Here is a 53,573-nt window from a genome sequence, read left to right on the forward strand (position 1 = left end):
GCCGCCAATTCGAGGCCGATGAAGCCGCCGCCGATGATGGCGACGCGGTTTCCGGCGCCGAGATGTGTGCGGATGGCAAGCGCGTCGCTGAAGGTCCTCAGATACACGCAGCGCGACCCGAGCCCCGGCGTCGGCAACTGGCGCGGCACGGAGCCGGTCGCCAGCAGCAGCTTGTCGTAGGAAAGGGAAGAGCCGTCGGACAGGTGCACGACATGCGCGGCGCGGTCGATCGCCACGGCCCGGACGGAATGGATGTGCCGGATCGCGCGTTCGGCGAAGAGCGCGTCGGTGGCGATCGCCTTGATGGCCGGAGCGACGGCGGTCATCGCGTCCTTCGACAGCGGCGGCCGCTCATAGGGCAGATGCGGCTCGTCGCCGACCAGCGTCACCGGCCCGTCATAGCCGAGATCGCGGAGCGCAAGCGCCGCCCGCCCGCCGCACTCGCCGGCGCCGATGATCACCATTCCTCCCGCCATCGTCGTCACCCGACCTGAATGAGGACTTTGCCGGCGTCGACCTTGACCGGATAGGTCTTGAGGTTGACGCAGACCGGGGCGCCGCGCGCGTCGCCGGTCTTGTAGTTGAAGCGGCCGTTGTGCTTGGGGCATTCGATGATGTCGTCCATCACCAACCCATCGGCCAGATGCACCTTTTCATGCGTGCACAGGCCGTCGGTGGCGAAGTACTCGTCGTCCGGGCTGCGGTAGATGGCGAAGGTGCGCCCGGCATGGTCAAACCGGATCACGTCCTCCTCGTCGATGTCTCCGGCCGCGCAGGCCTCGACCCAGTCGCTCATCTCGTCCTCCTGGAATTCATGGTCTTCGGTCGGGCAGCTCACTCGGCCGCGGCCGCCACCGGATTGTCGTTGTGCAGTTCTTCCCGGTAGGGCTTCGCCGTCGGCGGCAGCGCGCGCTTGAGGAAATAATCCTCGTTGCGCAGCTGGCGCAGGAAAGCCGGGATCATCTCGCGGTAGCCGGCCAGGATCGACCGCGTCGGCGCCGGCAGATCGTGCTTGATCATTTCATGCAGCTTCGGCAGCGCGTGATAAGCCACCATCGGGAACATGTGGTGCTCCACATGGTAGTTCATGTTCCAGTAGATGAAGCGGCTGATCGGATTCATGTACACCGTGCGACTGTTCAGGCGGTGGTCGATGACATTCTCCGCAAGTCCGCCATGCTGCAGCAGGCCGGTCATGACGTGATGCCAGGCGCCGTAGAGGCGGGGCAGGCCGACGAGCATCAGCGGCAGCCATGAATGCAGGTAGAGCGCCAGCGCGATGGTCGCGATGTAGATGGCGAGCCAGATGCGTGCCACGCGGATCGCCTTCGGTTGCTCCTGCTCGGGAATGAAGGTCTTTTCCGCCGCGCTGATGACGCCGGCGGCGTTGCGGACCATGTCGGTCATCGCATGCCAGGCGTCGACGATGCCGAAGAAGTTCAGCACGACCCGCAGCAAATCCGGCGGCCGCATGACGGCGATCTCCGGGTCGCGGCCGACGATGATGGTGTCGGTGTGGTGGCGCGTATGGCTCCAGCGCCATGTCACCGGGTTGCGCATGATCATGAAGCAGGCGAGCTGGTAGATGGCGTCGTTCATCCACTGCGTGCGGAAGGCCGTGCCGTGGCCGCATTCGTGCCAGCGGGAATCGGTCGAGGAGCCATAGAGCGTGCCATAGACGAAGAGGAACGGCACACACCACCAACTGCCCCAGAACCAGATGCCGCCCGCGGCGCCGACGACGAAAGCGGCCAGCCAGATGATGGTGTCGCGGATCGCCGGCTGGTCGGAGCGCTGCATCAGCTCCTTCATCTGCTTGCGCGGGATGTCGGTGTGGTACCACTCGGCCGCAGCGAGCCCGTTCTCGACCGCGAGCCTGGCGTCTCGTCCGGTCAGGCTGTAGTCGCGCGGCGACGCCGCCGAAGACGTGATTGCCGTCATTGGGGTTCCTTCCACCAGCGCCCTGGCGAACCGCCCGACCGTGCGGAGCTCGCGCATCGCTGACTTTCCGCTTAAGCATAGCCGCAAGGTCTGATGGTCTCAACATCACAAAGATAGTTTCTATCATTTCCTATCAGGATGGGTTATCCTGAGTCGGATATCCGAAGTGGGACTCAAGCGAGGAAGCATCCATGGCAAAGCGGCCGACCATTACCGATCTGGCGCGCGTCTCGGGCGTCAGCGTCGCCACCGTCGACAGGGTGCTGAACAGCCGCCTGCCGGTGCGCGAGGAGACGGCGCGCCGGGTCTACGACGCAGCCACCGAGATCGGCTATCACGCCGCCGGGCTGATCAAGCAGCGCATGCGCCAGGAATTGCCGGAATACCGGCTCGGCTTCCTGCTGCTGAGGGGCAACGATGTCTTCTATGGCGATTTCGCGAAGGAGCTCGAGGTAGCGGTCGCACAGTCGCAGCGTTTCCGCGGCGTCGCGACAATCGAGTTCGCCGCTTCCTTGGCGCCGGACGAAATCGCCGGCCAGATGCGCAGGCTGGCGGCCAAGTCGAGAGCCATTGCCGTCGTCGGCCCGGACCACCCGAACCTGACCGCGGTCGTCGAGACACTGAAGGCGAGGGGGCAGCCGGTCTTCTCGCTGCTGTCCGACTTCGCCGCCGGCATCCGCGAGGGCTATGTCGGTCTGGACAACCGCAAGGTCGGGCGGAGCGCCGCCTGGATGATCGCCAAGGCCGCCAGGAAGCCGGGCAAGGTGGCGCTCTTCGTCGGCAGCCACCGCTTCCACGGCCATGAGCTGCGCGAGATCGGCTTCCGCTCTTTCTTCCGCGAGCGCGCGCCCGACTTCACCGTGATGGAGACGCTGGTCAACCTCGAGGCCAATGACGTGACGCATGACGCCATGCTCGACCTCCTGGCCCGCCATCCCGATCTCGCCGGCTGCTATGTCGCTGGCGGCGGCATGGAGGGCGCGGTCTCGGCGCTGCGGACGGCGAACCCGGCCGAGATGCCGGTCGTCATCTGCAACGAGATCAACGCCGTCTCGCGCGCGGCGCTTGCCGACAACATCCTCACCATGGTGATCTCGACGCCGCTTGCCGCGCTCTGCCGGGAACTCGTCGGGCTGATGGCCCATGCCATCGAAAGCGGCGCGGCCAATGCGCCGGGACAGACCTTTCTGCCCTTCGACATCTATCTGCCGGAAAATATCTAGCGTCCGCCATGATAGAAGCCATCAGGCTGATGGATTCTTTCATGGCAGGTTGCTCCTATTCGGGCCCAGGTTTCGGCGATTTTTGTCGTCGTCGTGCCCCTGATGAACGAAAAACCGGCTGGCCCGGTCGGAATCGCCCTTGACGTTTCCCAAACGAAATGGAATAAATATTTCACTAACTAGGCCTTTTGGTTCTTTCGTTCCGAAGCGCCTGTTCGAACGGAGGAAGAGGCGTTCCAATAGAATTGGCGACGCCTCATTGGCCGCAGGGAGAGTTCCCCGGGGCAAACCGGGGATTCCGGTTCAATGGGTGCAGCCGGACACCAAGTGGAGGAGAATAAAATGAAGAGACTTCTTTTGGGCGTCGCGCTCTCGGCGCTGATGTGTTCATCCGCCTTCGCCGCCAAGATCGGCGTTTCGATGGCCCTTTTCGACGACAACTTCCTCACTGTCTTGCGCAACGGCATGATCGCGCAGGCCAAGGGCATGAGCGGCGTCGAGCTGCAGGTCGAGGACGCGCAGAACGACGTGGCCAAGCAGCTCGACCAGATCAAGAACTTCGCCGCCTCGGGCGTCGACGCCATTATCGTCAATCCGGTCGATACCTCGGCCACGCAGGCGATGTCGGATGCGGCCGCCGCGGCCAAGATCCCGCTGGTCTATGTCAATCGCGAGCCGGTCAACGTCGACAAGCTGCCCGACAACCAGGCCTTCGTAGCCTCGAACGAAGCCGATTCCGGCACGCTCGAGACCAAGGAAGTTTGCCGCCTGTTCAAGGAAGCCGGCAAGAAGGAAGCCAATGTCTATGTGATCATGGGCGAGCTTTCCAACCAGGCCGCGGTGCAGCGCACCAAGGACATCGACGAGGTCATCGCCACGCCGGACTGCAACTTCATCAAGATCATCGACAAGCAGACCTCGAACTGGAAGCGTGACGAGGCGCAGAACCTGATGACCAACTGGCTGTCGTCCGGCAAGGCGTTCGACGGCGTCATCGCCAATAACGACGAAAGCGCGATCGGCGCCATCCAGGCCATGAAGGCCGCCAACATCGACATGAAGTCGGTCGTCGTCGGCGGCGTCGACGCCACCCAGGATGCGCTGGTTGCCATGCAGGCCGGCGATCTCGACGCAACGGTCTTCCAGGACGCCGCCGGCCAGGGCGCCGGGGCGCTCGACGCCGCGCTCAAGCTCGCCAAGGGCGAAAAGGTGGACAAGAAGGTCTACATCCCCTTCCAGCTCGTCACCCCGGCGAACATCGACAAGTTCCTGAAGAAGAACTGAGGCGCCTCGATACGGGGCGGCGCGTCCAATCGGACAAGCGCGCCGCTCCGCCTTTCCTCCCGTCCGCGCGGGAGGCCGGATAGCTGCGCCCCGACGGAGGAAGAAGACGTGTCACAGACATCGCATGGCATTGGCGGGCTGAGCTATGACGCCAAGAAGCGTCCATGGCCCGCCGAATTCAACGTGTTCCTGGCGCTTGTCATCCTGGTCGCCGCTTTCGAGCTGGTCGGCCGTGTCTTCCTCGGCGACAGCTTCCTGTTCAACACCCGCGAGAACGTCTCCGGGCTCTTCAACGAGCAGCGCCTGCAGATCATCATCCTGCAGGTGTCGATCGTCGGCATCATCGCAATCGGCGTCACTCAGGTCATCATCTGCGGCGGAATCGACCTGTCCTCGGGCTCGATCGTCGGCGCCACCGCCATGATCGCCATGAGCTTCGCCCAGGTAGCGACAGTCAACGGCAATCCTAATCCCAAGGCGATGTTCATCGACTATGGCTGGACCGACCTGCCGGTCATCGTGCCGCTGCTGGTCGCGATCGGCTGCGGTCTGATTGCCGGACTGATCAACGGCCTCTTGATCGCCTACACCCGCATCCCGCCCTTCATCGCCACGCTGGGCATGATGGTCACCGCCCGCGGCATCGCTAAATGGTGGTCGAAGGGCCAGCCGATCTCATTTCCGACCGACAGCTTCGCGGCCATCGGCAAGGGCCTGATGCCGGTCGTCATCTTCATCTCGCTGGCACTCCTGTTCCAGCTTATCCTGACCTACACGAAATACGGCAAGCATTGCTACGCCATCGGCTCCAACGAGGACGCCGCGCGCATGTCGGGCATCAAGATCGCCAACCACAAGGTGCTGGTCTATGTCATCGCCGGCATCCTCGCTTCGACTGCCGCGGTGGTGCTGTCCTCCAAGAACCTCACGGCGCAGGCTGGCATGGGCGTTATGTACGAGCTGGACGCCATTGCCATGGCGGTCATCGGCGGCGTTTCGCTGTCGGGCGGCCGCGGCTCGATCATCGGCACCGTGATCGGCTCGCTGATCTTCGGCGTCATCATTTCCGGCTTCACCTTCCTGCGCCTCGACGCCTACTATCAGGAGATGGTGAAGGGCGTGATCATCGTCGGCGCCGTCGTTCTCGATCAGTGGCGCCAGCGCCGCCGCGCGATAGGAGCTTGACCATGTCCGACATCGTTCTGAAGACCGAAAACCTCACCAAGCATTATGGCGGCGTGCACGCGCTGCAGGAGGCGAATTTCGAGCTGCGCAAGGGCGAGCATGTCGCCATCATGGGCGATAATGGCGCCGGCAAGTCGACCTTCGTGCGCCAGATCACCGGCGTCGAGCAGCGCACCGACGGCAAGATCTGGTTCGACGGCAAGGAGGTCAATTTCGCCGGCCCGATCGAGGCCCGCGAGGCGGGCATCGAGACCGTGTTCCAGAACCTTGCCCTCGCCGACGATCTCGACGTCCCGTCGAACCTGTTCCTCGGCCGCGAGAAGGTGCTGTTCAATCTCGGACCTTTCTCGATCCTCGATCGCAAGGCGATGCGCAAGGCGACCGAAGCAGCGCTTGTCCGCACGGCGGTGAAGATACCCAACCTCTCCAGCACCATCCGCCACATGTCGGGCGGCCAGCGCCAGTGCGTGGCGATCGCCAGGACGGCAACCTTCGCCTCCAAGCTGATCATCATGGACGAGCCGACGGCGGCGCTCGGCGTGCAGGAAACGGCGCAGGTCGAAAACATCATCCGCACGCTGAAGGAAAACGGCGAGCCGCTGATCCTGGTCAGCCACAACATGCGCCAGGTGTTCGACCTGGTCGACCGCATCGTCGTCTTCCGCCGTGGCCGCATCGTCGCCAATCTGCGCAAGCAGGACACCGACGGCAACGATATCGTCGCCTACATCACCGGCGCCAAGACCGGACAGGCCGAGCTCCAGTCCGCCTGACCGGCGCCACGACGGGAACAAGCAATCGTCCGCGCCGAGAGGCGCGGACTGTCTATAAAACCCACCTCGAAGGACATTCCATGACACTCCGCTTCGCTCTTCTCGGCGCCGGCCGCATCGGCAAGGTGCATGCCCGCGCCGTCGCCTCCAACCCGCAGGCCAAACTTGTGGCCGTGGCCGATGCCTTCGAGAAAGCGGCGACGGAGCTGGCCTCCGCCTATGGCGCCGAAGTGCGCAGCATCGATGCCATCGAGAAGGCCAAGGACATCGACGCCGTCATCATCTGCACCCCGACCGACACGCATGCCGACCTGATCGAGCGCTTCGCCAAGGCCGGCAAGGCGATCTTCTGCGAGAAGCCGATCGACCTCTCCGTCGAGCGCGTCGAAAAATGCCTGGCCGTGGTCGGCAAGACCGGCGCCACGCTGATGGTCGGCTTCAACCGCCGCTTCGACCCGCATTTCGCCGCCGTGCGCAAGGCGATCGACGACGGCGCCATCGGCACGGTCGAGATGGTCACCATCACGTCCCGCGATCCCGGCGCCCCGCCGCTCGACTACATCGCCAGGTCCGGGGGCATTTTTCGCGATATGACCATCCATGATTTCGACATGGCACGCTTCCTGCTCGGCGAGGAGCCGGTTGCCGTCAGTGCCCATGCTTCGGTGCTTGTCGACAAGAAGATCGGCGAAGCCGGCGATTTCGATTCGGTCAGCGTCATCCTCGAAACCGCGTCCGGCAAGCAGGCCGTCATCTCCAATTCCCGCCGCGCCACCTATGGCTACGACCAGCGCATCGAGGTGCATGGCTCCAAGGGCATGGTCGCGGCCGAGAACCAGCGGCCGGTCTCGATCGAGCTCGCCAACGACAAGGGCTACACCCGCCCGCCGCTGCACGACTTCTTCATGACCCGCTACATCGACGCCTACGCCAACGAGATCGCCTCCTTCATCGCCGCCGCGACCGCCGGCAAGAAGGCGGCGCCGAGCGGAAAGGACGGGCTGGTCGCGCTGAGGCTCGCCGACGCGGCGCTGAAATCGGCAAAGACCGGCAAGACCGTCCGCGTCGATTGAACGTTTGACCTAGATTACAGGAGCAAAGCGATGAGCGGTTTGGCCGGTCGCAATTCAGAAACGCGCGCCATCGTCACCGGCGGCGCGCAGGGCATCGGCTTCGCGGTTGCCGAGGCCCTTGCCGACGAGGGCTGCCGCGCGCTGGCGCTGATCGGCCGGTCGCAGGAGAAGGGCGACAAGGCGGTGGCAGTGCTGAAGAAGAGCGGCGTCGACGCCATCTTCATCAGCGCCGATGTCGCCAAGGTCGCCGACTGCAAGCGCGCCGTGGCAACGGCGCTGGAGCATTTCGGCACGCTGAACGCTTTGGTCAACGCCGCCGCCACCTCGGCGCGGGGATCGTTGGTCGAGACCACCGAGGAGCTGTTCGACCAGATCTTCGACACCAATGTGCGCGGCCCCTTCTTCCTGATGCAGGGGCTTGTCACGCATCTGCTGGAGCGCAAGGCGCCGGGCTCGATCGTCAATGTGCTGTCGATGTCGGCGCATGCCGGCCAGTCGTTCCTCACGCCCTATTCGACCAGCAAGGGCGCGCTGATGACGCTGACCAAGAATGTCGCCAGCGCCTACCGGAAGAACCGCATCCGCTGCAACGCCGTGCTGCCGGGCTGGATGGACACCGAGGGCGAGGCGATCGTGCAAAAGAAGTGGCACGGAGCGTCGGATGACTGGTTGGAGAAGGCCGAGGCGGCGCAGCCGATGGGCCAGCTGGTCAAGCCGGCGCAGCTCGCGCGGCTGATCACCTACATGCTGAGCCCCCAGGCCGGTGTCATGACCGGTTCCCTCGTCGATTATGATCAGAACATAGCCGGCGTGATTGGGGAGTAGTGACAAACGCCCTCGCATCGACTATATGAGCCGCATGATCCACCTGACCGCCTCGTTTTGGTACTTTAGCTACGGTAGCTCGCTGGCGGCGGGAGGATTGCGCTCGATCTGAAAATTCCAGATCAAAATCCGACAAGCCGCCAGACCTGGCGGCTTTTTTGTTTCAGCCGGCAGGTCTCCTAACCAGGAGCAGAAAGCCGTGTTGACCACCACAGACGACCTTCGGGTCACCGAAATCAGAGCCTTGAGCACGCCGGACGAGGTGATGCGCGAGATACCGCGCTCGCTCACCGCGACGCGCACCGTTGCCGCCTCGCGCAACGCTATCCATTCGATCCTTACGGGGGCCGACGACCGACTGCTTGTCATCGTCGGCCCTTGTTCCATCCACGATCCGGTCGCGGCCGTTGACTATGCCAGCCGTCTGGCGGCGCTGCGCGAGACCCTGTCCGACCGGCTCGAGATCGTCATGCGCGTCTATTTCGAGAAGCCGCGCACCACGGTCGGCTGGAAGGGGCTGATCAACGATCCCGACCTCGACGGCAGCTTCAACATCGAGAAGGGCTTGCGCATGGCGCGCAATGTGCTGTCGGCCGTCAACAATCTCGGCCTGCCGGCGGCGACCGAGTTCCTCGACATGACGATCCCGCAATATATAGCCGACCTCGTCGCCTGGGGCGCTATCGGAGCGCGCACCACCGAAAGCCAGATCCATCGCGAGCTGGCGTCCGGCCTGTCCTGCCCGGTCGGCTTCAAGAACGGCACCGACGGCAATCTCCGGATCGCCGGCGAGGCGGTGAAGTCGGCAGCCCAGCCGCATCATTTCATGGCGGTGACCAAGGGCGGCCGCAGCGCCATCGCGGCGACCACCGGCAATGAGGATTGCCACGTCATCCTGCGCGGCGGCATTCAGCCGAACTACGATGCCGCAAGCGTCGATGCCGCCGCCGCCGAACTCGGCCGCATCGGTGTGGCGCCGCGGCTGATGATCGATGTCAGCCACGCCAACAGCGCCAAGAAGCCGGAGAACCAGCCGAAGGTGGCGCATGACGTTGCCGGTCAGGTCGCAGCCGGCGACGAGCGCATCATCGGCGTCATGATCGAGAGCAATCTCGTCGCCGGCCGCCAGGACGTCGTGCCCGGCAAGCCGCTTACCTACGGCCAGAGCATCACCGATGGCTGCATCGACTGGGCGACCACCGAGACCGTGCTGCACGGCCTTGCCGGCGCCGTCGAATGGCGCCGGTCGGTGAAACGCGAGATGCTCGCGACCCGTCAGGGCGCGGCGTGAGGCCTCTTCCTTCTCCCCTTGCGGGAGAAGGTGACCCGGCGCGCAGCGCCGAGACGGATGAGGGGCGTGAAGGAACGCGGCGTGTGTCCTTGAGGCTCACGCCGCCCTCAGCCCTTCCCACGCGGTGAATATTGAAACGGCAAACAGCAGCAGCCCGGCGCTTCGCCCGGCAAGTATGGTCGCTTGTGGATTGTCGACCAGCAGCCCCCGGCTGCGCCCGGCGGTGACGGCAAGCCCGCCATAGATCGCCGCCTGCGTGGCGACCGTCAGCAATCCCATGATGGTCGCCTGCATCCAGATCGGGCCGTAAGCCGGCTTGAGGAATTGAGGATAGACGGCAAGGATGAAGAGATAGGCCTTCGGATTGATCAGGCAGGTGACCAGGCCCTGGCGGAACGCTCTCCAGGCCGAGCGGCTGCCAGCCGGACCGTCGTCGCCGACGGTGATCGAGCTGCGCATCAGCGAAACGCCGATATAGGCCATATAGGCGGCGCCGGCGACCAGCAGCGGCGTGAACAACACCGGCACGAAATGCATCAGCAGCCCGACGCCGACCGCGCCGTTCAGCGTGTGCACCGCGCCGCCGAGCATGATGCCGGCGGTGGCCGCCAGGCCTCGATTGCTGCCGCCGGTGAGCGCATTGGCCAGCACGAACAGCATGTCCATGCCCGGAACGGCGATGATGCCGAACAGAAGCACGAAGAACAGCCAGAGGTTTTCACCATAACTCATGTCAGTTGCCTGTCGCCTCGTTCGCTTGGGTGCAAAGGAATCTATTGATTTTCAAGCGGGTAGGCGGCCCTATAGGTCACACCAACTGACGGGGATGTGTCAGTTGCGTTTCGGTTGGCTGGAAAAATGCGCAAGGCATCGCGCCTGTTCGAGATCATCCAGATCCTGCGTCTGGCCAAAAAGCCGGTGACGGCGGCGACGATCGCCGAGCGGTTGGAAGTGACGGTGCGTTCGGTCTATCGCGATATTGCCGCCCTGCAGGCGATGCGCGTGCCGATCGAGGGCGGGCGCGGCATTGGCTATATCCTGCGCCCCGGCTTCGACCTGCCGCCGCTGATGTTTTCCATCGAGGAGATGGAAGCGATCGTGCTGTCCCTGGCGCTGCTTGAACGCACCGGCGACGACGAGTTGAAGCAGGCGGCGAAACGCGTCGGCGCCAAGATCGCCGGCGCCGTGCCGCCGCCCTTGCGGCAGACCCTCGACGCCAATGCGCTTCACGCCTGGGGTTTTGCCGCCGCTTCCGCTTCCGCCGTCGACCTCGCGCTGGTTCGCCGCGCCATCCGCGACGAGGAGAAGCTCAGCCTCTCCTATCGTGACGAGGCTGGACGGGCGACCGACCGCATCATCCGCCCGGTCGCGCTGATCTATTATGCCGAGACCGCCAACATCGTCGCCTGGTGCGAACTGCGCCAGGCCATCCGCAATTTCCGCAGCGACCGCATCGAGGACTGCCGGCCGGCTGGCCTGTGGTTCAAGGGCGAGGGCGACCGGCTGCGGCAGGTGTGGGTCGACGGCTGGGAGATCAATGCCTCGACCGCCGGCTGAGGCGCTGGCCGGCTTTCAGGGCACGATGCCGCGACAGGCCCAGGCGACATTGGCGAAGGATCGCGGGCCGTCGGGCCGGCCGGCCTGATAGGCATCGCGGACGGCGGCCTCGACGCGCTCCCGCTCGGCCGCGTCCAACGTGGTCATATATTTGCCGAGCGGCCCTTCGCCGGCGCCGATCGGCGCCCAGAAGTCGTCGAAATTCGCGTAGTCCATGCGGATCATCAGCTCGGCTTCGCTGACATCGGCCAGGCCTTGCTCGACAAAGGTCCGCTTCATCTCGCCGGGCTGCATCATCGGCTGGAAACAATAGCGGCTGCGCATCTGGCGTCCGCTTTCGCTGAGCGCCGCGACCGTATCGATCATCATGCGCATGCCGGTCATGCCGCCATAATGGTCCCAGACCACGGCCGCGACCACGCCGCCCGGCCGCACCACGCGGCGCATCTCGGCCACCGCCTTGCCCGCCTCCGGCACGAAATGCAGCACCAGCAGCGCCAGCGCGCGGTCGAAGGCGTTGTCGGCGAATGGCAACGCCGTGGCGTCGGCCTGGTTGATGGTGACGCGCGGATCGGTGTTTTTCTCCTTCGCCGCCGCGACGAAGACCGAGGAAAAATCGATGGCCTGGATCTCGGCAAGATCGGCCGATTTCGCGAGCTCGAATGTCAGGCTCCCGGTGCCGCAGCCGACATCGAGGATTGTCTCGCCGGCGGCCAGACCGGCGAAGTCGATGAACTTGGGCGCGAGCCTGCGGCTCCAGCGCCCCATGAGTTGTTCATAACCGGACGCTGCATGGACGGTGAACGTGGATGTCATCGGAGCCTCCCATTCATGAGCTTAAGCTAAACGACGGCGCAACTGCTGCATAGGCGCCGGGCAATCTCGTTGTCGGAGCAAGGATAGCGTGGCGTGCCCCGATTTTTATGTGGGCGATCTCACGCTCCCCCTGGTGTGGATCGGGCTCAGACGTTCGGGAATAACACCTGCACGGTTTCGATCGGCAGCAGCATGACTCGCTCACCCAGCGGAGACGCGAGGAAGCCGTGCCGTTGATAGAAACCCACGGCGGCATCGTCGATAGCATGCGCCACCACGGCGCGAACTCCGGCAATGTCCGAGACGGCGAGACACCTGCGCAACGCGTCGGAAAGCAGGTCGCTCCCCAGCCCAATTCCCTGGAGCGTCTGATCCACCGCAAGGCGGCCGATCAGGAGCAGCGGTACTTGCTCGGGCATGCCACGTCGGAGCTTCGCGGTTGGAAGCGCGATCCGTTCTTCCATCGCCGTCGAGATCGCATAATAACCGACGACGCGATTTCTCGTGCCCGCTTCACAAACAACATAGGTTCGGGCGGACAGTCCTTCGCCAATCAAGGCACGGTTTCGCAGCCAGTCATCAAGAGATGAATGCTTGCCATTGTAAAATTCAGAGACGTCGTGGCTAACGGTCAGCCGTTCGGGAGCGCGGACTCGCGATCCTCGCGGTGGGCCAGCCGACATCAGCGTTCCCAGGCCGGCTTGCGCGTCATACGCGAGCGAAGCTCCTCCGACGGTTTGTTCGGAGCATCAAGCAGGTCAAGAAATTTCTCGTGCGCGTCCGTATCGAGAAAAAAGGCACGTTGGTCGAGAATGGTCTCCTCGGCCTGCTTGCGGGCACTGTCCAGCATGAACTCCGATAGCTTCTGTCCGCGCAAGCTCGCTGCGCGATTGAGAATAGCCTTCGTTCCCGCCGAAGCACGGATTTGAATTATATCATCCTTGCGCGCTGTGTCGTGATTGCTGCCAGCATGACCGGATTGCGCCATCGAATCCTCCTGTGTTCAGGACAAGATATCTAGGGGCTGTCAATACAATGTCAACACATACAAGATTTCGACGTGGCGAACTGGGGCATCCTACCCCTTCACGTCCGCCACGCTCTCCCGCTCCACCAGCGGGCATTCCAGCTTGGTGATCGGATAGCGGCCGCGGCCGGGCGTCGGCGGGGTTTCGAGCTGTTCGATCGCCCATTGGCCCATAGCCAGGTGCGGCAGGATCGAGGTGGTCAGCGGCGGGAAGAGATGGCGGGCGATCTCCTCGTCGTCATAGCCGACCACGGAAATGTCCTGCGGGATATGCAGGCCGGCTTCCTTCAGTGCCTCGTAGCAGCCGATCGCCGTACGGTCGTTCTGGCAGAAAATGGCGGTGGGACGCTCCTTCAAGGCGAGCAGCTTGACCGTCGCGGCGTAGCCGGCGCTGGCCGACCAGTCGCCCTCGACCACCAGCTCCGGGTCGAAGGGAATGTCGGCGGTGGCCAGAGCGCGGCGGTAGCCCTTGAGCCGGTCCTGCGCGGCCTGCATCCACGGCTCGCCGGTGATGGTGGCGATGCGGCGATGACCATGCGCGATCAGGTGCCTGGTGGCGCTCTGGCCACCGGCGATCTCGGAGGGAACCACGGCTGGGAAGGCATAGTCGGCGGTGTAGCAGTTGAGCAGGATGACCGGGATGTCGAGGCTGTAGAGGAAATCCGGCGCCGTGATCTCGCGGGTGAAGATGGTCATATAGATCAGCGCCGAGATGCCGCGCCGCGTCAGCGCCTGGATGGCGCGCGGCTCCATCACCGAATCACCCATGGTCTGCGCCACCAGGAGCACATTGCCAGCGTTCCACGAGGCCTGCCGCGCGCCCTCGATGGCGACCACCGCCTCCGGGCTGGTGGCGAGCTGGTCGACCGCGAAGCCGATGACGCCGTCCAGGCCTTCGAACGGCGTCACCGGCGGCCTGAGCGCCGAAAAGACCGGCGGCGAATAGCCCAGCGCCCGCGCCGCCTCGATCACCCGGTCGCGCGTCTGCTGCGACAGCCTGATCCCCGGCGAATTGTTGAGCACGAACGACACCGTCGCCTGCGAGCAGCCGGCGGCGCGCGCAATGTCGGTCATGGTGACGCGTCCCTTCGGCTTGGCCGCCGGCTTGCGGCGCCTGGAGGCTCCGGGGGGATCGCGCAGGTCCGTCGGTTCGCTCATGGTCGTTTCCCAAACCCAGCCGGCTCTAAATCAAAGGCGGCGGCAACGGCAAGATGGTCGAGGCCGTTGCGTTTATCGACGTGCGCCAGACTAATACATATTAGCAGGCAAGGCATGCAAATTGCCGACTAGGCCGCTTCGCGACGAAACCAGTCAGACAAGGGCAGCGATGCTGACAATTCCTTGATTTTCCCGCGCGACTGCAGGCGTAGCCGCGCTCGCTCTCCTCACTCCCGGCGCGTCTTTCGACCAGCGTCTCCTCCGCTTCGAAATCGCGCCACTAGGCTTCATAACTAATACTATTTACTAATAGCCGTAAGCGTTCTACTGTCAACTCGCCGTAACCGTCCGGACGTCGGGATCGGTGCCGGCAAGTGCGAAGGATGTTCCCTCGATATTCGGCGGCATCGCCGCATCGGGTTCGCATCCACTCTCACGAAAATGTCAGACAAATCGGACTATTTACGAACGCCACATGAGTGTCTAGTGTCTCGAACGCGGCCCGATCGGCACCGTTCTTAAGTCGGCGGACCTTTGCGCCAGACCCTTGAGGAGGAGGGTTGTCCGGACCGCAGCCGAGACATCGGCGACGAGTTCTACAGTCAGGTTCTACAAGGGAGGTTGAACTATGAAATCCATGATCCGTAACGCATCTGTCGCCGCGGCGGCTCTGCTCATCGGACTTGCGGCCACGGCGGTTACCCGCGCGGACGACAAGCCGACGCTGGCCTTCGTCGTCAACGGTGCGTCAGACTTCTGGAAGGCGGCGGAAGCCGGTGTGAAGAAGGCGCAGGGCGAATTGCCCGACTACAATCTCGAACTGAAGTATCCGGAACAGTCCTCTGTCGCCATCCAGCAGCGCCTGATGGACGATCTGGTGACGGCAGGCGTCAAGGGCATCATGGTCTCGGCCGTCGATCCCAAGACCTCGACCGACGGGCTGAACAAGATCGCGTCGCAAACAGCGCTGTTCACCACCGACTCCGATGCCCCGCAGACCAAGCGCGTCGCCTATATCGGCTCGTCCAACGTCGATGCCGGCAAGCAGGCGGCCGAGATCGCCAAGAAGGCGATGCCGGACGGCGGCAAGTGCCTGGGCTTCGTCGGCCTGCTCGGCGCCGACAACGCCAAGGAGCGCATCCAGGGCATGAAGGACGGGCTCGCCGGCAGCAAGATCGAGCTGGTCGACGTGCGCGGCGACGATATCGACCAGGCGCGCGCCAAGAAGAATGTCGAGGACGCGCTGGTCGCCAGCCCCGACATCACCTGCATGGTCGGCTTCTACTCCTACAATACGCCGCGCATCTATGAAGCGCTGCGCGACGCCGGCAAGCTCGGCCAGATCACAGTCGTCGGCTTCGACGACGATCCGATCACGCTGGGCGGCGTCAAGGAAGGCACGGTCGCCGCGACCGTGGTGCAGCAGCCGTTCGAGTGGGCCTATCAGGGCATGAAGCTGATGGCTTCCTACCTCAAGGGCGACAAGTCGGGCATTCCAGCCAACGGCTTGATCATCATCCCGACCAAGATCATCGGCAAGGATGACGTCGACGCCTACGCCGCCAACCTCAAGGCGATGCAGGGCAAGTAAGCCCGGCACAGTTGCGCCGGCTCAAGGGGTTCCTTGAGCCGGCGTTCGTATTGACGGACCCGCCAAGGCCGGTCAGTCTGTGGCCCACCGGCTGCTATCGGGCGCGATGACCTCTACCGACACCACTCACCCAGACACCGCTCCGTTCCTGAGCCTCGAGGCCGTGCGCAAGACCTATCCGGGCGTCGTCGCGCTGGACAGGTTCTCGATGGAGGTCCGGCCGGGCGAGGTGATCGGCCTTGTCGGCGAAAACGGCGCCGGCAAATCGACGCTGATGAAGATCCTTGGCGGCGTGACGCGGCCGGACAGCGGCACCATCACCGTCGACGGCGCAGCGCATGACGGACTGACCGTCGAGCAGAGCATCGGCTCCGGCATCGCCTTCGTGCATCAGGAATTGAACCTCTTCGAGAACCTCGACGTCGCCGCCAACATCTTCTTCGGCCGTGAGCCGCTGCGCGCCGGGCCGCTGAAGCTGGTCGACCGCGCCAGGCTGCGCGAGATGGTGGCGCCACTGCTGACGCGCGTCGGCGCCAATTTCTCGGCCGATGCGCCGGTCGCGTCGCTGTCGCTCGCCCAGCAGCAGATGGTCGAGATCGCCAAGGCGCTGTCGATCAGGGCGCGGCTGGTGATTCTCGACGAACCGACCTCCAGCCTGCCGATGGCGGAAACCGAAAAACTGCTCGACGTCATCAAGGGACTGAAGGCGCAAGGCATCAGCGTCATCTTCATCTCGCACCGGCTGCATGAGATCGAGCGCGTCGCCGACCGCGTCGTGGTGCTGCGCGACGGCACGCTGGCCGGCACACTGGCGAAGGACCGGATCAACCACGACGAGATGGTCAGGCTGATGATCGGCCGCATGCTGAAGGAGCGCGAGAAGGCGGGTGAGGCTACCCACGCACCGGGCGGCGTGGCTCTGTCGGCCAACGCCGTACGCACCAGCACCTATCCGGACCGGCCGGTCAGCATCGAGCTGAGGCGCGGGGAGATCCTCGGTCTCGCGGGCCTTGTCGGCTCCGGCCGCACCGAGCTCGCCCGCGTGCTGTTCGGCATCGACGAGCGTTTGGGCGGTAGCGTCACGCTCGACGGCAAGCCGCTCAATGTCGGCTCGGCCGCCGACGCGGTGGCGAACGGCATCTTCCTCGTGCCGGAAGACCGTAAGCTCACCGGCATATTGCTCGATCTCTCGATCGCGCAGAACATTTCGCTGCCCAACCTGCCGGCCCATGCCAGGCGCTCGCTGGTCTCGAACGGCGCCGAGCTCGCGACGGCGGAAAAGCAGAAGAAGAATCTCGGCATCAAGGCGCCTTCGGTGCTCACCCGCACCGGCACGCTCTCCGGCGGCAACCAGCAGAAGGTGGTCCTGGCAAAATGGCTGGCGATGAACCCCAAGGTGATGATCCTCGACGAGCCGACGCGCGGCATCGACATCGGCGCCAAAGCCGAGATCTACGGGCTGATGCGGGCGCTGGCCGATGCCGGCGTCGCCGTGCTGATGATTTCCAGCGATATGGAAGAGGTGATCGGCGTCTCGGACCGCATCGCGGTCATGCATGAGGGGCAGATCTCCGGCATCCTCGACAAGGACGATTTCAGCCAGGAGAACGTGCTCTTGCTGGCGGTCGGCAAGAAGCCGAAACTGCTGCAAGCGGCGGGAGGAGTTGAATGAGCAAGAAAGATCTCGGCCTGCTGATCCTGATCCTGGTGGTCGGCGCGGTGGTCACGGCCATCAATCCGCGCTTCCTGTCGGCGATCAACCTTGCCAACACCTCCAACCTCGTCGCGCTGTTCGGCATCCTGTCGATCGGCCAGGCCTTCGTCATCATCACCGGCGGCATCGAATTGTCGGTCGGCTCGCTGATCGCCCTGCTCGGCACGTTGTTCATCGACTTCATCGCGGTGCGCGAATTGGACTGGCCGCTGGCCTTCGTGGTGATCATCGTGCTCGGCGCCGTCATCGGCTTCGTGCATGGCTGGCTGATCACAAGGTTGAAACTGCAGCCTTTCGTGGTGACACTGTGCGGCCTCTTGATCTATCGCGGCGTGGCGCGCTTCTACACCGCCGACGGCACGGCGGGCTTCGCCTTCGGTCAGAATTTCCCGACGCTCGAATTCCTGACCGCTGGCCGCTCCTACGGCCTGCCGAACTCCTTCGTCGCGCTGATCGTCATCGCCATCGTCATGTGGGTGGTTCTGCACCGCTCGGTGTTCGGTCGCTATCTCTACGCCATCGGCAAGAACGAGGAAGCGGCGAAATATTCCGGCATCCGCACCGGCAGGATCATCATCGCGGCCTATGTCATCTGCGGCGTGCTGACGGCGCTATCGGCGATCTATTTTGCCATGTACACGCGCTCGATCTCGCCGGCGAGCCACGGCCAGTTTTACGAGCTCTACGCCATCGCGGCCGCCGTGCTCGGCGGCTTCTCGCTGCGCGGCGGTGAAGGCTCGCTGGTCGGCGTGATCCTCGGCACGGTGCTGCTGCAGGAGCTGCAGAACCTCGTCAACCTGCTCGGCATCCCCTCATCGCTCAATTTCGCGGTGATGGGCGGCGTGATCCTGATCGGCGTGCTGGTCGACCAGCAATGGGGCGTCTTCCGCGCCCGGCGCCGCATGATCGAGGCGACGCGCCAGAATGTTGCGGGTGCGCCGGCGGAGTAGTCTCGCTCTTCCGCCAACGGCCTGATTGGATCGATGCTCGCGGCTGAGCCGCCGGGGCAGGCCCGGATTCGCGGGCGGAATGCAACAACACGTGAACCGGAAAAGAGCCCTTGTCGCAGAATTGGGGCTGGGCTAAGCAGTTGGTATCTGAGGGTTCCAAGAACAAAAAATGGGAGAAAGTATCGTGACATCATCACGTTGGATCGCGCTGGCCGCGCTGGCATTGACCTGTTCGACGCCTGCAATGGCCAAGGACTGGAAGACCGTTTCGGTCGCCATGGAAGGCTCCTATGCCCCCTGGAACCAGACCGACGCCAGCGGCAAGATCGTCGGCTTCGAGGTGGACATCCTCAACGACGTCTGCGCCCGCGCCAAGCTCGAATGCAATATCGTGGCGCAGGATTGGGACGGCGTCATTCCCGGCCTCACCGCCGGCAAGTTCGACATCGTCATGGACGGCATGTCGATCACCGAGGAGCGCATGAAGACGATCGACTTCTCGATCCCCTACGCCTCGTCGCCGGTGGCTTTCCTGGCCGACAAGAACGGCCCGCTGGCCAACATGTCCAACAAAGGCAAGATGATCGACTTGTCGAAGGACGACGCCGAATCCAAGGCGGCGCTCGACACGCTGCGCAAGGAGCTCACCGGCAAGAATGTCGGCCTGCAGGTCTCGACAACGGAAGCGACCTTCGCCGACAAATATCTCAAGGACGTCGCCAACGTTCATGAATACAAGACCACCGACGAGCACGACCTCGACCTGATGGCGGGCCGCATCGACGTCGCCTTCGCCGACACCACCTATTTTCTCGGCACGCTGGCCAAGCCCGACGCCAAGGACCTGGAATTCGTCGGGCCGCAATTCAAGGGTGGTCCGATCCTCGGGCCGGGCATCGGCGCCGCTTTCCGCAAGACCGACAAGGACCTGCAGGACATCTACAACAAGGCGCTCAAGGCCGCGCTCGATGACGGCTCGGTGTCGAAATACTCCATGCAATGGTTCAAGATCGACATTACCAAGTAATGTCGCAACGGGAGCAGCCAAGGCTGCTCCCGTTTTTGCATTGAGACAAGCAACCGTCGCCGGGAGGGAAGGCGTAGGTGGAGTTTCTCAACGATCTCAAGGACCAGGTGTCGACGGCCTATGAGCTGCTGGCCGCCGGCTGGGGCGTGCAACTGCTCTGGGGCATCGCCTGGACGCTCGCCGTCACTGTCGTCTCGATGCTGATCGGGGCCATGCTGGGCTCGCTGGTGGCGGCCGCCAAGCTTTCGCATCGCGGCGGATTGAGGTTCATCGGCGAGAGCTACACCACGGTTTTCCGCGGCGAACCGGAACTCCTGATCATCTACCTGTTCTACTATGGCGGCACGCAGGTGCTGACCGGCGTGGCGCGGTCCACCGGGTCGATCGGCTCGACCGACATCTTGAACATGCCGAGCTTCCTCGGCGGCGTGCTCGCGGTCGGCATCATTTCCGGCGCCTACCAGGCCGAGGTTTTTCGCGGCTCGTTCCTGGCGATCCACCGCGGCGAGCTGGAGGCGGCCCGCGCCTACGGCATGTCGGCCTGGCTGCGGTTTCGCCTCGTGATCGTGCCGCAGGTGCTGCGCCTCGCGGTGCCGGGGCTGGGCAACGTCTGGCAATTGACCATCAAGGATTCGGCGCTGATCTCGGTCACCGGCGTGGCCGAGTTGATGCTCACCGCGAACAAGGCCGCGCGTTCGACGCATCATTCGCTGCTTTTCTACACGGTCGCCGGCATCCTTTACCTGGTGATGACCTCGGTCTCGACGCCGATCTTCGAAAAGGCCGAGCGTTACACCTCACGCAGTTTCACGCGGCCGAAGTAAGAGGTGGCGGTGGCTTTTGATTTCTATCTTTCCACCATGTGGAGCGTGCTCAAGGCGCTGCCGCTGACGCTCGAGATCTGGTTCTTCGGCATCGCCTTCGGGCTCGTCATCGCCACCGGCCTGACCTGGCTGCGGGCTTCGGGCTCCAAACTGGGCGAATATTTCACTCGCGCCTATGTCTTCATCTTCCGCGGCTCGCCGCTCCTGGTGCAGCTCTATCTGATCTATTTCGGCCTCTCCCAATTCGATTTCGTCCGCCACAGCCCGATCCTGTGGCCGATCCTGCGCGATCCGATGTATTGCACGATCGTCGCCATGGCCTTGAACACGGCCGCCTATGAGAGCGAGATTTTCCGCGGTGCGTTGCGGGCAGTGCCGGTCGGCCAGATCGAGGCGGCCAAGGCGTTCGGCATGTCGGCCTTCACCCGCTTCCGCCTCGTCACGCTGCCGATCGCGCTGCGGCTCGCTCTGCCCGCCTATTCGACCGAAATCATCCTGATGACCAAGGCAACCGCGCTCGCTTCGGTGGTGACCATCATGGAGATGATGGGAACGGCGCAGAAGATCCAGCACGACACGTTCCGGCCGATCGAGGTGCTGACCTGCGCCGGCGTGATCTACCTGCTGCTCAACCTGTCGATCGCCCGGATCTTCGCCTGGGTCGAATACCGGCTTTCGCCGCATCTGCGGCCGCCGCCCGAGCAGAGCCAGCAAATCAGACCCGTACCGGAGGTGTTGTGATGTCGGCAAATGTCGCCGCTGCCGCAAAGGCAGCACTGTCCCCGGACGACAAGTCGGCCATCAGCGTCAGGGACATGCGCAAGTGCTTCGGCGACCATGAGGTGCTCAAGGGCATTTCGCTCGAAGCCCACAAGGGCGATGTCATCTCGATCCTCGGCTCGTCAGGTTCCGGCAAGAGCACGATGTTGCGCTGCATCAACCTCCTGGAGACCCCTGACTCCGGCGAGGTGCGGGTCGACGGAGAGCTCATCCGGATGAAGCAGGGGCGTGATGGCCGTCAGATGCCGGCCGACATCCGCCAGGTGGAACGCATCCGCGCCAACCTCGCCATGGTTTTCCAGAGCTTCAATCTCTGGTCGCACATGACGGTGCTCGAAAACCTCGTCGCCGCGCCGACGCATGTTTTGAAGCGGCCGCGCGCGGAGTGCCTGGAGCAGGCCGAGGCATTGCTGAAGCGCGTCGGCATATGGGAGCGGCGCAACTACTACCCGCCGCATATGTCGGGCGGCCAGCAGCAGCGCGCCGCGATAGCCCGCGCCCTGGCGATGAACCCCAAGGTGATGCTGTTCGACGAGCCGACATCGGCGCTCGATCCGGAACTGGTCGGCGAAGTGCTGCGAGTCATGCGCTCGTTGGCGGAAGAAGGGCGCACCATGCTGGTCGTCACGCATGAGATGAGTTTCGCCCGCGATGTGTCGAGCAAGGTGATGTTCCTGCACAAGGGCGAGGTGGATTCGGTCGGCGAACCGAAGGAGATGTTCGCCAGGCCGCCGACGCCGCAATTCAAGCAGTTCATCGCCAACTTCAACAAGTGAAGACGGACGTTGCTCGGCGCCAAGATGTGCTGAGATTCAGGTCAGGCCGAGCCGAAAGTGGTGGCTTCCGAGAACCGGAGCGGAGCGTACTTAAGTACGTGAGCACCGGAAGCGCAGGGAGTCGCCACTTGCAGGCCGGCCTCACCTGAATATCTTAGATCATGTCCGACAGGTCCGAGAACGCCATCGCCTTGCGCAGCACCTCGGCGAAGCGTTCGCCGGCGATGTCCTTGTCGCCGTTGTTGTCGATCGAGGTGACGTCCGGTCCCGTCAGCTTGACGCTGGTGCTGCGCGCCAGGCGGGCAAGCACCTCGCCGCGCGATTCACGGCCGCGCGCGGCCAGCCGCTCGGCGAGGATTTCCGGCGTGGCGGTGATCTCGACCACGGCCAGGTTGGCGTAGCGTTCGCGCAGCGCCGGGATGACTGCGCGCGACACGTTGGCGACCGCGACATGGCCGTTTGCCACGGCCCAGTCGACATCGGCCGGCAGGCCGTAGCGCAGGCCGTGCGCGTCCCAGCACAGCGAGAAGGCGCCGTCGGCCTCCGCTTCGGCAAAGGCAGCGTCGGCCAGCGTGTCGTGGTCCTCGCTTGCCGCGTCGCTCGGCCTGGTGATGACGCGGCGCACGAATTCCAGCCGCGTCTCGCCGGCAAAGCGCTGCCTGGCGTAGCCGATCACCGTATCCTTACCGGCGCCGCTCGGGCCGACCACCGCGACGAAGACGCCGTTGCGGATCGGCAGGCTCTTGGTCAGCTCGCGCTCGATGAGGGCCGAGACCATCATGCGACCCGGCTGCCCTGCCGCCACACGGTGCGCACCACCGGCACGCGGTCGTCGACGCGCACGCGCACCAGGTCGGCGCGGCGGCCGGGCTCGATGACGCCCCGGTCGGTGAGACCGACCGCTTCGGCCGGGTTCTTCGAGACCATGGCGACCGCCTGCGGCAGCGAAATCCCTTCGACGACATCGCCGAGGAAGAAGGCCGACTGGATCAGGCTGAAGGGGATGTAATCCGACGACAGGATGTCGAGCAGGCCGTCGGCGGCAAGCGTGCGCGCCGAGACATTGCCGGAATGCGAAGCGCCGCGCATGACGTTCGGCGCCCCCATCAGCACCCCGAGCCCCGCCGCCTTCGAGGCCTTGGCCGCTTCTTCCGTCGTCGGGAACTCGGCGACGCGCACGCCCTGCTCGATCGCTTCGTCGACATGGCCGGCGGTCGCATCGTCATGGCTGGCCAGCACGATGCCGCGCTCCCGGCAGGCGGCCGAGATGAAAACCCGGTTCGGGCCGGAATTGCGGGCCGATTCCACCATCCGCTTCTCGCAGAATTTCTGGAAGTCGCGGTCGGTCAGCTTCAGCTTACGTTGGTAGTAGTAGGCATAGGTCTCGAGGTTGACGAACTGGCGCTGTCCGGGCGCGTGATCCATCAGCGAGGCGAGCTTCACCCGCTCGTCAGTCTCGAAATTGGCGAAAGCCTCGAGGCAGTCCGGCGCCGAGACCTCGCAGCGCAGGTGGATGAAATGGTCGGCCCTGAGCCGATCCTGGCGCACGCTGTCCTCGATCGCGTCGGCCAACTTGCGCACGTCGTCGGATTTCAGGTCGGCGTCCTCGTCCATGCCGACGCGCAAGGCGTCGAGCACGGTGGTGATGCCAGCGGTCGCCACCTGGGCGTCATGGGCAAGCACTGCGGCGATCGGGTTCCAGCGCACTTTCGGGCGCGGCGCGTAGTGGCCTTCGAGATGATCGGTGTGCAGCTCGACGAGGCCCGGGATGATGTAGTCGCCGCCCATATCCTCGCCGGTGCGGGCAGCGCCCGGCTCGAGGGCGGCAATCAGGCCGTCGCGCAACAGGAGCGATCCCTCGACGATTTCGTCGGGCAGCACGATGCGGGCATTGGTGAGAACTGTTTCGGCGGTCATCTCAGGCGTCCTATCTCGGCGGTCGGTCAGTCAAATCAGGCGGTCTTGCGGGCCTGGCCACGGCCAAGCGCATGGTGGGAAAGCACCATGAACGGCGCGCCGGGTTCGCTTTCGACGAACAATGTCAGCGCATCCACCGGCACCGGCTGGCGCAGCACATCGGCGAACAGGCCGTCGATCGCTGCGCGAAGGCGTGGGCTTTCCTCTGGCCCGACACGCCCCGACAGCGTCATGTGGAAGCGGAACGTGTCGAAGACGTAAGGATAGCCCCATTGGCAGAGGTTGCGGAACTCGTCCGGCTTCAGCGCGTCCGGGCTGCGGCGCTCGATCTCGGCCTCGGTCAGCGGCGCGCGGAAATTGTCGAAGGCGCGCACCACCTCGCCGGCGAAGCTGTTGAGCGGCGCGAACTGCGTTTCCGGCACCAGCGCGAAGAAGCCGTCGATCTGCCCGACGACCAGGCGCGGGATGACGACGGGCGGCGTTGCTTCGGCAAAAGCATCGATCGCGGCGCGCAGCGAGGCTTCCGTCTCGTTCGGCGCCAGCCGGAACGGCGCCTTCAGCGTCGCATGGAACCCGTAACGCCTGGCGGAGGCGGTGTGGAAGGCGACCTCGGCGGCGGACAGATCGCCCACCGCCTCGACCGGCCGCGTCGCCGCGCCGAACGGGTCACGGCCCAGCCAGTTGGCGGCAATGCGCGCCAGCTTCTCGTCCTGCCCCGGTGTGTAGTAGATGGCGTAGCGCATCGGTGTTCCTCGTCAAGCGCGCCGCGCCGAAGGATCATGCGACGCGCTTCAAGTCATTGTCCTGGCAAGTCGTAGGCCCAAAAACGCCGGAGCGCTTGCGGCGACATGCACCGGAACCGCTGCCATAGGTGATTTCCATGACGGATTGACGAAGCTTTCATGGGTTTTCGAAGGCAAGTCCAGCCGCAGGCTCGTTAGCCGATGATTTTCTCCCGGCTGGACCAATCCGCCGGTCAGGCCTTCATCAGCCACTCATGCTCGGCCGCGTTGTGGAATTTCCACGTCCGCTTCGGTCCGGCCATGACGTTGAGATAATAGAGGTCGTAGCCGTGACAGGCCGCGCAGGGGTGATAGCCCTTCGGCACCAGCACGACGTCGCCGTCCTCGATCGCCATCGCTTCGTCCAGCTCGCGCACGCCGTTGCGGTCGGCATCAGTGTAGACGCGCTGGAAGGCAAAGCCCTGCGGCGGGTTGAGCCGGTGGTAATAGGTTTCCTCGAGATAGGATTCGGCCGGCAAATTGTCCTGGTCGTGCTTGTGCGGCGGGTAGCTGGACGTATGGCCGCCGGGCGTGATGACCTCGACCACCAGCAGCGAGTCCGCCGGCTTGCCCTCGGGCAGGATGTTGGTGACGTAGCGCGTGTTGGTGCCCTTGCCGCGCACCTCCTGGCCGAGATCGTCAGGCCCGATGACGCGCACCGGCAGGCCGCCGCTCAAACCCGGCGCCGAGCAGACGGCGAGTTCCAGTTCGGTGTCGGCGGTCACCGACCATTCCGTGCCTTGCGGCACATAGACCGACCAGGGCTTTCCCTCGAAGGGCGACATGCGCTCGCCGAGCAGGCCGAGTTCCTTGCCGCCGGCGGTCGCCTTGCCCTTGCCGGTGACGAAGACCAGGCAAACCTCGCGATCGCCCGTCTTGCTCGACGCCGTGTCGCCCGCTTTCAGCCGATGCAGGTCGAACCCGACAAAGGTCCAGCCGGCGCTTTGCGGCGTGACATGTGCGACATGGCCGTGGCCCTTGTCGGCCTTGACGACGAGTTTCGACATTCTTGTCTCTCCTATCCCTATTCGCTCTGGCGGGGTTGGCGACCCAGAGATTTCATCAGCTGAGGAGTCCGGCGCAAACCTTCGCGATTGGCCGTGGCCTCCAAAAACTTCGTCATCCTAGGGCGAAGCAGGAGCGAAGCTCCGTCGCGAAGACCCTAGGATCCATGCCGTTCCCTCAATCGAAGGGCGCAGCGGAGCAGAATTCTGCACCGTCACACTACCTTCAAAGTCATGGCATGGATCCTAGGGTCTGCGCTGCGTCGCTGCGCTCCTTGCTCCGCCCTAGGATGACGAAGCGAGAGGCGTTCGGGCCAATCGCCATCACAAGCGATCCGCCGGACGCACAAGTATCCGACCCACAAAACGTCCGCGCCATCGACCACTCATTCCTTCGGCTCGGCTGGGGGCTTCACTTCCTCGGCCGGCTTGTAGAGATAGAAAAACTGCCACACCGCATAACCGGCGAAGCCGAGAGCGATGACGCCCCAGAAGGGCGTGCCGGAGGCGAACTCGATCACCGACCAGATGAGGCAGACCGAGACGACGGCGATGCGTCGCCACAGCGGCCGGAAGAAGGGGTGCTCATAGTCTTTCATCGCGCCAATCCAGGATTTGCCCAAAGCACAACGGATAAACCGCGCGCCCCGACTAATCCATCATCCATGACGAATCCGCCGTTCAGGCCGGAAACCCTTGCGTCTCCACCGTATAGCCGGCGGCCGTCATCACCCGCATTAGCTCCTTGTGACCGACCTGCGCCATCTTGAGCGGCGGGTTCTTCTTCGGATCCTGCTCGGCCTCGACCACGAACCAGCCCTCATAGCCATAATCGGCGAAGCGCTGGACGATGGCGCCGAAATCGAGCGAGCCGTCGCCCGGCACGGTGAAGGCGCCGAGCGCCACGGCGTCGAGGAAGGACTGTTTCGTGCGGTCGAGCCCGTCGATCACGCGCATGCGCACGTCCTTCACATGGACGTGGTTGATGCGCTTGTGATGGTTGTCGATGGCGCGCAGCACATCGCCGCCGGCAAAGGCGAGGTGACCGGCATCGAGCAGCAGCGGAATGCCTTCGCCGGAATGGCGCATGAAGGTGTCGAGCTCCGGCTCGGTCTCGACCACCGCCGCCATGTGATGGTGGTAGGACAGCGGCATGCCTTGGTCCGCGCACCATTCGCCGAATTCGGTGACGCGGCGGCCATAGGCCTTCATCTCGTCGTCCGAAAGTTTCGGCTTGGTGGCCAAAGGCTTGGAGCGGTCGCCCTGGATGGAACGGCCGACCTCGCCATAAACGATGCAGGGCGCGTCGACCGCCTTGAACAGGTCGATCATCGGCTGGATGCGGTCCTTGTTCTTCGCCAGCTCCTCGTTGACCAGCGTGCCGGAGAACCAGCCGCCGCAAAGCGTGACATCCGCCTCCTTCAGGATCGGCAGCATCACCTTGGGGTCGTCGGGGAAGCGGCGGCCCTTTTCCATGCCGGTGAAGCCCGCCGAGCGCGACTGGCGCAGACACTCCTCCAGCGACACGTCATCGCTCAATTCCACGAGATCGTCGTTCCACCATGCGATGGGGGACATGCCCAGTTTGGCTTTCAAGTCGTCACTCCAAATGTCGGTTCGTTTCTACCCTCCCCCTTTGTGGGGAGGGTCGCTGCAAGGCAGCGGGGAGGGGGCAGCGCCGACCCCCACCCGGACCTTCGGTCCGACCTCCCCACAAGGGGGAGGTAGGGGATCTGCGCTGTCAGCTTCAATCTCCGATCTTCTGCATCTGACGCTTTTCTTCGTAGACTTTGCGCGCAGCGTTCACTTGCGGCCGCGACGAGACTTCCGGCACGGCGACATCCCACCAGTGGCCGCCGGCCTCGGTCGAAACCAGCGGATCGGTGTCGATGACCAGCACCGTCGTCTTGTCGTTCTTCTTCGCCTTGGCCAGCGCCGTCTCCAATTCGGCGATCGAAGCGACCTTCTCGGCATTGGCACCCATGCTTGCCGCATGGGCGGCGAAGTCGACGTCGGGCAGCACCTCGTGGCGCGCGTCCTTGAGCAGATTGTTGAAGTTGGCGCCACCGGTCGCCATCTGCAGCCGGTTGATGCAGCCATAGCCGCGATTGTCGAGCAGCACGATGGTGAGCTTCAGGCCAAGCATCACCGAGGTGGCGATCTCGGAATTGAGCATCAGATAGGAGCCGTCGCCGACCATGACGACGACCTCCTGGTCGGGTTTCGCCATCTTGACGCCGAGACCGCCGGCGATCTCGTAACCCATGGTCGAGAAGCCGTATTCGGCATGGTAGGAGCCCGGCGCGCCGGCCTGCCACAGCTTGTGCAATTCGCCCGGCAGGCCGCCCGCGGCATGCAGCAGCGTGACGCCGGAACCCATGGCGCGCTGCACGGCTCCGATCACCTGAGCGTCCGACGGATATGCGGCGTTGGTCGAGGCCGTGACCTTGGCGGCGGCGGCCTGCCACTCCTTCTTGCCCTTCAGCGCATTGTCGGTCCAGGCGCCAGGGGCCTTCCAGCCCTTCAGTGCGGCGGACAGTTCTGCCAAGCCCTCGGCGGCGTCTGTGACCAGCGGCAGCGCCCAGTGCTTGCCGGCGTCGAAGACCTGGGTATTCAAGCCGATGATTGTGCGGCCGGCATTCTTGAACAGCGCCCAGGAGCCTGTGGTGAAATCCTGCAGCCTGGTGCCGACCGCAAGGACGACATCGGCCTCTTCCGCCAGCCGGTTGGCAGCCGATGTGCCTGTCACGCCGACCGCGGCCATGTTGAGCGGATGATCGTCGGGCAGCGAGGATTTGCCGCCCTGCGTCTCGCAGACCGGAATGCCGGCGCCCTGCACCAGCTTGGCGAGCTCGCTTGAGGCCTGCGAGTAAAGAACGCCGCCGCCGGCGATCACCAGGGGCTTTTTCGCCCCCTTCAGCGCCGCGACGGCGGCCGCCAACTCGTTGCGGTCCGGGCGCAGCCGGCGCGGCGTCCAGACGCGCTCGGCAAACAGGCTTTCCGGATAATCATAGGCCTCGGCCTGCACGTCCTGGCAGAGCGACAGCGTGACCGGACCGCATTCGGCCGGATCGGTCAGCACCTGCATGGCGCGGTTGAGCGCCGGGATGATCTGCTCCGGCCGCGTGATGCGGTCGAAATAGCGCGATACCGGGCGGAAGCAGTCGTTGACGCTCGCCGTGCCGTCGGAGAAATCCTCCGCCTGCTGCAGCACCGGGTCGGGCAAACGGTTGGCGAAGACATCGCCGGGCAGGAATAGGACGGGCAACCGGTTCACATGCGCGAGCGCCGCCGCCGTCACCATATTCAGCGCGCCTGGACCGATCGAGCTGGTCGCGGCCATGAAGCGCCGACGGAAATTGGCCTTGCCGTAGGCGATCGCCGCATGCGCCATCGCCTGCTCATTATGGGCGCGGAAGGTCGGCAGCTCGTCGCGGACCTGGTAGAGCGCCTCGCCGATGCCGGCGACATTGCCATGGCCGAAGATCGCCCAGACGCCGCCGAAGATAGGCACCTTTTTGCCGTCTATCTCCATCATCTGGCGGGACAGAAAGCGGGTCACAGCCTGCGCCATCGTCAGGCGAACAGTCTTCGTCATTTGTCGTTTCCTCCGGCTTTCGTTGACGCCGTTTTCTTATGCTGCCCGTGTTGTTATGCCGCTTTGCGGCCGCGCGCGGCAAGCCACGCTTCGGTCAACTGTTCGAAGCGGGACGCCATGTCGGCGACAGCCTCGTCGTCCGACATCCGGCCTCCCAGCCATTGTTCGGCGGCGTTGATGAAGATGGTGCGGCCGACAGCGAAGCCCTTTACGATCGGCGCATTCGCCGTGGCGGCAAACGCGGCGACCAGCTCATCCTGCGGCGCCTCCAGCCCGAGCAGCACGACGCCGCGGCACCATGGATCGTTCTTGACGATCACCTGTTCGATTTTCGCCCAGGCGCCTGCGGAAGCCTGCGGCTCCAGCTTCCACCAGTCCGGCTTGATGCCCAGTGTATAGAGTTCCTCCAGCGCGCGCGGAATGGTGGTGTCGTCGAGCTTGCCATGCTTGCCGGCGATGATCTCGACCAGCAGTTCTCGGCCGACTTTCCTCGCCGCCTCGAACAGCGCGCGCAGCTTCTGCTGCTGCTCGGCCTTCAGCGCTTCCGGATCGTCCGGGTGATAGAAGCACAGGCATTTGATGCAATGGTCGACCGGCCATTCGGTGAGCTGCGAACCGATGTCCTGCGAGAATTCGAAGCGCAGCGGCCGCGATCCGGGCAGCTCCACCGGGCGGCCGAGCCAGGCGAACGGATGGCGGGCGAACTCGAACATCGCATCGCGGCCATATTTCTCGTCGATCAGCATGCCGTAGCCGTCGCGGCCGGCAGCGACCTTGGCCGCCGCCTTGACGGTGAGCACCTTGAAATCAGGGATGCGGGAAACGTCGGCGCCGACTCTCGCCGCGACATCTTCCAACTGCACGCGATGGTCGCAGGCCAGCGCCATCAGCGAGGGAATGTCGCGCCGCCGCGTTGTCGCCCAATGGATATGGTTGATCGCCTCGTCCTTGCGCAGCGCAAGGTGCTTGCTGCCGTTCTTTAGGAAGAACTGCAGCTCCTCGAAAGTCGGATATTCCGGCGCGCAAAGCAGGCGCGACACGGCGAAGGCGCCGCAGGCATTGGCCCAGGTCGCGGCCGTGGCAAAACTCTCGCCGCCCAGCCAGCCGCGTAGGAAGCCGGACATGAAGGCGTCGCCGGCGCCGAGCACATTGTAGATCTCGATCGGGAAACCCTTGCCGACGATGCCGTCCTCGAGGTCGTCGCTGATCGGCCCGTCATAGACGATGCAGCCCTTGGCGCCGCGCTTCAGCACGATCGTGGCCGGCGACAGAGCGCGGATCGTCTTCAGCGCGCTCAGGCAATCGTCGGCTCCGGAAGCGATCATGATCTCTTCCTCGGTGCCCACGATCAGATCGCAATCGGGCAGCACCGTCTTCAGCTGCGCCGAGACGCGGTCGGACTTCACGTAACGCTCGAAACCCTCGGCATGGCCGGCAAGGCCCCAGAGGTTCGGGCGATAGTCGATGTCGAACACGACCTTGCCACCCTTGGCCTTCATCAGGCGGATCGCCTTGCGCTGCGCGGCATCCGAGTTGGGCCGCGAGAAATGCGTGCCGGTGACGACGACCGAGCGCGCCGACGCGATGAAAGCCTCATCGATGTCCTCTTCGGCCAGCGCCATGTCGGCGCAGTCGGAGCGATAAAAGATCATCGGTGAGACGCCTTCGCTCTCCACCGAAAGCAGCACCAGCGCCGTCAGCCGCTCCTTGTCGGTCTTCAGGCCGTCGACGGAGACGCCCTCGCGCCGGAGCTGCTCGCGGATGAAGCGGCCCATCTGCTCGTCGCCGACGCGCGTCAGCAGCGCCGAGCGCAACCCGAGCCTCGCCGTGCCGACGGAAATGTTGGCCGGGCAGCCGCCGACCGACTTGGCGAAGGAGGTGATGTCCTCCAGCCGCGAGCCGATCTGCTGGCCATAGAGATCGACCGAGGCGCGGCCGATGGTGATGACGTCGAGCGGCGGGTATTTCCCTTCCACGGCTTCGCCCATTCGATCCTCCCATCGGCCTTGTTGTGCAGAGCAGCGTCGTTTTGGACAGCGCGCCAGCGGCAGCGTCTATGGCCAATATGAAATATTAATTCCAATCTATAGTCAATATGGAATGAGTGTTCCCAAGGCGAAAAGCGCTCGGCTACGAGGCTCAGCCCTTGCGCCGGCGCCCGGCTTCGCGGCGCTTCTCGCCGACGGCGACGGTCAGCGCCATGGCCAGCGCCATTGTTGCCGAGATCGAGCGGAAACCGCCGAAATCGGCCTCGGCGACCTCGAACCAGATCTTGGCGAATTGCGCCAGCGGCGAGAAGGATGAGTCGGTAATCGCAACGATCGGCACGCCCTGTTCGGCGATCGCCCGCGTCTCCTCGATGGTCGCGGGCGCGTAAGGCGAGAAGCTGATGGCGATGACGGCATCGCGCGGCGTGGCGAAGCCGATCATCTCGGCGTTCAGCCCGGCGGCAGATTCCACCAGCTGGTTGCGGATCTTCAGCTTGCCCAGCGCATAGGCGATGTAGGACGCGACAGGATAGGAGCGGCGCTTGGCCAGCACATAGATGGTCTCGGCTTTCGCCAGGAGCGCGATCGCCTCCTGGAAATGCGCATCGTTCAACGCGCGCGAAATGTCGCTGAGCGAGGTGCTCGCGGCGGCGACGAAGCCGTCGAAGATTGCCCGGTGGCCGGCGCCTTCCTCCGCCTTGGCGCGCAGTGCGGCTAGTCTTTCGTCATAGGAGGAGTTGCGCTCGCGCAGGCGTTCGCGAAAAACCTGCTGCAGGCTGGTGAAGCCGTCGAAGCCGAGCTGCTGGGCAAAACGGATCAGCGTCGAGGGCTGCACGCCGGCCGAGGCGGCAATGCTCGCCGCCGTGCCGAAGGCGATGTCGTCCGGGTTGTCGAGCGCATAGGCGGCGATCTGCGCGATGCGTTTGGGCAGGCTCGCGCGCCTGTCCAGGATCGTCGCGCGCAGCGTTTCGAAATCGCGAGGCACCCGTTCGTCCATCGTCGCTCCGTCCGCGCCCATAAGGTCTGTCCCTCTCCTGCCTCATCATAGCGAGTTCGCGCAAGAACACCATAAAAAATGATTTGTATGTTCCATTCGCAGCAAAAATGGACTAATTCATCCATGTCAATTCTTACTGCGTCTCGGAGACAATCGACATGGTCGGAGTGGGCCTCATCGGCACGGGCTTCATGGGCAAGTGCCACGCCATCGCCTGGAACGCGGTGGGCACCGTCTTTCCCGATGTCGAGAAGCCGAGACTGGTGCATCTGGGCGAGGTGAATGACGAGCTTGCCAGGCGCAAGGCCGGCGAGTTCGGCTTCGCCAAGGGCTCCGGCGACTGGCGCGCCGTGGTCAACGACGCGGAGGTCGATGTCGTCTCGCTGACCACGCCCAACCAGTTCCATCCGGAAATGGCGATCGCCATCCTCGAAGCCGGCAAGCATCTGTGGTGCGAGAAGCCGATGGCGCCGAGCTTTGCCGAAGCCGAAGCGATGGCGAAGGCCGCTAAACAATCGGGCAAGGTCGCCGTGCTCGGCTACAACTACATCCAGAACCCCGCCATCCGCCACATCGGCGCGCTGCTCGAAGAGAAGATCATCGGCGACGTCAACCTCCTGCGCATCGAGATGGACGAGGATTTCATGGCCGACCCGGAAGCACCGTTCTTCTGGAAGCACGAGGCTTCGGCCGGCTATGGCGCGCTCGACGATTTCGCCGTGCATCCGCTGTCCTTGATCAAGGCGCTGTTCGGCCGCGTTTCCGGCGTCATGTGCGACATGGCCAAACCCTATGCCGACCGCAAGACCGCATCCGGCGCCCGCCGCGCCGTCGAGACCTACGACATCGCCAGCGTCTTGATGCATCTCGAGAACGGTGTCGCCGGCACGCTGCTGGTCAACCGCTCGGCCTGGGGCCGCAAGGGCCGCATCGCCATCCAGATTTTCGGCTCGAAGGGCTCGATCCTCTACGACCAGGAGCGGATGAACGAGTTCCAGCTCTATCTTACCGCCGACCGGCCGACCGAGCAGGGCTACCGCACCATCCTGGTGGCGCCGCACCATAAGCCCTATGATTCCTTCCTGCCGGCGCCCGGCCATGGCCTCGGCTTCAACGACCTCAAGATGATCGAATGCCGCGAGCTTCTGACGCGCATCGCCGGCAAGCCGGCCCGCATCATCGACTTCGACGAGGGGCTGGAGATCGAGCGCACCGTGCATGCCATGGCGCGCTCGTTCCAGGAACAGCGCTGGGTCGATGTGAGATGATCGAGCCGAAAACCGGCGCGACGGCCGGCACCGGTGGCGGCACCGGTCTGGGCGACGACGCCTCGGATCGGCCGCCTCAAGCCAGGTTGATGGCGACGTTGCGCAGCAGCGCCACGGATTTGCGCATGCCTTCCATCGGCGACAGCATCATGTCCTCGTGCTCGATCGAGAGCACGTCGTCGTAGCCGGCCTGCTTCAGCGCGGTGCAGAACTGCCGCCACCATGTTTCGCCATGGCCGTAGCCGAGCGTGATGTAGTTCCAGGCCCTTTCGGCAAACAGCGTTGGCGGCCGCGCATCGAGCACGCCGTCGATGCCGGCCGGCACCGGCTCGACGCGCGTGTCCTTGGCGTGGACATAGTAGATCGCCGAGCCAAGCTTGCGCACGGCGGCGATCGGATCGGCGCCCATCCACATCGGATGGCTCGGATCGTAGTTCGCGCCGACCGTCTCGCCGACGGCCTCGCGCAGCCGAAACAGCGTCTGCACATTGTAGACGGCCTGATGGCCGTGCAGTTCCAGGCACAGTTTGCCGATGCCGAGATTGTTCGAAAATTTCACCAGATCGCGCCAGTAAGGGATGATGCATTCGTCCCACTGGTAGCGCTGCATGTCGGCGCATTCGGGCGGCCAGTCGGTGATGATCCAGTTGGGGTTGGCGTCGCCCGGCCCTCCGGGCAGCCCGGACATCATCACCACGCGGTCGATGCCCATCAGGCTCGCCAACCGGATCGTGTCCTCGGTCACTTGCCGGTGCTGCTTGCCCTGCGGTCCTGGATGCAGCGGGTTGCCCGAGCAGTTGAGCGCCGCGATCGTCAGCCCGTGGTCGCGGACCTTGGCGACGAATTCGGCGCGGGCCGCAGCACTTTCCAGCATCGCCGCCAGATCGATATGCGGCGCCGATGACCAGTTGCCGCAGGCGAATTCCAGCGTCTCCAGCCCGAGTTCGGCCGAGGCGCGCAGCATCTCGTCGAAGGACAGGTTGCCCAGGCTGTCGGTGATCATGCCGATCTTCATTGTCGGAACTCCCGCTTGATTTCAGACCAGCCGCTCAGAGCTTTACCGGCTCGAACCGGCCGGACCGGGCCGACGCAAGCGCCGCCTCGCAGAGGATCATGGCCTTGCGGCCGTCGCTGGCCGTGACCGCCGGGCTGCTGCCGGTTTCGACGCAGCTGATGAAGTGGTCGATCTCCGCGGCGTAGGATTCGGCATAACGTTCGACGAAGAAGTAGTAGGGCTTGTCGCGCGATATGCCTTTGCCGCCATACATTTCCACCGAGGTCGGCAGCCGGTTGCCGGCCTGCAGCATGCCGTCGGCGCCATGCACCTCGATGCGCTGGTCGTAGCCATAGGCGGCCCTGACGCTGTTGTTGATGTGACATTGCCGCCCCGATGCTGTTCGCAGGATGAACATCGCGGTATCGTAGTCGCCGAGCTTCCTGTATTGCGGCGCCACCAGCGAGGAGCCGGTCGCGAACAGTTCGACCGGTTCCTCGCCCAGCATGTTCCGCGCCATGTCGAAGTCGTGGATGGTCATCTCGCGAAAGACGCCGCCGCCGCCGGCCAGCGCTTCCTCGGTTTCGGGTTCGGGATCGCGGCTGGTGATGATGACCTGCTCGACGGCGCCGATCTCGCCGCCGTCGAGGCGCTCCTTCAACGCGCGGAAGCTCGGATCGAAGCGGCGGTTGAAACCGATCTGGAACGGCACGCCGGCCTTCGCGACCGCGGCCAGGCACTCGTCGGTGCGCTTGAGGTCGAGGTCGATCGGCTTCTCGCAGAAGATCGCCTTGCCTTTCGCCGCCGCTGCCATGGCGAGGTCTGCGTGGGTGCGCGTCGCCGATGCGATGAACACCATCCTCACCGACGCGTCGTTCATCACGGTCTCGGTGTCGGCGATCTCGGCGCCAGTCGCGGCCGCGACCTTGGCGGCGGCTTCCCGGTTGGGATCGACGATATAGCGCAGCCGCACCTTCGGGTGGCGCGCGAGATTGCCGGCATGCACCCTTCCGATCAGTCCCACCCCGAACAGACAAACATCCATCATGCGTTCAACTTTCCTGTGCGGCCGTCCCCGACGGCGAGTTCAACATGCCCGGCCGGCGGTCACTTCACGGCGCCCATGGTCAGGCCGCGAACCAGGTGCCGCTGCACCAGCAGCGCGAAGAAGACGATCGGCAGCGCTCCGATGACGCCTGCGGCGGCCATAGAGGCCCAGTCGGTATCGATGCGCCCGATGAGCGTGGCGGTGCCGCGCGGCATGGTCATTGCCCGCGGCGTCGCGGTCAGCGCCAGCGCGAAGAGGAATTCGTTGAAGGTCACCAGCACGGCGAAGATGGCGGTGGCCGCCAACCCAGGCGCTGCCAGCGGCAGCGTGATGCGGCGGAAGGCGCCGAAGCGTGAATCGCCGTCGACCATGGCCGCCTCCTCGAGATCGACTGGGATCTCGCGGAAAAAGCTCTCCATCATCCAGACGCAGAAGGTGACGTTGAAGGCTGTGTAGGTGGCGATCAGGCCGAGCCAGCTGTCGAGCAGGCCGAGGCTGAGCATCAGCAGATAGACTGGGATCAGGATAACGACCGGCGGAATGATGCGCAGCGTGAGCAGGAACAGGCCGACCTTGCGCTCCGCGGCGAAGGGCAGGCGGAACCTTGCGATCGCGTAGGCGCCCATCGCGCCGAAGACCAGCGCTATCGCGACCGAGAAGAAGGTGACCACCAGCGAGTTCGTCAGGTAGGAACCGAACTGCTTTTCGGTGAACAACCTGACGTAATTGTCGAGCGTCGGCACATGCGGATAGAGCGTGCCTTCCTGGGTGATCTCGCGATTGGACTTGAGCGAGGTGGACACCAGCCAGTAGATCGGCAGCAGCACGACTGCCAGCACGAAGATGGTGGTGAGGATGCGCGCCAGACGGGTGCTCATGACGCGTCGATCCTGCGCAGGAGTCGTATGGCGCTGAAAGCGAGCGCGAGCACCACGAGGCCGATCGTCACGAACAGCGCCGCCGCGTATCCGGTCTGCTGGAACTTGAACGCGGTGTCATAGCCATAGATCGAGATCAGCCTCGTCGCTTCGCCCGGCCCGCCTCGGGTCAAGACGAAGACCTGGTCGAAGGTGCCGAAGGCGTCGATGGTGCGCAGCACGATGGCAATCGCCAGCACCGGCCGCATCATCGGGAAGGTGAGATCGGCAAAGACGCGCCAGGACCCGGCGCCGTCGACGCGCGCGGCCTCGAACGGCTCGTGCGGCAGCGACTGCAGGCCGGCGAGCAGGATCAGGAACATCAGCGGCGTCCACTCCCAGACGTCGAGCACGACCAGGCCGATAAAGGCATTGAGCGGGTTGCCGAGGATCTGGACCCCGCCGCCGCCCATGGCTTCCGAGAGCGCCGTCAGCATGCCGGCGTCGCTGGCGTAGATCAGCCTGAACAGGATGGCGACGACGACCGGCGTGATCACCATGGGAATGATCAGCACCGTCCTGAGCAGCCGTATGCCGCGGAATTCGTGCAGGCAGAACAAGGCCAGCGCGAAGCCCAGCACCGCCTCGATCGACACCGAAAGCGCCACGAACTTGACCGTGACCCACAGCGAGTTCAGGAACTGCGCATCGCTCCAAAGCTGCACATAGTTGTGAAAGCCGACATCGGCGACCGGCGAGCCATAGCGGTAAGCCCTGGTGCTGGCGCGCAGCCCGTCCCATAGCGGATAGACCAGCACGCCGAGCACGACCATCAGGCCCGGCGCCAGCATGAGGTATGGGAGGGCGAGGTCGAGCCCCGCCCCCTGCAGGCGATATTTGCGTGCCTGCATGCCGGTTTGCATCAGTAGTACCCGGCCGTGGTCAGGTAGTCCTTGACCTGCTTGGCGGCCGTATCCAAAGCCGCGCCGCCCCCGGAGCCTGCCTGCAAGGCCTTGTTGAGCTCGATGCCGAGCAGTTCTTCTACCTTCGCCCAGTCGGGCGTGCGCGGCCTGGGCAGCGCGCCGGCGTCGAGCTGCTGAAGCGCGACCGGGATCAGCCGGTTGCCGGGCTTGGCGACGCCGAAGGCGCTGCGCTTGACCGGAATAGAGCCCGCTTCCGAGAGCTTGGCCTGGGTTTCCGCGCTCACATACCACTTCAGGAACTCGATGGAGTTCGCCTTGTTGGGCGCCGATTTCGGCACGCCGGCGATGAAGATGCCCATCTGGGCGATCGCCTTTTCCTGTTTCGGCACGACGCCGAAATCGAGCTTGCCCGCCACCTTCGTCTGGGCGGGATCATCGGCCTTCAGCGCATTGCCCGAGTATTGGATGATGGCGCCCGCGTCCCCGCCGAGGATCGCCGCGCCCTCCTGGTCGGAATCGAACTCCACCACGCCGCTCGCCGTGTTCTGCTTCATCGTGCCGACGAAGAAATCGGCCGAAGCCTTGCCTTCGGCCGAATTGAAGATCGGGTTCCACTTGTCGTCGAAGAAGGAGCCGCCGAACGACAGGAAAACCGGATACCAGCTGGTGACGATCGGGTTGCCGGAAACGCCGCGGAAGACGACCGGATACTTGATCTTGCCGGCGGCGACCCCTTCCTTGCCCTTGGCGATCACCTCGTCCCAGGTCTTCGGCGCGCCGCCGGTGAAGACGTCGTTACGATAGGTCAGCGTCTGCAGGTCGCCGACGAAGGGCACGCAGATCAGCGTCGGCTTGGCGTTCTCGAAGCCCTTGACGCGGGGCCCATTCTGCGGCGGCCAATAGCCCATGTCGATCATCGAGCCGATCCAGTCCTTGTCGGCCCCGTCGATGCCGCCGGCGCCGAGGTCTTCGAGCACGTTGGCGGCGCCGAACTGCGGCACCCACGGGTCGTCGAGCAGATAGAGGTCGTACTGGCCGGCGCCGCTCTGGGCGTCGGCGAACCACTTTTCGAGCGTCACCCCGTATTCGTCCTCGAGGAACTGGATGTCGAAGCCCTGTTCCTTGGCCAGCGGGATGATCTTTTCCTTGAACGGCGTCAGGCCGCCATCGGCGAAGGCGCCGATGATCACTTTCTTGCCGGCCGCCTTGGCCGGCACCGGCAGGCCGAGCGTGGTCAGCGCGGTGGTCGCCAGGGCCAGGCCAAGCCCGCCCTTGATGACGGATCGGCGAGTAAGTCTGCTTGAATGCATCATGTCACTCTCCCATTGTTGTTGACCCTGTGGACGGCCGTCAGGCCGGCCGAATTGAAGAAACAGGCGTTCGCCGGGTCGAAGGCGACGCCGATGCTTTCACCCACCACGCCCCGGAATTCGCGGCCGGCCCGCACCGAGACGTTGCCGCCTTCCAGGCGGACATTGACAAGCGTCTCGTTGCCCATCGGTTCGACGACGTAGATTTCGCCCGGCAAAGCGTCGGGCGTGTCGGCCGCGGCAGCGCTGCAATCCTCCGGCCGCAGCCCGATTTCGGCGATGGAGGCGGCGCGGCAGGCAGCAAGCCGCGCGGCGTCCAGCGGGACGACCTTGCCGGCCACGACGACGCCTTGCTCGGAAAGCGCCGCCGGCAGGATGTTCATCGGCGGGTTGCCGACGAAGGTGGCGACGAAGCGGTTTGCCGGGCGGTCATATATCTCGATCGGTGGCGCCATCTGCTGCAGCTCGCCGCCATGCATGACGGCGACGAAGTCGGCCATCGTCAGAGCCTCGACCTGATCATGGGTGACGTAGATGGTGGTGGCGCTGAGGCGCTGGCAGAGCCGCTTGATCTCGCCGCGCATGGTGAGCCTGAGCCGCGCGTCGAGATTGGAGAGCGGCTCGTCCATCAGGAAGGCCGCCGGGTCGCGCACGATGGCGCGGGCCAACGCCACGCGCTGGCGCTGTCCGCCCGAAAGCTGGCGCGGCCTGCGGTCGAGCAGGTGGCCGATCTCGAGAATTGCGGCGACCTCGCCGATCTTGGCCTTTCGCCCGGCATCCGGCGTGCCGCGGATCCACAGCGGATAGCCGATGTTCTCGGCGACCGTCATCTGCGGATAGAGCGCGTAGCTCTGGAAGACCATGGCGATGTCGCGGTCGCGCGGCTGCAGCCGCGTGACGTCGCGCTCGCCGATAAAGACCTTGCCCGCGCTCGGCATGTCGAGCCCGGCCAGGATGCGCAGCGCCGTCGTCTTGCCGCAGCCCGAGGGGCCGAGCAAGGCGAGGAATTTGTGATCCGGCACGGCAAGGTCGAGCGACCGCAGCACGTTGAGCGCGCCGAAGCTCTTGACCACCTTCTGGTACAGAACCGAACTCATCTCCCTCCCCGGCGCCCCATGCTTTCTTCAGGCCCTCCGTTCGTGGACATAGAAGCCCGCGCCCTCGGCCAGCTTCTTGAGATTGCGATACCCCATCGTGGCATAGGTCAAGGGGTGCGCCTTGGCCGGGTCCTGCTCAGCCTCCACCACCAGCCAGCCGGAATAGCCCTGGCCGGCCAGGATCTTGAGCAGCGTCGGATAGTCGATCGCGCCGTCGCCGGGCACGGTGAAGATGCCTTCCATCACCGCGCCCATGAAGCTCATGTCGGCCTCGCGCGCCTTCTTCAGCATGGCCGGGCGCACATCCTTGCAATGCACATGCACGACACGGCTCACATGCCGGCGCAGCAATTGCTCCGGGTCGCCGCCGGAGAAAGCGCAATGCCCGGTGTCGTAGAGCAGGCCGACCGCCTCGCCGGTCGTGTGCATCAGCCTGTCGATCTCTTGGTCGGTCTCGACGATCGTGCCCATGTGATGGTGAAAGGCCATGCCGACGCCGAAATCGGAGAAACGCTCGGCGAGCCTGGTGATCTTTTCGCCATAGGCCTTCCATTCCCCGTCCATCAGCTTCGGCCGCTGCGAGATCGGATCGTGGATGGCGCCATGCCGTCCGCGCGAGGTGTCGGCATAGACGACGCGCCGGGCGCCGAGGTCGCGCAGCAGCGTCAGATGCGGCCGGATCGCCTCGAACTCTTCGTCCACCTCCTTCTCGCAGATGCGCCCGTCATACCAGCCGGAGACCAGCGCCAGCCCGTAATGGTCGAGGATGGGCCGAAGCGTGCGGCTGTCGCGCGGAAACTTGCCGCCAAGCTCTGTTCCCGCGTAACCGGCTTCGGCGGTCTCGCTGAGGCAGGTCTCGAGCGGCGTGTCGCCGCCCAGCTCCGGCACGTCGTCATTGGTCCAGGTGATCGGGTTGATGCCAAGTCGAACTGTCGTCATTGCTCACTTTCCGCCCCGCGGCCGGGACGGCTGCGGGGTATGAGTTTCGGGAGGAGATGGCTGCTGGCGGCGGGATGCAAAGCCCGCCCGTTTTCGCTCGGCCGGTCGCCCTCCCAGTGCCTCGGCCGAACCTGTCTTTCCGTCGACGTCTTACCCCAACGTCACAGGGCGAATTCTACCCCGCTCTGTCTCCCTCGCGAGGGCCAGTTTTGCGGAAAATGAAGGAACCAGTTTGTGTTGGGAGGCGGGTGTGGCAGGATGGGGAATGGGCAATCTGGAAATCATCGAGCGCCAGCGCGAGGCCCCCCTCTCTGGCCTGCCGGCCATCTCCCCCTCAAGGGGGGAGATCGGATGGCGCGTCGGCTTTCGCCAATCACCAACGTTGCAAAGAGAAGCGAGGCGCTCGAACTGCCAATCTCCCCCCTTGAGGGGGAGATGTCCGCCAGGACAGAGAGGGGGGCGAAGGAACTCGACGTCGAAAGCAAGCCGTGTCTCGGCTCACCAGCGCGCCTACGGGTGGGCGTAACCCATGCGCCCGCACCCCAAACCCCAACCCTTCCCACTCGACACGCTCACCGTGAACCGCGCCAACCCCGAGCATCTCTCGCGCCAGCTCTATCACGGCCTCGTCGCCATCATCCGCAGCCGCGCGCTTCCCCCGGGCTCGGAGCTGCCTTCCACCCGCGCTTTGGCCTCCGAGCTCGGCCTTGGCCGCAACACCATCGTCGCCGCTTACGATCAGCTCGTCACCGAAGGTTATCTCGCCAACCGCCAAGGCGCCCGCCCGGTGATCGTCGACCTGCCCGAGGGCCCGCGCGAGTCGCCGCGCGAGGAGCCGCCGGTGCCGCTGCGGTCACCCTCGCTGCGCGGCCAACAGCTACTCAGCCAACCCTATCATCACGGCAGGCCGGGCCATGTCGCCTTCCACCCCGGCATGCCGGATGCGGGAAGCTTCCCCTTCGGCGTCTGGGGCCGTCTGGTGGCGCGCCGCGCCAGCCATGGCGGCGAGACGCTGTTCGGCACCTATGACGTCACCGGCCACCCGGCGCTGAAGGAGGCGATCGCCGGCTATCTCTATTCCGCGCGCGGCGTGCGCTGCAGGCCTGAGCAGATCGTCGTCACCACCGGCGCGCAGGCCGCTTTCGACCTTCTCGCGCGCCTGCTGCTCGACCCCGGCGACACGGTGTGGATGGAGGAGCCCGGCTATTACGGCGCCAAGGCCGCCTTCACCGTGGCCGGCGCAAGGGTCCTGCCGATTGCGGTCGACCAGGAGCGCGGCTGGCGTCTCGATGCTCCAAGTTCTTCGCCCCGCCTCATCTATGTGACGCCGGCCTGCCAGCATCCGCTCGGCATCACCATGCGCATGGAGGAGCGGCTGCGCCTGCTCGACATCGCCGAGACCGCGAATTCCTGGGTGATCGAGGACGATTTCGACGGCGAATACCGTTTCCAGGGCCGCCCCGTGCCGGCGATCCAGAGCATGGACCGCTCCGGCCGCGTCATCTATGTCGGCACCTTCGCCAAGCTTCTGTTCCCGGCGCTGCGCATCGGCTTCATGGTGCTGCCGCCGGAGCTCGCCGGCCGCATCGTCAACGCGCTCTCCACCACCGGCCAGTTCGCGCCGCTGCTCCTGCAGGCCGCCTTGGCCGATTTCATCACCGAAGGCCATATGAGCCGGCATCTCAAACGCATGCGCCGCATCTACGCCCAGCGCCGCCAGCTTTTTCGCGACATCGTCACCGAGCGCCTGCGCGACGAGATCACTCTGTCCCCCGCCGAGGCCGGCATCCAGGTGGTGGGCTATCTGAGGGACGGCATCGACGACATTAAGGTCAGCCAGGCCGCGGCAAAAAGGGCGATCAACGTCTCGCCGCTGTCGAAATATTTCCAGAACACCGCGCCGACCCAAGGGCTGGTGCTGGGGTATGCGGCGTGCGACGCGGCGCAGACAAGGGATGGGGTGGAGCGGCTGGCGGCGGCGATAGGGGAGACGCTGGGGTGAGGGGGCGATGGCCATGCATCTGGGCGCAGGCCGTAGAGATATCGAATCAGTCGACCTAGAGCCGAAGGCTCGGTTGGGACCTGACGGAGTGACGGAGTTACGTGAACCAGATACCTTCGATCGCTAGCTACCTTGCAAGAAGTGCGAGCATCCATGCGGCGACAGCCGGCAGGCTGGCCAGACTTGCATCCAGGGCTTTCGTAGCTAGTGTACCCAAGGCGTCAGCTGGGATATCTCGCAATTTTGCCACGACTTTCGCTTTAATGGTTTCGTCCTCGCCGGAAGACTCAACCCTTGAGATGAGGAGTTCTCGCAACGTATCCCCATGAATCCGAACAGTCACGACACCAAGGATGGCGCCTAGGCCACCGTCATCAGCAATGAAGTCGAGCCCCTTTGCAGTAATAGACGCCTGCATCGGCGTCCTGCCTTCGCGGCCGTTGTGCCAATGAACAGAAACTAACCCGTGTTCCTCAAGGTAGGCCAGGTTGACGTCTAATCTGTTTCCACCTCCTTCAAATGCCTTTGCAACGACTGTGCGTTGAGGGTAGCCCTCAGAAAGAATACCCAAAATCGTCCGCTGCAAGTTGCGGTCCAATAGTTCGCCCATGCTGCCCACCGTCAGTGACCTATATCTCGATCAAATCATAGCTTTGTGAGGAAAAGCAACCGCCCCCCGGTGGTAAATTTAGGCATCGAGATCATTGGGTATTGCTATCAGCATTTCAAAACGCGATGTTGCCCTCTTGGCGAGAATCGCGATGGCATCTGATCACGAATTCGGCAATCTATCTACTGACCTTAAGCTGTCCCTCGTGGAAGGCTATTTGAGAGCGTTCAGTCATGCCCTGAAGTCTAAGTTTCCGGAACTCTGGTATATCGATGCCTTTGCAGGAACCGGCGAACGCACGGTCAAGGTAGCTGGAGCTGCTGCTACGGACATATTACCCGCCATCGAAGAACGCATTGAACGTAGGCGTGGGTCGGCCCGCATTGCATTGGACGTCTCTCCGGGCTTCAGCCGCTACGTTTTCATGGACAAGAAAAAACGGCATTGTGAAGCGTTGGCAGATTTATCCAAGGAATACCCGGGTCGGCTAATTGAAATTGTTCGTGGAGACGCGAACAAAGCGATTGAAGCAGAACTTGCTTCGCAGCGCTGGATTGGCAAGCGCGCCGTGATGTTTCTCGATCCCTATGGAATGGATGTCGCATGGTCGACGCTTGAGGCAATACGGAAGACCGAAGCGATAGATGTATGGTATTTGGTATCCCTCGCTGGACTGTTTAGGCAGGCGGCCCATGACCCCAAGAATCTGACCCCTGAAAAAAGGATAGCACTCACGCGGATGCTTGGTACCGACGAGTGGGAGGAAGCATGGTATAAACGTGCGGAGCATACCGACTTGCTGGGGAACATCGATGAGGTCCATCAAAGGACTGCAGATGTTGCCGCGATGGAGAAGTTCGTTGGCAAGCGCCTGGAAAGTCTTTTCCCTAAGGTCTTGCCCCCGCGTCGTCTTCGCAACGACCGTGGCGTACCGATGTTCTCTCTCTTCTTGGCTATATCAAATCCAGAGCCAAGAGCTATAGGATTGGCCACAAGAATAGGAAACCATATCCTTAAGGCATCGATGGAGCAGGCATCTCGTCGTAGATTCGCCCGTTAAGAGTTCGGCCGGCGGCTTTTTTGTTTCTCCCGCCCCACTGCTTGAAAAAGAATGCAGCGCCTGCTGAGCGACACACCTGCTCAATCTCATTGACCCAAACCGGGTTCATGAATCGCGATTTTGGGCCGCTCTCTCCGCCAACAATTGCCCAGTGGATATCTTTCAGGTTAGCAGCGGCCACACTTCCGATTAGCGGTTCGAATGAAATGAACCGTATTGCTGACGGCACTTGACGAAGTTCGTCGATGCGATGAAGCACCCGACTGTCCTCGACACTTGTGCCGAGCCACACGTTGGGCAGTCTCGCTAACTCGGGAACGATGTCGATCATTCGGTCCGGCCGCTTTGTCAGAATCTGGTAAGTATGCCGAGGCGTCTCGGACATTACTCTCCAAACAGATGCGATGAAGTCCACCGGCACATCGGAATGAAACAGGTCAGACATCGAGTTGACGAATACACGCCGTGGCTTCGACCATGTGGCAGGGATCGCTAAGGAGTTACGATCTAGATAGATTTTGCCAGTCCACTTGGCGCGCCCGCCCGACTTCCGTGTGAGGCCGGTATATTTCTCGGTGCCCATCGCTTCGAGCCTGGCAGCCATACGCATTGCGTAGCAGTTCGTACAGCCAGCGCTCAGCACCGTGCATCCCGCAACGGGGTTCCACGTCGCATCAGTCCATTCGATCGATGTCTCTGCCATTTCGTAGTTCTCCCGTGGGAGAATGGTTAATCAATGGCCATTGACATTTGGTTATTGGGCGCGCCGGAGGAGATGAAACTGAGTACTGCCATGTTATTTTGGCGCCTATCAATTCTTAACGCTCACCACTGAACGCACGCTCAGTCGGGGTACGAATGTCAGCGCCAGTCGCCGGTCGCAGTGCGACCGGCAGCACATTCGAAACGGAGGCTCAAATGCCAGTTGTCCAGGAAGAATCTTCGGCCGACGTCCAATCACGTCCTGACGAAATCAAGTCGGTTTTCGATCTGCGTTTGGGTAAGCATGTTACCTTGCAAGGCAGTGCCAGGATAACGCCCGCAGGTGTGATCAGCGCCGGAATCGCGGTCGCCGTCATGGCGCTTGCGCTGGGTTATCTGGCTTCGTCGGGTAGGCGTCGCAGGCAATAAGGTGAGATGCCCGGCTTTTGTTGGCGCACCCGACAGGATTCGAACCTGTGACCTCTGCCTTCGGAGGGCAGCGCTCTATCCAGCTGAGCTACGGGTGCTTCCCGGGAACCGGAAAACGAACCGGCCGGTGAGCCGGCCAGCCACGGCTTCTTAGCGGAAGCCGCTGCGGGCTTCAACGGGCAATTGGCGATTGTGAGGGGGCTGGTGGGTTGTCTGTGTAACCGATGGGCTATCGGAGAGGGCGCTCCCCTCTCCGTCTCGGCTTCGCCGAGCCACCTCTCCCCACTTCGTGGGGCGAGGAACTTGGCGCTCACCCCCCCACCTTCGCCGTCTTGCGCCGCGCCGCTCTTGTCGCGCGCTTCACCTTCTTGGCGCCGGTCAGCTCGTGCATGGCGTCCAGCTGCATCTGCTGCATTTCGGCCAGGCGCTGCCATTGGCGCGAGATGAGGTAATCGAGCTTTTCGTGCAGGTGGCGCACTTCCAGCTCGGCCTTGAGGTTCACCCGGTAGTCGTTGAAGGAGCGCAGCCGGTCTTTGGCTTCCTGGCGCTTCTGGCTCATCATGATCACCGGCGCCTGGATGGCGGCGATGCAGGACAGCACCAGGTTGAGCAGGATGAACGGGTAGGGGTCGAAGGCGTTGGTCGTGCCGGCCACCAGGTTGATGCCGATCCACAGCAAAAGCACCGCCGCGAAGGAGATCAGGAACCACCAGCTGCCGCCGAACTCGGCCATGGTGTCGGAGACGCGGTCGGGGAAGGAGCGGTGCTCCTCATATTCCTCTTCCGAGTTCTCCGAGATCGTGTCCTGCTTGGCGATCGATTCCACCACCTGGCGGTCGAGCTCGGAGAATTCGCCGTGCTCCTGCTGCAGCAATTCCTCCATGTAGCGCATGCGGTAGCGGCCGAGCTCCTCGCGGCTGATGCGGGCACCGCGCGGCAGGTCAGGATGGTCGGAGCGGATGCGGTCGGCGAGGCTGGGCCTCAGATCGTCGATGCGCACCAAGTCGCGCTTGCGGAATTTGCGCCCTGATATCGCCGAGGGTTTCTTCTTGGGCTTGATCCGGGCCGTGCCCGGAACATGCGGTTCGGCGTGCGGCTCGGAATCCGGCACCTCCGGCGCTTCGAGGATCTCGTCGGCGGCTGCCTGCGCATCCTCGGGCACGGTTTCCGCCTCGAGATATTCGCCGGCGACATCGTCCTCGTTGTCGGCCTTGATCTGCGCGGATGCCTTCGGGTCGCCTGCCATGGTCGGTGCTCCTGTTCGAGGCTTTGTGGGTACGATACGCCAAGCCGGCGCGGCATATCCATGGTGAGTGTGAAGAGTGTGTGACGGAACAAGTTGTTGTGATGGGGCAAGGCTTGCCCGACCCGCAATCGCATAGGCCGGCGCAGCCCCCTCTCCGTCTCGGCGCTGCGCGCCGATCCAGCTCTCCCCCGCTTTGCGGGGGCGAGGAAACGCCAGTCGCCAAGGCCGCGACCTCGCAAGCTTGGGTTCCTCGCCCCGCGGAGCGGGGAGAGGTGGCTCGGCGAAGCCGAGACGGAGAGGGGGAGCGCCGCCGGCGATTTCATGCCCCCTGGCGCAATCGTCTTCACCGCCTGGCCTTGATCCACATCAAACCGGCCCCTGTGGCGGGCCTGATAGGCTGACTATATCGACATCAGGCCTGACTGTTCAGGCTCCGCCACCAGGGCGCGCGCGGCGCCCCGAGAAATGAGGGATCGCCACCATGTACAAGAAAATCCTCATCGCCACCGACGGTTCGGAACTCGCCCAGAAGGGCGTCGCCCACGGGCTGGAGCTGGCCAAGGGCCTGGGCGCCACCGTCGCCTTTGTCACGGTCTCGGAGCCGTTCCCGACGCTTGCCTGGGGTGGCGCCATGGCGGGCTATGTCGCGGCCGACGAGCTGGTCAATTACGAGGAAAGCGCGCGCAAATACGCCAGCGAGCTGCTCGGCAAATGCAAGGCCGAGGCGGATGCGAAGGGCGTCGGCGCAAAAACCCTGCATATCGAGAACCGCACCCCCGCCGAGGCGATCCTTGAGGTCGCCGGCGCGGAGGGCAGCGACATCATCGTCATGGCCTCGCACGGTCGCCGCGGAATCGGGCGCCTGGTGCTCGGCAGCCAGACGGCGGAGGTGGTGTCGCTGACGAAGATTCCGGTGCTGGTGGTTCGGTAGGGTCCAGCGATTATTCAGGTGAAGCCGGCCTGCGCGGGGCGAGGCCTCCAATGAAGTCGTCATTCCAGGGCGGAGCGACGCGAAGCGTCGCGCAGACCCTGGAATCCATGCCGTTACGCCGGCCGAGGAATGCAGCGGTGCGGAAGGAGGCTGTCTGCGCTGGCGCTCCGGTGCCATTGTCTGGACCGCCGCGAGGTTCACAGGTCACGGCATGGATTCCAGGGTCTGCGCGCGTCGCTTCGCTCCTTGCTCCGCCCTGGAATGACGAGGCGCTGGCGTCGGCTCCGCCCCGCCCTACTGCGTCGGCAGCAGCGGCGCGCCGGGTGATGCCAGATCCGGCGACGGAAAATCGGATGCCGGCTGGCCCGGAGCCGTCGACGCGGGCGTCGGCTGCTGCGGCGGCGGCAACCCTGGCAAAGCCGAGTCCGCCTGCGGCAAGCCGGGCGGCGGCGAAGCCGGCTGCCGTCCGGAATACATCAGCCTCGGCTGGCCGGCATCCGCGATCGTCGGTCCGAGACTCCGCTGGATCAGCGCCTCGACATGGTCGTTGCGCTGGCGCGCGCTATCGGCACCCATCACCACCACGATCAGGTGCCGCCCGTCGGCATTGTAGGAAGTGACGATGTTGTAGCCGGAAGCCCTTATGTAGCCGGTCTTGATGCCGTCGACGCCGCGCACGCGGCCCAGCATGTCGTTGTGGCCGCGCACCAGCCGGCCGCGGAACATGAAATCGCTTTCGGAGAAATAGTGGAAATGTTGCGGGAAGCGCTTTTCCAGCGCCATGCCCAGCACCGCCATGTCGCGCGCCGTGGTCACCTGGCCGTCGTCGGGCAGGCCGCAGGCGTTGCGGAAATTGGTGCCACTCATGCCGAGCGAGCGCGCCTTGGCGGTCATCATCGCCGCGAACTGGTCCTCCGAGCCGCCGCCCAGATATTCGCCCACCGCCACCGCCACGTCGTTTGCCGACTTAACCACCATGGCGCGGATGGCGGAATCGACGTCGATCGTCTCGCCGCGCCTGAAACGCAGCTTGGTCGGCGGCTGCGAGGCGGCGTGGTCGGAAACCGGGATCCGCGTTTCCTTGGTCACCCGGCCGCTCTCCAGCGCCTCGAACAGCATGTAGAGCGTCATCATCTTGGTCAGCGATGCGGGATAGCGCTGCGATCGCGAATTGACCTCGAACAAGGTCTTGCCCGTCGAGGCGTCGACCACGATCGCCGCATATTTCTGCGGCTGCGCCGGCACGGCAAGCACGCTTTCAGGCGGCGCCGCCGTCGTGCAGCCGGCGACCAGCGCGAGCAATGCCAGCACGGCGATGAGTTTCTGGAGGAGGGGGAAGGTAGGGGGCAAGACTGTTCTAAAGCTGTTGCTGAGATGCGGCGAAGCTAACGTAACCCATGTGCGACGTCCAACTGGTTAACGGGGGGAAGAAGGCATTTGCCCAGGTTTTGGGGGTTGGCGCCGTCGGCGACAAGCCTGGGGTTCCTCGCCCCCGCCAGAGGCGGGGGAGAGGTGGCCGCGAAGCGGACGGGAAGCCGATTGCTTGGCTTTCCGGGCGACGAAAGCCCGGCAGGGCAGAGGGGGTGCTGTCCTGGCGTCTCAAGGCTGGGGTTCCTCGCCCCCGCCAGAGGCGGGGGAGAGGTGGCCGCGAAGCGGACGGAGCGGGGGCTTCGTAGGGCGCTCCCCTCTCCGTCTCGGCTTCGCCGAGCCACCTCTCCCCACTGCGTGGGGCGAGGAACCTTGATCTTGCAGCGCCGCGATCCTTCACACCCCTCTCTGTCCTGCCGGACATCTCCCCCGCAAGGGGGGAGATCAGATGTCGCGCAGGCTTTCGCCAACCGCCAGCATCGCTTTTGCCATCCGCCCCGGCTTTCCGCTAATATGTGGCGGCTTGGATATTGGGGGTATCGGCATGTCGGAAATCGCCACGGGTACGACCTCGTTGCTCAGGGCCTCGCTCAGCCGCACCGGCAAATGGGCGGCGAGCTTTGCCTTCATCAGCGGCGCGGTCGGCGACGTGCTCAATCCGCTCGGACCCTTTGCCGCCTACATTGCCCTGGTCGCCGCCGTCGCGGCCATCATCATCGCCATCGCCATGGTGCTGCGGCTGGTGCTGGCCGCCAAGGCGATGCCGGCGCTGATCTTCGCCACCAGTGCGGCGGCCATCGCCGGCGGCGTCTACGGCATCCAGCAGGAAACGAGTTCGCAGAACGGCGTGATCGCCAACCTCGTGCCGGCGGTCGCCGAGCTGCAGCAGTCGCTCGGCATCGTCTCGCAGAAGGTGGCGAAGATCGAGCAGACGGTCACCCAGACGCAGAAAACGGTCGAGGAGGTCAAGAAGTCGACCGACACGGTCGCCAAGACCGCGCAGGAGATCGCTTCCGCCCAGCAACAGCAGACCGCGCAGGGCGCCGAGACGCAAAAAACCGTGGAGGCGGTGAAGCAGACCACCGATACGGTCGCGCAGAAGACCGAGCAGATCGCTTCCGCCCAAGAGCAGCAGACCGCGCAGGGGGCGGAGACGCAGAAGACCGTGGAGGCGGTCAAGCAGACGACCGACACCTTGGCCGCCGGCCAGCAACAGCAGCAGGCGCAGGCGGAAAAGCTGCAGGCGACCACCGAGCAGATCGCCGCTTCGATCGACACGATCGCCAAGGGCTTCGCCCAGCTTTCGGCACAGGGCGGCGCGATCGCCGATCCCAAACGTCCGGACGAATTCTACCACAATGCCCGCGTCTACGAGCTTGCCGGCGACATGCTCAATGCCCGCCGCTCCTATCTCGCCTTTGCCGGCTTCGACGTCGACGCCATCGACCCCTACACGCGCTTTGCCACGCTGCTCCGGGTCCAGGACGGCAAGGCCGGCGCCCGCGAAGTGTTTGGCACGCTGGCGGAAAAGGCCAAGGCGCCGTCGATCAAGCTCGTGCATCTCCTGCAGTTCGACGACGCGCAGCGGCTCGACAAGCTCAACGCCTTCATCGCGGCCAACCCGGATTACGCGCCGGCTTACTTTCTCTTGGCGCAGGAATTCTCCGAGGATCGCCTCGGCAGCCAGACGCTCGCCGACAAGCGCAGCGAGGCGCAGGCGCTGACCAAGTTCGTCTCCTACGAGAAGGATGGCGGCCTGCTCAAATATTTCGTCGACCAGACGCAACTGGCCGACTGGCTGGACCGCAGCCGCAGCCGGCTGACGGCGTTGGGCGATGTGCTCGACCCCTCGCGCTTCGTGCCGACGCTGACGCCGATGCGCTCGAACGATGGCTGGTCGATGACGATCTCGCTGCCCGAGCCGGCGACGGCGATCTCCTGGCGGCTTGGCGATTCCGGTCCGTTCACCGACACCGGGGTTATGGCGATGAACGACCAGCGCACCGGCAAGCCGATGCCCAATCCAAGCTTCGAATTGCCGGACAGCACGGCCGCCACCACCATCGCGATCAAATATCTCGACATCCGCGGCCGCGAAACCGGCCCGTTCGACATTCGCTTCGACCCCGACAGCTCGCTGCAGCAGGAGAACAAGCAGGTCCTCGATCAGTTCTGGACGTCGTGGATCGCCTTCGATTCCGGCGGCAATCGCGGCCTGGTCTATTTCACCCAGATGCTGTCCTACCGCTGCGCCATCAAGGAGGTGCATTACAGCCTGAACGGCACGGCGCTCGACAAGGAGATCAAGATGCCGCCCTGCGACGCCAAGGACCCCTACGCCATTCCCTCCGACTACCAGCCCTATTTCAAGGTCAAGGACGACGTGAAATCGATGGCGGTACAGGTGACCTACACGGATGGCACAAAGTCGCCGGTGCGGGAGTATAAGCGGCAGTAGGTCGGTTGGGGCGAATGTCTGCGTCGGCTCTCTTCCCCTCTCTTGCGATTTTTATCGCGCGTGAAGCAGCAACATATCTTCGTCATTCTAGGGCGGAGCAAGGAGCGAAGCGACGCGCGCAGACCCTAGAATCCATGCCGTGACATTGGCCGTACAATGCAACGGCCCAGAATAGCCGTTGGCGTTAGCGCCAGGTAAGATCGCCGCATGACAGGCTATGTCTACATGACCGCAAGCCAGAAAGGCGGCACAATCTATATCGGTGTCACCAACGACCTTGCTCGCCGGATACCCGAGCACAAGACAGGCTAAGGCGCCAGATTCACTGGCCGTTACAGTGTGCAGCGTCTGGTCTGGTACGAGGATTATGTCGACATCAGCGCTGGCCACGGCAGTGGAAGATTGATTTGATCGAGAAGACCAATCCGGAGTGGTTCGAGCTCTTTTGCTGAATTGGCTGGTGAGCGTTCTGGACCGTGGCGGCTCTCGATCGTCACGGCATGGATTCTAGGGTCTGCGCGCGTCGCTTCGCTCCTTGCTTCGCCCTAGAATGACGAAGGACAGGTTGGCAGGAGCGGAAGCGCCTGATGCAAAATGCCTGCCATCCCGCTTGCATATCCGGGACTCGACAGGCTTTCCTGCCGCCTGGCAAGATTCGCGGGAGGCATTCATGGACGCCGTCACCATCAACGCAAAGGGCATCTCCGTCTCGCTCGATCTCGCCGTCGGCCACATCGCCGCCATGGAGGTCGAGGCCGACGACCGCGTCCTGAAGCCGCTGCATCGCGCGCCCTGGGTCGGCTCGCCGCGCGAGACATTGCCCGCGAACCTGCCTGAAGGCACTGTGCGCCTCTCTGGCGATTTTCTCTGCGCGCCTTTTTCCACAAGCGATGTCGAGCCCGCGCCCCTGCATGGCTGGCCGGCCAACAGCGAATGGGACGTCATCGCGAACGCCGCCATTGCCGGCGGACGGCGCGCCGTCTTCCGGCTGCGCCGCAAGGTGATGGGGGCCTCTGTCGACAAGGTCTTCACGCTGCGCGACGGCCACCCTTTCCTGTACCAGGAGCACATCTTCTCCGGCGGCTCCGGCGCCATCTCCGTCGCCCATCATCCGATGACGGTCATGCAAGGCGGCGGCCGCTTGGCCTTCTCGCCGAAACGCGTGGCGGTGACCCCCGCGACGCCGCTGGAGCCCGACCCCGCGCGCGGCCGCTTCATGCTGGCCTATCCGGCCCGCGCCGCCGACCTCACGCAGTTCCCGCTCGCCGCCGGCGGTACCACCGACCTCACCGACTATCGCATCGAAGACAGGCGCGAGGATTTCATCACGCTGGTCGAGGCGGATCACGGCGGCCCGGGCTGGACGGCGATTGCGCGGCGCGCCGAGCAGGACCTGGTTCTGGTGCTGAAGAACCCGGCCGAACTGCCGGTGACGATGCTGTGGTTCTCCAATGGCGGCCGCGACTACGCGCCCTGGAGCGGCCGCCATCTCGGCGTGCTCGGCATCGAGGACGGCCGCAGCGCGATCGGCCATGCCGCCTCGCTTGGCGACAATTGGCTGAAGCATGAAGGCGTGGCGACGGCCTTCGCGCTGGCCGAAGGGCGGTCGGTGTCGTTCCGCCATGTCATCGGCGCGGTTCCGTTTGCGGATACCGATGCGCCGGGCGGCATCGAAGCCGCGTCCGATCGTTTGCGGATCCTTGCCTCGAACGGCGCGGCGAAGGAGGTGCCTTTCGACGGCGGCTTCCTGCGCATCGGGCGTTCGGCTCCGGCCTGAGAGGTCGGCCAGAGCCCCAGAATTCGTCATTCCAGGGCGGAGCAAGGAGCGAAGCGACGCGCGCAGACCCTGGAATCCATGCCGTTACCTCGGCCGAAAGATGCAAGCGGAGCAGAATTCTGCACCGTCGCAGCTCGTCGAAGTCACGGAATGGCAACTGTGTTCATGCGAATGCGGTTTTGTCGCGAATGATCGCGTTGAGGACGACCAGGAGCTTCCTTGCGACGGCGATGATGGCCAGTTTCTTGGACCCCGAGCGGGCAGCAAGCGCTGTGTAGAATGTCTTGAAGCGCTCACAGGTTCTGATGGCGGTGAGGGCTGCCATATAGAGGGCGCGGCGCACGCGTGATCGCCCGCCCTGGATCTGGCTCCTGCGGTTGAGCTTGCCGCTCTTGTTGTCGAACGGGGCAAGGCCGACGAGCGCGGCGATCGCCTTGGGTGAGCGCTGGCCGA

Annotated in this window: 51 protein-coding genes, 1 tRNA gene and 1 pseudogene (1 of these 53 cut by a window edge); 23 read left to right on the forward strand and 30 right to left on the reverse strand. The window is 64.2% G+C overall.

What is annotated here, in order from left to right; genetic code table 11:
* The 3 genes in view from EN852_RS23250 to EN852_RS23260 are tightly spaced (at most 38 nt apart) and all read right to left on the reverse strand, a layout consistent with a single transcriptional unit that may run on beyond the window.
* A protein-coding gene (locus tag EN852_RS23250; protein ID WP_189546114.1) for an FAD-dependent oxidoreductase crosses the window boundary here: on the reverse strand, window positions 1–464 show its 5' portion. Its footprint begins 754 nt before the window's first position; only the first 464 of its 1,218 coding nucleotides appear in the window; its start codon is at window positions 462–464; its stop codon lies beyond the left edge, outside the window.
* A 17-nt stretch (window positions 465–481) separates the two neighbouring features.
* Window positions 482–796, reverse strand: a complete 315-nt coding sequence (locus EN852_RS23255; protein ID WP_127877331.1) for a MocE family 2Fe-2S type ferredoxin — start codon at window positions 794–796, stop codon at window positions 482–484.
* 38 nt (window positions 797–834) lie between these two features.
* Window positions 835–1,941: a fatty acid desaturase family protein gene (locus tag EN852_RS23260; RefSeq protein WP_127877415.1), complete on the reverse strand. Its 1,107-nt coding sequence runs from the start codon at window positions 1,939–1,941 to the stop codon at window positions 835–837.
* A 191-nt stretch (window positions 1,942–2,132) separates the two neighbouring features.
* Here EN852_RS23260 and EN852_RS23265 point away from each other — a divergent pair, with 191 nt between their 5' ends.
* From EN852_RS23265 to EN852_RS23295, 7 genes are all read left to right on the forward strand, one after another.
* A complete protein-coding gene (locus tag EN852_RS23265) occupies window positions 2,133–3,164 on the forward strand; it encodes a LacI family DNA-binding transcriptional regulator (RefSeq protein WP_127877333.1) in 1,032 nt (343 codons plus the stop codon).
* 342 nt (window positions 3,165–3,506) lie between these two features.
* Window positions 3,507–4,448: a sugar ABC transporter substrate-binding protein gene (locus EN852_RS23270; protein ID WP_127866785.1), complete on the forward strand. Its 942-nt coding sequence runs from the start codon at window positions 3,507–3,509 to the stop codon at window positions 4,446–4,448.
* A 108-nt stretch (window positions 4,449–4,556) separates the two neighbouring features.
* Window positions 4,557–5,633 (forward strand): ABC transporter permease, encoded by a 1,077-nt coding sequence (locus EN852_RS23275; protein ID WP_127877335.1) that lies wholly within the window; start codon window positions 4,557–4,559, stop codon window positions 5,631–5,633.
* A 2-nt stretch (window positions 5,634–5,635) separates the two neighbouring features.
* Window positions 5,636–6,406 (forward strand): ATP-binding cassette domain-containing protein, encoded by a 771-nt coding sequence (locus EN852_RS23280; RefSeq protein WP_127877337.1) that lies wholly within the window; start codon window positions 5,636–5,638, stop codon window positions 6,404–6,406.
* Between the two features lie 80 nt (window positions 6,407–6,486).
* Window positions 6,487–7,479: an inositol 2-dehydrogenase gene (iolG, locus tag EN852_RS23285; protein WP_127877339.1), complete on the forward strand. Its 993-nt coding sequence runs from the start codon at window positions 6,487–6,489 to the stop codon at window positions 7,477–7,479.
* A 30-nt stretch (window positions 7,480–7,509) separates the two neighbouring features.
* On the forward strand, window positions 7,510–8,304 hold the full coding sequence (locus EN852_RS23290; protein WP_127877341.1) for an SDR family oxidoreductase: 795 nt from the start codon (window positions 7,510–7,512) through the stop codon (window positions 8,302–8,304).
* A gap of 199 nt (window positions 8,305–8,503) precedes the next feature.
* The gene (locus EN852_RS23295) at window positions 8,504–9,595 is read left to right on the forward strand and encodes a 3-deoxy-7-phosphoheptulonate synthase (RefSeq protein WP_127877343.1); all 1,092 of its coding nucleotides are present in this window, start codon (window positions 8,504–8,506) and stop codon (window positions 9,593–9,595) included.
* A 96-nt stretch (window positions 9,596–9,691) separates the two neighbouring features.
* Here EN852_RS23295 and EN852_RS23300 read toward each other — a convergent pair whose 3' ends face one another.
* Window positions 9,692–10,327, reverse strand: coding sequence for a LysE family translocator (locus EN852_RS23300; protein WP_127877345.1), 636 nt, complete (start codon window positions 10,325–10,327; stop codon window positions 9,692–9,694).
* A gap of 126 nt (window positions 10,328–10,453) precedes the next feature.
* Here EN852_RS23300 and EN852_RS23305 point away from each other — a divergent pair, with 126 nt between their 5' ends.
* Window positions 10,454–11,152, forward strand: coding sequence for a YafY family protein (locus EN852_RS23305; RefSeq protein WP_127877347.1), 699 nt, complete (start codon window positions 10,454–10,456; stop codon window positions 11,150–11,152).
* Window positions 11,153–11,167: 15 nt separating this feature from the next.
* Here the strand turns inward: EN852_RS23305 and EN852_RS23310 are convergent, their stop codons facing one another.
* The 4 genes from EN852_RS23310 to EN852_RS23325 all read right to left on the reverse strand — a co-directional run bounded on the left by EN852_RS23310 (window position 11,168) and on the right by EN852_RS23325 (window position 14,153).
* Window positions 11,168–11,968: a class I SAM-dependent methyltransferase gene (locus EN852_RS23310; protein WP_127877349.1), complete on the reverse strand. Its 801-nt coding sequence runs from the start codon at window positions 11,966–11,968 to the stop codon at window positions 11,168–11,170.
* 146 nt (window positions 11,969–12,114) lie between these two features.
* A complete protein-coding gene (locus EN852_RS23315; RefSeq protein WP_127877351.1) occupies window positions 12,115–12,651 on the reverse strand; it encodes a GNAT family N-acetyltransferase in 537 nt (178 codons plus the stop codon).
* On the reverse strand, window positions 12,651–12,956 hold the full coding sequence (locus tag EN852_RS23320; RefSeq protein ID WP_127866776.1) for a DUF1778 domain-containing protein: 306 nt from the start codon (window positions 12,954–12,956) through the stop codon (window positions 12,651–12,653). The genes EN852_RS23315 and EN852_RS23320 overlap by 1 nt, the downstream gene beginning before the upstream one ends.
* 90 nt (window positions 12,957–13,046) lie before the next feature.
* The gene (locus EN852_RS23325) at window positions 13,047–14,153 is read right to left on the reverse strand and encodes a LacI family DNA-binding transcriptional regulator (RefSeq protein WP_189546116.1); all 1,107 of its coding nucleotides are present in this window, start codon (window positions 14,151–14,153) and stop codon (window positions 13,047–13,049) included.
* Between the two features lie 628 nt (window positions 14,154–14,781).
* Between EN852_RS23325 and EN852_RS23330 the strand changes: the two genes are divergently transcribed.
* The 7 genes from EN852_RS23330 (at window position 14,782) to EN852_RS23360 (ending at window position 21,815) form a co-directional block, all read left to right on the forward strand.
* Window positions 14,782–15,744, forward strand: coding sequence for a sugar-binding protein (locus EN852_RS23330; protein WP_127866775.1), 963 nt, complete (start codon window positions 14,782–14,784; stop codon window positions 15,742–15,744).
* A gap of 106 nt (window positions 15,745–15,850) precedes the next feature.
* Complete coding sequence (locus EN852_RS23335) at window positions 15,851–17,416, forward strand: sugar ABC transporter ATP-binding protein (RefSeq protein WP_127877353.1); 1,566 nt, start codon at window positions 15,851–15,853, stop codon at window positions 17,414–17,416.
* Window positions 17,413–18,408 (forward strand): ABC transporter permease, encoded by a 996-nt coding sequence (locus EN852_RS23340; RefSeq protein ID WP_127877355.1) that lies wholly within the window; start codon window positions 17,413–17,415, stop codon window positions 18,406–18,408. The genes EN852_RS23335 and EN852_RS23340 overlap by 4 nt, the downstream gene beginning before the upstream one ends.
* 184 nt (window positions 18,409–18,592) lie before the next feature.
* The gene (locus EN852_RS23345) at window positions 18,593–19,435 is read left to right on the forward strand and encodes a transporter substrate-binding domain-containing protein (protein WP_210238255.1); all 843 of its coding nucleotides are present in this window, start codon (window positions 18,593–18,595) and stop codon (window positions 19,433–19,435) included.
* A gap of 77 nt (window positions 19,436–19,512) precedes the next feature.
* The gene (locus tag EN852_RS23350) at window positions 19,513–20,259 is read left to right on the forward strand and encodes an ABC transporter permease subunit (RefSeq protein ID WP_246693065.1); all 747 of its coding nucleotides are present in this window, start codon (window positions 19,513–19,515) and stop codon (window positions 20,257–20,259) included.
* A gap of 9 nt (window positions 20,260–20,268) precedes the next feature.
* A complete protein-coding gene (locus EN852_RS23355; RefSeq protein WP_246694356.1) occupies window positions 20,269–21,000 on the forward strand; it encodes an ABC transporter permease in 732 nt (243 codons plus the stop codon).
* Window positions 21,000–21,815, forward strand: coding sequence for an ATP-binding cassette domain-containing protein (locus EN852_RS23360; protein ID WP_127877359.1), 816 nt, complete (start codon window positions 21,000–21,002; stop codon window positions 21,813–21,815). The genes EN852_RS23355 and EN852_RS23360 overlap by 1 nt, the downstream gene beginning before the upstream one ends.
* A gap of 154 nt (window positions 21,816–21,969) precedes the next feature.
* Here the strand turns inward: EN852_RS23360 and phnN are convergent, their stop codons facing one another.
* From phnN to EN852_RS23405, 9 genes are all read right to left on the reverse strand, one after another.
* Entirely contained in the window at window positions 21,970–22,596 is a 627-nt protein-coding gene (gene phnN, locus EN852_RS23365) for a phosphonate metabolism protein/1,5-bisphosphokinase (PRPP-forming) PhnN (protein ID WP_189546118.1), read from the reverse strand.
* On the reverse strand, window positions 22,593–23,732 hold the full coding sequence (locus EN852_RS23370; protein ID WP_127877361.1) for an alpha-D-ribose 1-methylphosphonate 5-triphosphate diphosphatase: 1,140 nt from the start codon (window positions 23,730–23,732) through the stop codon (window positions 22,593–22,595). Before EN852_RS23370 ends, phnN begins: the two co-directional genes overlap by 4 nt.
* Before the next feature lie 35 nt (window positions 23,733–23,767).
* Window positions 23,768–24,475: a DUF1045 domain-containing protein gene (locus tag EN852_RS23375; protein ID WP_127877363.1), complete on the reverse strand. Its 708-nt coding sequence runs from the start codon at window positions 24,473–24,475 to the stop codon at window positions 23,768–23,770.
* Between the two features lie 233 nt (window positions 24,476–24,708).
* On the reverse strand, window positions 24,709–25,521 hold the full coding sequence (iolB, locus tag EN852_RS23380; protein WP_127877365.1) for a 5-deoxy-glucuronate isomerase: 813 nt from the start codon (window positions 25,519–25,521) through the stop codon (window positions 24,709–24,711).
* Between the two features lie 383 nt (window positions 25,522–25,904).
* A complete protein-coding gene (locus EN852_RS23385) occupies window positions 25,905–26,117 on the reverse strand; it encodes a DUF3329 domain-containing protein (protein ID WP_127877367.1) in 213 nt (70 codons plus the stop codon).
* Between the two features lie 82 nt (window positions 26,118–26,199).
* The gene (gene iolE / locus EN852_RS23390; RefSeq protein ID WP_127877369.1) at window positions 26,200–27,114 is read right to left on the reverse strand and encodes a myo-inosose-2 dehydratase; all 915 of its coding nucleotides are present in this window, start codon (window positions 27,112–27,114) and stop codon (window positions 26,200–26,202) included.
* A 151-nt stretch (window positions 27,115–27,265) separates the two neighbouring features.
* Complete coding sequence (gene iolD / locus EN852_RS23395) at window positions 27,266–29,116, reverse strand: 3D-(3,5/4)-trihydroxycyclohexane-1,2-dione acylhydrolase (decyclizing) (protein WP_127877371.1); 1,851 nt, start codon at window positions 29,114–29,116, stop codon at window positions 27,266–27,268.
* Window positions 29,117–29,169: 53 nt separating this feature from the next.
* A complete protein-coding gene (gene iolC / locus EN852_RS23400) occupies window positions 29,170–31,104 on the reverse strand; it encodes a 5-dehydro-2-deoxygluconokinase (RefSeq protein ID WP_127877373.1) in 1,935 nt (644 codons plus the stop codon).
* Window positions 31,105–31,255: 151 nt separating this feature from the next.
* The gene (locus EN852_RS23405) at window positions 31,256–32,101 is read right to left on the reverse strand and encodes a MurR/RpiR family transcriptional regulator (RefSeq protein WP_189546120.1); all 846 of its coding nucleotides are present in this window, start codon (window positions 32,099–32,101) and stop codon (window positions 31,256–31,258) included.
* A gap of 158 nt (window positions 32,102–32,259) precedes the next feature.
* On the opposite strand from EN852_RS23405, the gene EN852_RS23410 reads away from it, so the two are divergent.
* A complete protein-coding gene (locus EN852_RS23410; RefSeq protein ID WP_127877377.1) occupies window positions 32,260–33,369 on the forward strand; it encodes a Gfo/Idh/MocA family oxidoreductase in 1,110 nt (369 codons plus the stop codon).
* A 76-nt stretch (window positions 33,370–33,445) separates the two neighbouring features.
* Here EN852_RS23410 and EN852_RS23415 read toward each other — a convergent pair whose 3' ends face one another.
* From EN852_RS23415 to iolE (EN852_RS23445), 7 genes are read right to left on the reverse strand one after another with little or no spacing between them, the layout of a single operon-like run.
* Window positions 33,446–34,384 carry a sugar phosphate isomerase/epimerase gene (locus tag EN852_RS23415; RefSeq protein WP_127877379.1) on the reverse strand — a complete coding sequence of 313 codons (939 nt, stop codon included), beginning with the start codon at window positions 34,382–34,384 and terminating at the stop codon, window positions 33,446–33,448.
* A 34-nt stretch (window positions 34,385–34,418) separates the two neighbouring features.
* Window positions 34,419–35,411 carry an inositol 2-dehydrogenase gene (iolG, locus tag EN852_RS23420; protein WP_127877381.1) on the reverse strand — a complete coding sequence of 331 codons (993 nt, stop codon included), beginning with the start codon at window positions 35,409–35,411 and terminating at the stop codon, window positions 34,419–34,421.
* 59 nt (window positions 35,412–35,470) lie between these two features.
* Window positions 35,471–36,289 carry a carbohydrate ABC transporter permease gene (locus EN852_RS23425; protein ID WP_127877383.1) on the reverse strand — a complete coding sequence of 273 codons (819 nt, stop codon included), beginning with the start codon at window positions 36,287–36,289 and terminating at the stop codon, window positions 35,471–35,473.
* Window positions 36,286–37,179: a sugar ABC transporter permease gene (locus EN852_RS23430; protein ID WP_189341607.1), complete on the reverse strand. Its 894-nt coding sequence runs from the start codon at window positions 37,177–37,179 to the stop codon at window positions 36,286–36,288. Before EN852_RS23430 ends, EN852_RS23425 begins: the two co-directional genes overlap by 4 nt.
* Window positions 37,180–37,190: 11 nt before the next feature.
* A complete protein-coding gene (locus tag EN852_RS23435; RefSeq protein WP_127877385.1) occupies window positions 37,191–38,504 on the reverse strand; it encodes an extracellular solute-binding protein in 1,314 nt (437 codons plus the stop codon).
* Window positions 38,501–39,598, reverse strand: a complete 1,098-nt coding sequence (locus tag EN852_RS23440) for an ABC transporter ATP-binding protein (RefSeq protein ID WP_127877387.1) — start codon at window positions 39,596–39,598, stop codon at window positions 38,501–38,503. Before EN852_RS23440 ends, EN852_RS23435 begins: the two co-directional genes overlap by 4 nt.
* Before the next feature lie 27 nt (window positions 39,599–39,625).
* Complete coding sequence (iolE, locus tag EN852_RS23445; RefSeq protein ID WP_127877389.1) at window positions 39,626–40,537, reverse strand: myo-inosose-2 dehydratase; 912 nt, start codon at window positions 40,535–40,537, stop codon at window positions 39,626–39,628.
* A 529-nt stretch (window positions 40,538–41,066) separates the two neighbouring features.
* Here iolE (EN852_RS23445) and EN852_RS23450 point away from each other — a divergent pair.
* Entirely contained in the window at window positions 41,067–42,539 is a 1,473-nt protein-coding gene (locus tag EN852_RS23450) for a PLP-dependent aminotransferase family protein (RefSeq protein WP_127877391.1), read from the forward strand.
* Window positions 42,540–42,666: 127 nt separating this feature from the next.
* On the opposite strand, the gene EN852_RS23455 is transcribed toward EN852_RS23450, so the two are convergent.
* Entirely contained in the window at window positions 42,667–43,149 is a 483-nt protein-coding gene (locus EN852_RS23455; protein WP_127877393.1) for a hypothetical protein, read from the reverse strand.
* A 94-nt stretch (window positions 43,150–43,243) separates the two neighbouring features.
* Between EN852_RS23455 and EN852_RS23460 the strand changes: the two genes are divergently transcribed.
* Window positions 43,244–44,209 (forward strand): three-Cys-motif partner protein TcmP, encoded by a 966-nt coding sequence (locus tag EN852_RS23460; RefSeq protein WP_348643462.1) that lies wholly within the window; start codon window positions 43,244–43,246, stop codon window positions 44,207–44,209.
* On the opposite strand, the gene EN852_RS23465 is transcribed toward EN852_RS23460, so the two are convergent.
* On the reverse strand, window positions 44,163–44,912 hold the full coding sequence (locus EN852_RS23465) for a DUF5131 family protein (RefSeq protein ID WP_127877395.1): 750 nt from the start codon (window positions 44,910–44,912) through the stop codon (window positions 44,163–44,165). The genes EN852_RS23460 and EN852_RS23465 overlap by 47 nt on opposite strands.
* Window positions 44,913–45,127: 215 nt before the next feature.
* Here EN852_RS23465 and EN852_RS23470 point away from each other — a divergent pair, with 215 nt between their 5' ends.
* Window positions 45,128–45,340: a hypothetical protein gene (locus tag EN852_RS23470; protein ID WP_127877396.1), complete on the forward strand. Its 213-nt coding sequence runs from the start codon at window positions 45,128–45,130 to the stop codon at window positions 45,338–45,340.
* A gap of 21 nt (window positions 45,341–45,361) precedes the next feature.
* On the opposite strand, the gene EN852_RS23475 is transcribed toward EN852_RS23470, so the two are convergent.
* Together EN852_RS23475 and EN852_RS23480 are read right to left on the reverse strand one after the other, a co-directional pair.
* A tRNA-Arg gene (locus EN852_RS23475) sits at window positions 45,362–45,438 on the reverse strand.
* Between the two features lie 212 nt (window positions 45,439–45,650).
* Window positions 45,651–46,586, reverse strand: coding sequence for a DUF1003 domain-containing protein (locus EN852_RS23480; RefSeq protein ID WP_127877397.1), 936 nt, complete (start codon window positions 46,584–46,586; stop codon window positions 45,651–45,653).
* Between the two features lie 481 nt (window positions 46,587–47,067).
* On the opposite strand from EN852_RS23480, the gene EN852_RS23485 reads away from it, so the two are divergent.
* Window positions 47,068–47,517, forward strand: a complete 450-nt coding sequence (locus EN852_RS23485) for a universal stress protein (protein ID WP_127877398.1) — start codon at window positions 47,068–47,070, stop codon at window positions 47,515–47,517.
* Between the two features lie 294 nt (window positions 47,518–47,811).
* On the opposite strand, the gene EN852_RS23490 is transcribed toward EN852_RS23485, so the two are convergent.
* Complete coding sequence (locus EN852_RS23490) at window positions 47,812–48,867, reverse strand: D-alanyl-D-alanine carboxypeptidase family protein (RefSeq protein ID WP_127877399.1); 1,056 nt, start codon at window positions 48,865–48,867, stop codon at window positions 47,812–47,814.
* 562 nt (window positions 48,868–49,429) lie between these two features.
* On the opposite strand from EN852_RS23490, the gene EN852_RS23495 reads away from it, so the two are divergent.
* The 3 genes and pseudogenes from EN852_RS23495 to EN852_RS23505 all read left to right on the forward strand — a co-directional run bounded on the left by EN852_RS23495 (window position 49,430) and on the right by EN852_RS23505 (window position 53,120).
* The gene (locus tag EN852_RS23495; RefSeq protein WP_127877400.1) at window positions 49,430–51,343 is read left to right on the forward strand and encodes a methyl-accepting chemotaxis protein; all 1,914 of its coding nucleotides are present in this window, start codon (window positions 49,430–49,432) and stop codon (window positions 51,341–51,343) included.
* 207 nt (window positions 51,344–51,550) lie between these two features.
* Window positions 51,551–51,795, forward strand: a pseudogene (locus EN852_RS23500) (GIY-YIG nuclease family protein).
* 218 nt (window positions 51,796–52,013) lie between these two features.
* The gene (locus tag EN852_RS23505; RefSeq protein ID WP_127877401.1) at window positions 52,014–53,120 is read left to right on the forward strand and encodes a hypothetical protein; all 1,107 of its coding nucleotides are present in this window, start codon (window positions 52,014–52,016) and stop codon (window positions 53,118–53,120) included.
* Window positions 53,121–53,283: 163 nt separating this feature from the next.
* On the opposite strand, the gene EN852_RS23510 is transcribed toward EN852_RS23505, so the two are convergent.
* Window positions 53,284–53,573: transposase (locus EN852_RS23510; RefSeq protein ID WP_135879549.1), on the reverse strand; the 290-nt coding region annotated here is incomplete at its 5' end.

It is taken from the genome of Mesorhizobium sp. M2E.F.Ca.ET.209.01.1.1 (assembly GCF_004010375.2).
Lineage (GTDB): Bacteria > Pseudomonadota > Alphaproteobacteria > Rhizobiales > Rhizobiaceae > Mesorhizobium.

Coding starts and splice junctions, on each gene's coding strand:
- EN852_RS23335 (WP_127877353.1), top strand. CDS start 15,851: ATGACCTCTACCGACACCACTCACCCAGACACCGCTCCGTTCCTGAGC.
- iolB (WP_127877365.1), bottom strand. CDS start 25,521: ATGTCGAAACTCGTCGTCAAGGCCGACAAGGGCCACGGCCATGTCGCA.
- EN852_RS23450 (WP_127877391.1), top strand. CDS start 41,067: ATGCGCCCGCACCCCAAACCCCAACCCTTCCCACTCGACACGCTCACC.
- EN852_RS23410 (WP_127877377.1), top strand. CDS start 32,260: ATGGTCGGAGTGGGCCTCATCGGCACGGGCTTCATGGGCAAGTGCCAC.
- EN852_RS23495 (WP_127877400.1), top strand. CDS start 49,430: ATGTCGGAAATCGCCACGGGTACGACCTCGTTGCTCAGGGCCTCGCTC.
- EN852_RS23480 (WP_127877397.1), bottom strand. CDS start 46,586: ATGGCAGGCGACCCGAAGGCATCCGCGCAGATCAAGGCCGACAACGAG.
- EN852_RS23505 (WP_127877401.1), top strand. CDS start 52,014: ATGGACGCCGTCACCATCAACGCAAAGGGCATCTCCGTCTCGCTCGAT.
- EN852_RS23280 (WP_127877337.1), top strand. CDS start 5,636: ATGTCCGACATCGTTCTGAAGACCGAAAACCTCACCAAGCATTATGGC.
- EN852_RS23415 (WP_127877379.1), bottom strand. CDS start 34,384: ATGAAGATCGGCATGATCACCGACAGCCTGGGCAACCTGTCCTTCGAC.
- EN852_RS23385 (WP_127877367.1), bottom strand. CDS start 26,117: ATGAAAGACTATGAGCACCCCTTCTTCCGGCCGCTGTGGCGACGCATC.
- EN852_RS23270 (WP_127866785.1), top strand. CDS start 3,507: ATGAAGAGACTTCTTTTGGGCGTCGCGCTCTCGGCGCTGATGTGTTCA.
- EN852_RS23265 (WP_127877333.1), top strand. CDS start 2,133: ATGGCAAAGCGGCCGACCATTACCGATCTGGCGCGCGTCTCGGGCGTC.
- EN852_RS23310 (WP_127877349.1), bottom strand. CDS start 11,968: ATGACATCCACGTTCACCGTCCATGCAGCGTCCGGTTATGAACAACTC.
- EN852_RS23340 (WP_127877355.1), top strand. CDS start 17,413: ATGAGCAAGAAAGATCTCGGCCTGCTGATCCTGATCCTGGTGGTCGGC.
- EN852_RS23290 (WP_127877341.1), top strand. CDS start 7,510: ATGAGCGGTTTGGCCGGTCGCAATTCAGAAACGCGCGCCATCGTCACC.
- EN852_RS23330 (WP_127866775.1), top strand. CDS start 14,782: ATGAAATCCATGATCCGTAACGCATCTGTCGCCGCGGCGGCTCTGCTC.
- EN852_RS23260 (WP_127877415.1), bottom strand. CDS start 1,941: ATGACGGCAATCACGTCTTCGGCGGCGTCGCCGCGCGACTACAGCCTG.
- EN852_RS23455 (WP_127877393.1), bottom strand. CDS start 43,149: ATGGGCGAACTATTGGACCGCAACTTGCAGCGGACGATTTTGGGTATT.
- EN852_RS23430 (WP_189341607.1), bottom strand. CDS start 37,179: ATGCAGGCACGCAAATATCGCCTGCAGGGGGCGGGGCTCGACCTCGCC.
- EN852_RS23300 (WP_127877345.1), bottom strand. CDS start 10,327: ATGAGTTATGGTGAAAACCTCTGGCTGTTCTTCGTGCTTCTGTTCGGC.
- EN852_RS23370 (WP_127877361.1), bottom strand. CDS start 23,732: ATGACCGCCGAAACAGTTCTCACCAATGCCCGCATCGTGCTGCCCGAC.
- phnN (WP_189546118.1), bottom strand. CDS start 22,596: ATGATGGTCTCGGCCCTCATCGAGCGCGAGCTGACCAAGAGCCTGCCG.
- iolG (WP_127877339.1), top strand. CDS start 6,487: ATGACACTCCGCTTCGCTCTTCTCGGCGCCGGCCGCATCGGCAAGGTG.
- EN852_RS23305 (WP_127877347.1), top strand. CDS start 10,454: ATGCGCAAGGCATCGCGCCTGTTCGAGATCATCCAGATCCTGCGTCTG.
- EN852_RS23485 (WP_127877398.1), top strand. CDS start 47,068: ATGTACAAGAAAATCCTCATCGCCACCGACGGTTCGGAACTCGCCCAG.
- EN852_RS23470 (WP_127877396.1), top strand. CDS start 45,128: ATGCCAGTTGTCCAGGAAGAATCTTCGGCCGACGTCCAATCACGTCCT.
- EN852_RS23320 (WP_127866776.1), bottom strand. CDS start 12,956: ATGGCGCAATCCGGTCATGCTGGCAGCAATCACGACACAGCGCGCAAG.
- EN852_RS23435 (WP_127877385.1), bottom strand. CDS start 38,504: ATGATGCATTCAAGCAGACTTACTCGCCGATCCGTCATCAAGGGCGGG.
- iolE (WP_127877389.1), bottom strand. CDS start 40,537: ATGACGACAGTTCGACTTGGCATCAACCCGATCACCTGGACCAATGAC.
- iolG (WP_127877381.1), bottom strand. CDS start 35,411: ATGATGGATGTTTGTCTGTTCGGGGTGGGACTGATCGGAAGGGTGCAT.
- EN852_RS23375 (WP_127877363.1), bottom strand. CDS start 24,475: ATGCGCTACGCCATCTACTACACACCGGGGCAGGACGAGAAGCTGGCG.
- EN852_RS23315 (WP_127877351.1), bottom strand. CDS start 12,651: ATGTCGGCTGGCCCACCGCGAGGATCGCGAGTCCGCGCTCCCGAACGG.
- EN852_RS23405 (WP_189546120.1), bottom strand. CDS start 32,101: ATGGACGAACGGGTGCCTCGCGATTTCGAAACGCTGCGCGCGACGATC.
- iolC (WP_127877373.1), bottom strand. CDS start 31,104: ATGGGCGAAGCCGTGGAAGGGAAATACCCGCCGCTCGACGTCATCACC.
- iolD (WP_127877371.1), bottom strand. CDS start 29,116: ATGACGAAGACTGTTCGCCTGACGATGGCGCAGGCTGTGACCCGCTTT.
- EN852_RS23440 (WP_127877387.1), bottom strand. CDS start 39,598: ATGAGTTCGGTTCTGTACCAGAAGGTGGTCAAGAGCTTCGGCGCGCTC.
- EN852_RS23465 (WP_127877395.1), bottom strand. CDS start 44,912: ATGGCAGAGACATCGATCGAATGGACTGATGCGACGTGGAACCCCGTT.
- EN852_RS23425 (WP_127877383.1), bottom strand. CDS start 36,289: ATGAGCACCCGTCTGGCGCGCATCCTCACCACCATCTTCGTGCTGGCA.
- EN852_RS23325 (WP_189546116.1), bottom strand. CDS start 14,153: ATGAGCGAACCGACGGACCTGCGCGATCCCCCCGGAGCCTCCAGGCGC.
- EN852_RS23360 (WP_127877359.1), top strand. CDS start 21,000: ATGTCGGCAAATGTCGCCGCTGCCGCAAAGGCAGCACTGTCCCCGGAC.
- EN852_RS23255 (WP_127877331.1), bottom strand. CDS start 796: ATGAGCGACTGGGTCGAGGCCTGCGCGGCCGGAGACATCGACGAGGAG.